Source organism: Chroococcidiopsis sp. CCNUC1 (assembly GCF_023546805.1).
GTDB lineage: Bacteria > Cyanobacteriota > Cyanobacteriia > Cyanobacteriales > Chroococcidiopsidaceae > Chroococcidiopsis > Chroococcidiopsis thermalis.
The window spans coordinates 6,281,574-6,339,244 of record NZ_CP097480.1 but is presented as its reverse complement, the minus strand read 5'-3'; the positions used below and the strand labels follow the sequence as shown (position 1 = coordinate 6,339,244).

49 protein-coding genes, 2 tRNA genes, 3 rRNA genes and 3 pseudogenes (2 of these 57 cut by a window edge) are annotated in these 57,671 nt (G+C 45.4%); 34 read left to right on the top strand and 23 right to left on the bottom strand.

Going from position 1 to position 57,671, the window contains the following annotated elements:
- From M5J74_RS29325 to M5J74_RS29305, 5 genes are all read left to right on the top strand, one after another.
- Positions 1-459 (top strand): 16S ribosomal RNA (locus M5J74_RS29325) (it extends 1,032 nt beyond the left edge of the window).
- A 180-nt stretch (positions 460-639) separates the two neighbouring features.
- Positions 640-713, top strand: a tRNA-Ile gene (locus M5J74_RS29320).
- A gap of 222 nt (positions 714-935) precedes the next feature.
- A 23S ribosomal RNA gene (locus M5J74_RS29315) occupies positions 936-3,816 on the top strand.
- Between the two features lie 74 nt (positions 3,817-3,890).
- Positions 3,891-4,008, top strand: a 5S ribosomal RNA gene (gene rrf / locus M5J74_RS29310).
- Together the 16S, 23S and 5S rRNA genes with 1 tRNA gene alongside form the textbook arrangement of a ribosomal RNA operon.
- 134 nt (positions 4,009-4,142) lie before the next feature.
- Positions 4,143-4,919 carry a bifunctional 2-polyprenyl-6-hydroxyphenol methylase/3-demethylubiquinol 3-O-methyltransferase UbiG gene (locus M5J74_RS29305; protein ID WP_015157390.1) on the top strand — a complete coding sequence of 259 codons (777 nt, stop codon included), beginning with the start codon at positions 4,143-4,145 and terminating at the stop codon, positions 4,917-4,919.
- A gap of 58 nt (positions 4,920-4,977) precedes the next feature.
- Here M5J74_RS29305 and nadA read toward each other — a convergent pair whose 3' ends face one another.
- Positions 4,978-5,952 carry a quinolinate synthase NadA gene (gene nadA / locus M5J74_RS29300; RefSeq protein WP_106166608.1) on the bottom strand — a complete coding sequence of 325 codons (975 nt, stop codon included), beginning with the start codon at positions 5,950-5,952 and terminating at the stop codon, positions 4,978-4,980.
- 162 nt (positions 5,953-6,114) lie between these two features.
- Here nadA and M5J74_RS29295 point away from each other — a divergent pair.
- Together M5J74_RS29295 and M5J74_RS29285 are read left to right on the top strand one after the other, a co-directional pair.
- Positions 6,115-7,040, top strand: a pseudogene (locus tag M5J74_RS29295) (TIGR04168 family protein).
- A gap of 61 nt (positions 7,041-7,101) precedes the next feature.
- Positions 7,102-7,186 (top strand) — tRNA-Ser (locus tag M5J74_RS29285).
- Here the strand turns inward: M5J74_RS29285 and M5J74_RS29280 are convergent.
- Together M5J74_RS29280 and nudC are read right to left on the bottom strand one after the other, a co-directional pair.
- The gene (locus M5J74_RS29280) at positions 7,187-9,139 is read right to left on the bottom strand and encodes an ABC-F family ATP-binding cassette domain-containing protein (protein ID WP_250014798.1); all 1,953 of its coding nucleotides are present in this window, start codon (positions 9,137-9,139) and stop codon (positions 7,187-7,189) included.
- Between the two features lie 131 nt (positions 9,140-9,270).
- Positions 9,271-10,089: an NAD(+) diphosphatase gene (gene nudC / locus M5J74_RS29275; RefSeq protein WP_106216976.1), complete on the bottom strand. Its 819-nt coding sequence runs from the start codon at positions 10,087-10,089 to the stop codon at positions 9,271-9,273.
- On the opposite strand from nudC, the gene M5J74_RS32990 reads away from it, so the two are divergent.
- Together M5J74_RS32990 and mug are read left to right on the top strand one after the other, a co-directional pair.
- Positions 10,089-10,223, top strand: a complete 135-nt coding sequence (locus M5J74_RS32990; RefSeq protein WP_255409999.1) for a hypothetical protein — start codon at positions 10,089-10,091, stop codon at positions 10,221-10,223. The genes nudC and M5J74_RS32990 overlap by 1 nt on opposite strands.
- A 22-nt stretch (positions 10,224-10,245) precedes the next feature.
- On the top strand, positions 10,246-10,797 hold the full coding sequence (gene mug, locus M5J74_RS29270; protein ID WP_015157385.1) for a G/U mismatch-specific DNA glycosylase: 552 nt from the start codon (positions 10,246-10,248) through the stop codon (positions 10,795-10,797).
- Here the strand turns inward: mug and M5J74_RS29265 are convergent.
- Entirely contained in the window at positions 10,754-11,335 is a 582-nt protein-coding gene (locus tag M5J74_RS29265; RefSeq protein WP_015157384.1) for a PadR family transcriptional regulator, read from the bottom strand. The two genes, mug and M5J74_RS29265, sit on opposite strands and share 44 nt — an antisense overlap.
- Before the next feature lie 57 nt (positions 11,336-11,392).
- Here M5J74_RS29265 and M5J74_RS29260 point away from each other — a divergent pair, with 57 nt between their 5' ends.
- The 5 genes from M5J74_RS29260 to egtD all read left to right on the top strand — a co-directional run bounded on the left by M5J74_RS29260 (position 11,393) and on the right by egtD (position 15,976).
- A complete protein-coding gene (locus tag M5J74_RS29260) occupies positions 11,393-11,584 on the top strand; it encodes a hypothetical protein (RefSeq protein ID WP_015157383.1) in 192 nt (63 codons plus the stop codon).
- 119 nt (positions 11,585-11,703) lie between these two features.
- Positions 11,704-12,114, top strand: a complete 411-nt coding sequence (locus M5J74_RS29255; protein WP_015157382.1) for a hypothetical protein — start codon at positions 11,704-11,706, stop codon at positions 12,112-12,114.
- A 499-nt stretch (positions 12,115-12,613) separates the two neighbouring features.
- Positions 12,614-13,402: an ergothioneine biosynthesis protein EgtC gene (gene egtC / locus M5J74_RS29250; protein ID WP_250014789.1), complete on the top strand. Its 789-nt coding sequence runs from the start codon at positions 12,614-12,616 to the stop codon at positions 13,400-13,402.
- Positions 13,377-14,708, top strand: a complete 1,332-nt coding sequence (locus tag M5J74_RS29245; RefSeq protein ID WP_250014781.1) for an SUMF1/EgtB/PvdO family nonheme iron enzyme — start codon at positions 13,377-13,379, stop codon at positions 14,706-14,708. The genes egtC and M5J74_RS29245 overlap by 26 nt, the downstream gene beginning before the upstream one ends.
- Before the next feature lie 230 nt (positions 14,709-14,938).
- Positions 14,939-15,976: an L-histidine N(alpha)-methyltransferase gene (egtD, locus tag M5J74_RS29240; protein WP_041462656.1), complete on the top strand. Its 1,038-nt coding sequence runs from the start codon at positions 14,939-14,941 to the stop codon at positions 15,974-15,976.
- A 93-nt stretch (positions 15,977-16,069) separates the two neighbouring features.
- Here egtD and M5J74_RS29235 read toward each other — a convergent pair whose 3' ends face one another.
- Positions 16,070-17,599 carry a serine/threonine-protein kinase gene (locus M5J74_RS29235; RefSeq protein WP_015157378.1) on the bottom strand — a complete coding sequence of 510 codons (1,530 nt, stop codon included), beginning with the start codon at positions 17,597-17,599 and terminating at the stop codon, positions 16,070-16,072.
- Between the two features lie 149 nt (positions 17,600-17,748).
- The gene (locus M5J74_RS29230) at positions 17,749-18,909 is read right to left on the bottom strand and encodes an anhydro-N-acetylmuramic acid kinase (protein ID WP_106216975.1); all 1,161 of its coding nucleotides are present in this window, start codon (positions 18,907-18,909) and stop codon (positions 17,749-17,751) included.
- Between the two features lie 89 nt (positions 18,910-18,998).
- On the opposite strand from M5J74_RS29230, the gene M5J74_RS29225 reads away from it, so the two are divergent.
- On the top strand, positions 18,999-19,559 hold the full coding sequence (locus tag M5J74_RS29225; RefSeq protein ID WP_250014772.1) for a thermonuclease family protein: 561 nt from the start codon (positions 18,999-19,001) through the stop codon (positions 19,557-19,559).
- A gap of 176 nt (positions 19,560-19,735) precedes the next feature.
- Here M5J74_RS29225 and M5J74_RS33735 read toward each other — a convergent pair.
- Positions 19,736-21,288 (bottom strand): annotated as a pseudogene (locus tag M5J74_RS33735) (ABC transporter permease subunit).
- A 168-nt stretch (positions 21,289-21,456) separates the two neighbouring features.
- Between M5J74_RS33735 and M5J74_RS29210 the strand changes: the two are divergent.
- On the top strand, positions 21,457-22,224 hold the full coding sequence (locus tag M5J74_RS29210; RefSeq protein ID WP_015157375.1) for an amino acid ABC transporter ATP-binding protein: 768 nt from the start codon (positions 21,457-21,459) through the stop codon (positions 22,222-22,224).
- 24 nt (positions 22,225-22,248) lie between these two features.
- Here M5J74_RS29210 and crtO read toward each other — a convergent pair whose 3' ends face one another.
- Positions 22,249-23,949, bottom strand: a complete 1,701-nt coding sequence (crtO, locus tag M5J74_RS29205) for a beta-carotene ketolase CrtO (protein WP_015157374.1) — start codon at positions 23,947-23,949, stop codon at positions 22,249-22,251.
- Positions 23,950-24,306: 357 nt separating this feature from the next.
- Positions 24,307-24,804, bottom strand: coding sequence for a molybdenum cofactor biosynthesis protein MoaE (locus M5J74_RS29200; RefSeq protein WP_015157372.1), 498 nt, complete (start codon positions 24,802-24,804; stop codon positions 24,307-24,309).
- A gap of 727 nt (positions 24,805-25,531) precedes the next feature.
- Between M5J74_RS29200 and M5J74_RS29195 the strand changes: the two genes are divergently transcribed.
- Positions 25,532-28,345 (top strand): PAS domain S-box protein, encoded by a 2,814-nt coding sequence (locus M5J74_RS29195; protein ID WP_250014770.1) that lies wholly within the window; start codon positions 25,532-25,534, stop codon positions 28,343-28,345.
- Positions 28,346-28,434: 89 nt separating this feature from the next.
- Positions 28,435-29,151: an SGNH/GDSL hydrolase family protein gene (locus tag M5J74_RS29190; protein WP_181245352.1), complete on the top strand. Its 717-nt coding sequence runs from the start codon at positions 28,435-28,437 to the stop codon at positions 29,149-29,151.
- Between the two features lie 81 nt (positions 29,152-29,232).
- Here the strand turns inward: M5J74_RS29190 and M5J74_RS29185 are convergent, their stop codons facing one another.
- Together M5J74_RS29185 and rimI are read right to left on the bottom strand one after the other, a co-directional pair.
- Positions 29,233-31,707: an ATP-dependent Clp protease ATP-binding subunit gene (locus M5J74_RS29185; RefSeq protein ID WP_015157369.1), complete on the bottom strand. Its 2,475-nt coding sequence runs from the start codon at positions 31,705-31,707 to the stop codon at positions 29,233-29,235.
- 397 nt (positions 31,708-32,104) lie between these two features.
- On the bottom strand, positions 32,105-32,773 hold the full coding sequence (gene rimI / locus M5J74_RS29180; RefSeq protein ID WP_106216972.1) for a ribosomal protein S18-alanine N-acetyltransferase: 669 nt from the start codon (positions 32,771-32,773) through the stop codon (positions 32,105-32,107).
- Between the two features lie 135 nt (positions 32,774-32,908).
- Here rimI and lysA point away from each other — a divergent pair.
- The 3 genes and pseudogenes from lysA (at position 32,909) to uppS (ending at position 36,205) form a co-directional block, all read left to right on the top strand.
- A pseudogene (gene lysA, locus M5J74_RS33730) lies at positions 32,909-34,419 on the top strand (diaminopimelate decarboxylase).
- A 104-nt stretch (positions 34,420-34,523) separates the two neighbouring features.
- Positions 34,524-35,462, top strand: a complete 939-nt coding sequence (gene cdaA / locus M5J74_RS29170; RefSeq protein WP_015157366.1) for a diadenylate cyclase CdaA — start codon at positions 34,524-34,526, stop codon at positions 35,460-35,462.
- Positions 35,459-36,205 carry a polyprenyl diphosphate synthase gene (uppS, locus tag M5J74_RS29165; RefSeq protein WP_015157365.1) on the top strand — a complete coding sequence of 249 codons (747 nt, stop codon included), beginning with the start codon at positions 35,459-35,461 and terminating at the stop codon, positions 36,203-36,205. The genes cdaA and uppS overlap by 4 nt, the downstream gene beginning before the upstream one ends.
- Before the next feature lie 95 nt (positions 36,206-36,300).
- Here uppS and M5J74_RS29160 read toward each other — a convergent pair whose 3' ends face one another.
- Together M5J74_RS29160 and M5J74_RS29155 are read right to left on the bottom strand one after the other, a co-directional pair.
- Positions 36,301-36,573 carry a DUF3143 domain-containing protein gene (locus tag M5J74_RS29160; RefSeq protein WP_015157364.1) on the bottom strand — a complete coding sequence of 91 codons (273 nt, stop codon included), beginning with the start codon at positions 36,571-36,573 and terminating at the stop codon, positions 36,301-36,303.
- 81 nt (positions 36,574-36,654) lie between these two features.
- The gene (locus M5J74_RS29155; protein ID WP_041463569.1) at positions 36,655-37,185 is read right to left on the bottom strand and encodes a J domain-containing protein; all 531 of its coding nucleotides are present in this window, start codon (positions 37,183-37,185) and stop codon (positions 36,655-36,657) included.
- A 600-nt stretch (positions 37,186-37,785) separates the two neighbouring features.
- Here M5J74_RS29155 and M5J74_RS29150 point away from each other — a divergent pair.
- The gene (locus M5J74_RS29150) at positions 37,786-39,711 is read left to right on the top strand and encodes an iron uptake porin (RefSeq protein WP_250014768.1); all 1,926 of its coding nucleotides are present in this window, start codon (positions 37,786-37,788) and stop codon (positions 39,709-39,711) included.
- A 12-nt stretch (positions 39,712-39,723) separates the two neighbouring features.
- Here the strand turns inward: M5J74_RS29150 and M5J74_RS29145 are convergent, their stop codons facing one another.
- The 3 genes from M5J74_RS29145 to M5J74_RS29135 form a co-directional block, all read right to left on the bottom strand.
- Positions 39,724-39,987, bottom strand: coding sequence for a DUF1830 domain-containing protein (locus M5J74_RS29145; RefSeq protein ID WP_250014767.1), 264 nt, complete (start codon positions 39,985-39,987; stop codon positions 39,724-39,726).
- A complete protein-coding gene (locus tag M5J74_RS29140; RefSeq protein ID WP_106168184.1) occupies positions 39,971-40,465 on the bottom strand; it encodes a pentapeptide repeat-containing protein in 495 nt (164 codons plus the stop codon). Before M5J74_RS29140 ends, M5J74_RS29145 begins: the two co-directional genes overlap by 17 nt.
- 239 nt (positions 40,466-40,704) lie before the next feature.
- Positions 40,705-41,670 (bottom strand): orange carotenoid protein N-terminal domain-containing protein, encoded by a 966-nt coding sequence (locus M5J74_RS29135; protein WP_015157359.1) that lies wholly within the window; start codon positions 41,668-41,670, stop codon positions 40,705-40,707.
- Positions 41,671-42,025: 355 nt separating this feature from the next.
- Here M5J74_RS29135 and M5J74_RS29130 point away from each other — a divergent pair, with 355 nt between their 5' ends.
- Together M5J74_RS29130 and M5J74_RS29125 are read left to right on the top strand one after the other, a co-directional pair.
- Positions 42,026-42,217, top strand: a complete 192-nt coding sequence (locus M5J74_RS29130; protein ID WP_015157358.1) for a DUF2949 domain-containing protein — start codon at positions 42,026-42,028, stop codon at positions 42,215-42,217.
- Positions 42,218-42,290: 73 nt separating this feature from the next.
- A complete protein-coding gene (locus tag M5J74_RS29125; RefSeq protein WP_015157357.1) occupies positions 42,291-43,073 on the top strand; it encodes an MOSC domain-containing protein in 783 nt (260 codons plus the stop codon).
- 93 nt (positions 43,074-43,166) lie between these two features.
- Here M5J74_RS29125 and M5J74_RS29120 read toward each other — a convergent pair whose 3' ends face one another.
- Entirely contained in the window at positions 43,167-43,514 is a 348-nt protein-coding gene (locus tag M5J74_RS29120) for a GrpB family protein (RefSeq protein WP_250014765.1), read from the bottom strand.
- A gap of 217 nt (positions 43,515-43,731) precedes the next feature.
- Between M5J74_RS29120 and pcrA the strand changes: the two genes are divergently transcribed.
- The 8 genes from pcrA (at position 43,732) to M5J74_RS29085 (ending at position 51,414) form a co-directional block, all read left to right on the top strand.
- Positions 43,732-46,116 carry a DNA helicase PcrA gene (gene pcrA / locus M5J74_RS29115; protein ID WP_250014763.1) on the top strand — a complete coding sequence of 795 codons (2,385 nt, stop codon included), beginning with the start codon at positions 43,732-43,734 and terminating at the stop codon, positions 46,114-46,116.
- 66 nt (positions 46,117-46,182) lie between these two features.
- Positions 46,183-46,740, top strand: coding sequence for a Uma2 family endonuclease (locus M5J74_RS29110; protein ID WP_015157354.1), 558 nt, complete (start codon positions 46,183-46,185; stop codon positions 46,738-46,740).
- A 131-nt stretch (positions 46,741-46,871) separates the two neighbouring features.
- Positions 46,872-47,204, top strand: coding sequence for a hypothetical protein (locus M5J74_RS29105; RefSeq protein ID WP_015157353.1), 333 nt, complete (start codon positions 46,872-46,874; stop codon positions 47,202-47,204).
- Positions 47,201-47,326 carry a hypothetical protein gene (locus tag M5J74_RS32975; RefSeq protein WP_255410090.1) on the top strand — a complete coding sequence of 42 codons (126 nt, stop codon included), beginning with the start codon at positions 47,201-47,203 and terminating at the stop codon, positions 47,324-47,326. Before M5J74_RS29105 ends, M5J74_RS32975 begins: the two co-directional genes overlap by 4 nt.
- A gap of 260 nt (positions 47,327-47,586) precedes the next feature.
- Entirely contained in the window at positions 47,587-49,140 is a 1,554-nt protein-coding gene (gene psbB, locus M5J74_RS29100) for a photosystem II chlorophyll-binding protein CP47 (RefSeq protein ID WP_015157352.1), read from the top strand.
- A gap of 129 nt (positions 49,141-49,269) precedes the next feature.
- Positions 49,270-49,368 carry a photosystem II reaction center protein T gene (locus tag M5J74_RS29095; protein ID WP_009632497.1) on the top strand — a complete coding sequence of 33 codons (99 nt, stop codon included), beginning with the start codon at positions 49,270-49,272 and terminating at the stop codon, positions 49,366-49,368.
- 195 nt (positions 49,369-49,563) lie between these two features.
- Positions 49,564-50,097: a transcriptional regulator NrdR gene (gene nrdR / locus M5J74_RS29090; protein ID WP_015157351.1), complete on the top strand. Its 534-nt coding sequence runs from the start codon at positions 49,564-49,566 to the stop codon at positions 50,095-50,097.
- Positions 50,098-50,343: 246 nt separating this feature from the next.
- Positions 50,344-51,414 carry a 30S ribosomal protein S1 gene (locus M5J74_RS29085; RefSeq protein ID WP_015157350.1) on the top strand — a complete coding sequence of 357 codons (1,071 nt, stop codon included), beginning with the start codon at positions 50,344-50,346 and terminating at the stop codon, positions 51,412-51,414.
- A 209-nt stretch (positions 51,415-51,623) separates the two neighbouring features.
- Here the strand turns inward: M5J74_RS29085 and M5J74_RS29080 are convergent, their stop codons facing one another.
- Entirely contained in the window at positions 51,624-52,166 is a 543-nt protein-coding gene (locus M5J74_RS29080; RefSeq protein ID WP_015157349.1) for a GNAT family N-acetyltransferase, read from the bottom strand.
- A 130-nt stretch (positions 52,167-52,296) separates the two neighbouring features.
- Here M5J74_RS29080 and M5J74_RS29075 point away from each other — a divergent pair, with 130 nt between their 5' ends.
- Entirely contained in the window at positions 52,297-53,034 is a 738-nt protein-coding gene (locus M5J74_RS29075) for an HAD family hydrolase (RefSeq protein WP_015157348.1), read from the top strand.
- Positions 53,035-53,192: 158 nt separating this feature from the next.
- On the top strand, positions 53,193-54,095 hold the full coding sequence (locus tag M5J74_RS29070; protein ID WP_250014761.1) for a class II fructose-bisphosphate aldolase: 903 nt from the start codon (positions 53,193-53,195) through the stop codon (positions 54,093-54,095).
- 9 nt (positions 54,096-54,104) lie between these two features.
- Here M5J74_RS29070 and M5J74_RS29065 read toward each other — a convergent pair whose 3' ends face one another.
- The 5 genes from M5J74_RS29065 to M5J74_RS29045 form a co-directional block, all read right to left on the bottom strand.
- Complete coding sequence (locus M5J74_RS29065) at positions 54,105-54,377, bottom strand: hypothetical protein (RefSeq protein WP_015157346.1); 273 nt, start codon at positions 54,375-54,377, stop codon at positions 54,105-54,107.
- Positions 54,378-54,546: 169 nt separating this feature from the next.
- The gene (locus tag M5J74_RS29060) at positions 54,547-54,762 is read right to left on the bottom strand and encodes a hypothetical protein (RefSeq protein WP_250014753.1); all 216 of its coding nucleotides are present in this window, start codon (positions 54,760-54,762) and stop codon (positions 54,547-54,549) included.
- Between the two features lie 389 nt (positions 54,763-55,151).
- The gene (locus tag M5J74_RS29055) at positions 55,152-56,732 is read right to left on the bottom strand and encodes an NAD(P)H-quinone oxidoreductase subunit 4 (protein WP_015157345.1); all 1,581 of its coding nucleotides are present in this window, start codon (positions 56,730-56,732) and stop codon (positions 55,152-55,154) included.
- The gene (locus M5J74_RS29050) at positions 56,719-56,904 is read right to left on the bottom strand and encodes a hypothetical protein (protein WP_250014751.1); all 186 of its coding nucleotides are present in this window, start codon (positions 56,902-56,904) and stop codon (positions 56,719-56,721) included. The genes M5J74_RS29055 and M5J74_RS29050 overlap by 14 nt, the downstream gene beginning before the upstream one ends.
- A protein-coding gene (locus tag M5J74_RS29045) for an NAD(P)H-quinone oxidoreductase subunit 5 (protein WP_106218935.1) crosses the window boundary here: on the bottom strand, positions 56,901-57,671 show its end. The gene runs 1,296 nt beyond the window's last position; the window shows 771 of its 2,067 coding nt (coding positions 1,297-2,067); its start codon lies off the right edge, out of view; it ends in the stop codon at positions 56,901-56,903. The genes M5J74_RS29050 and M5J74_RS29045 overlap by 4 nt, the downstream gene beginning before the upstream one ends.

Genomic DNA, 57,671 nt, shown 5'->3' with positions numbered 1-57,671 from the left:
GGGTTAAGTCCCGCAACGAGCGCAACCCTCGTGTTTAGTTGCCATCATTCAGTTGGGCACTCTAGACAGACTGCCGGTGACAAACCGGAGGAAGGTGGGGATGACGTCAAGTCAGCATGCCCCTTACGTCCTGGGCGACACACGTACTACAATGCTACGGACAACGGGAAGCCAACCAGCGATGGGGAGCAAAGCCCAGCAAACCGTAGCTCAGTTCAGATCGCAGGCTGCAACTCGCCTGCGTGAAGGCGGAATCGCTAGTAATCGCCGGTCAGCCATACGGCGGTGAATACGTTCCCGGGCCTTGTACACACCGCCCGTCACACCATGGAAGTTGGCCACGCCCGAAGTCATTACTCTAACCATTCGTGGAGGAGGATGCCGAAGGCAGGGCTGATGACTGGGGTGAAGTCGTAACAAGGTAGCCGTACCGGAAGGTGTGGCTGGATCACCTCCTTTACAGGGAGACCAACTTCAGTAACCAGTAGAGAGTGACCGGTGCCGATTGTATCGGCAAAGGCACTAACACCAAGCTGGAAACTGAGGACATCCCGAGGTCGGACGACACTGACAAAACAGCTCGAGTGCAGCAACGCTTTCAAACTAGAACTGGTTCGGTAGGAGCGGTACCACCAGTAGGGGCTATTAGCTCAGGTGGTTAGAGCGCACCCCTGATAAGGGTGAGGTCCCTGGTTCGAGTCCAGGATGGCCCACCTCAAAGAATTGAGAATTTCCAGTTCGAGATTCAAAAAAATTGAAACAAGCAATTGGTCAAGTCAAATCCAGTGGGATGTGATAGGCTAGTCAAGTTGAGTAAAATTCAGCACTGTCTGCGAGTGGAGACAACTGCTGGAAATTCTCCAGCGAGCACCTTGAAAACTGCATAGAGAAAAGAGAAATAGTCAGGTAGAAAACCAAGTATTTGCGAAATAACTGGTCAAGCGAAATACAGCTGACGGTGGATACCTAGACACGCAGAGGCGAAGAAGGACGTGGCGACCGACGAAAAGCTTCGGGGAGCTGGCAGCAAGCACTGAGCCGAAGATATCCGAATGGGGCAACCCCCTTGTACAGCCTGTTGAATCCATAGACAGGTATGAGCCAACCCAGCCAACTGAAACATCTTAGTAGCTGGAGGAAAAGAAATCAAACGAGATTCTCCCAGTAGTGGTGAGCGAAAGGAGAACAGCCTAAACCAGAGTACAAGTATTCTGGGGTAGTGGGACAGCGAGATGGAAGCACTAGACTAGACGAAACGATTGACAAATCGTACCAAAGAGGGTGATAGTCCCGTAGTCGAAAGTTGAAGTGCTACTAGCTGAATCCCGAGTAGCTAGGGACACGGGAAATCCCTAGTGAATCAGCCGAGACCACTCGGTAAGGCTAAATACTACTGCGTGAGCGATAGAGCAACAGTACCGCGAGGGAAAGGTGAAAAGAACCCCGATAAGGGGAGTGAAATAGAACATGAAACCGTCAGTTGACAAGCAGTGGAAGGATGATTCAACGTCCGACCGCGTGCCTGTTGAAGAATGAGCCGGCGAGTTATAGTCACTGGTATGGCGAATAGCCACAGCGAAAGCGAGTCTGAAGTGGGCGAATTATCAGTGTATATAGACCCGAACCTGGGTGATCTAACCATGGCCAGGATGAAGCTTGGGTAACACCAAGTGGAGGTCCGCACCGACCGATGTTGAAAAATCGGCGGATGAGCTGTGGTTAGGGGTGAAATGCCAATCGAACCCAGAGCTAGCTGGTTCTCCCCGAAATGTGTTGAGGCGCAGCGGTAAGTGATAATTGCTGGGGGTAAAGCACTGTTTCGGTGCGGGCGGCCTCAAGCTGTACCAAATCGAGACAAACTCAGAATACCAGCAACAATCTTACTAGTGAGACGGTGGGGGATAAGCTTCATCGTCAAGAGGGAAACAGCCCAGACCGCCAGCTAAGGTCCCCAAATCAAAGTTAAGTGGCAAAGGAGGTGGGAGTGCACAGACAACCAGGAGGTTTGCCTAGAAGCAGCCATCCTTGAAAGAGTGCGTAATAGCTCACTGGTCAAGCGCTCCTGCGCCGAAAATGAACGGGACTAAACTTTGTACCGAAGCTGCGGACTTGTAGCGATACAAGTGGTAGGGGAGCGTTCTGCGATAGGGTGAAGCACTAGCGGCAAGCAGGTGTGGACGAAGCAGAAGTGAGAATGTCGGCTTGAGTAGCGCAAATATTGGTGAGAATCCAATACCCCGAAACCCTAAGGGTTCCTCCACAAGGCTCGTCCGTGGAGGGTTAGTCAGGACCTAAGGCGAGGCCGAACGGCGTAGTCGATGGACAACGGGCGAACAATCCCGTACTGAAGATTAGTTGTGCAGAGGGACGGAGAAGGCACGCACCAGCCAGATGTTGGTTACTGGCGCAATTAACCGAGGCATCGAGAAGCGGCGAAAACGCTTCGAGCTGGGGTTAAGAGACCGAGGGTCTACGGACCCGAAGTGGTAGCGGTCAAGCTTCCAAGAAAAGCTCTAAACACGTTAACTAATCGTCACCTGTACCCAAAACCGACACAGGTAGGGAGGTAGAGAATACTAAGGGGCGCGAGATAACTCTCTCTAAGGAACTCGGCAACATGGCCCCGTAACTTCGGAAGAAGGGGTGCCTACGCAAGTAGGTCGCAGTGAAGAGATCCAGGCGACTGTTTACCAAAAACACAGGTCTCCGCAAAGTCAATAGACGAGGTATGGGGGCTGACGCCTGCCCAGTGCCGGAAGGTTAAGGAAGTCGGTCAGGGCCTTGAGCCTAAAGCTGGCGACCGAAGCCCCGGTGAACGGCGGCCGTAACTATAACGGTCCTAAGGTAGCGAAATTCCTTGTCGGGTAAGTTCCGACCCGCACGAAAGGCGTAACGATCTGGATGGTGTCTCAGAGAGAGACTCGGCGAAATAGGAATGTCTGTGAAGATACGGACTACCTGCACCTGGACAGAAAGACCCTATGAAGCTTTACTGTAGCCTGGAATGGTGTTCGGGCTTTGCTTGCGCAGAATAGGTGGGAGGCAATGATTCACTCCTTGTGGGGAGTGAGGAGCCGCAATGTGAGATACCACTCTGGCGAGGCTAGAATTCTAACCCGCGACCGTTATCCGGTCGGGGAACAGTTTCAGGTGGGCAGTTTGACTGGGGCGGTCGCCTCCTAAAGTGTAACGGAGGCGCGCAAAGGTTCCCTCAGGCTGGTTGGAAATCAGCCGCAGAGTGTAAAGGCAAAAGGGAGCTTGACTGCAAGAGTGACAACTCGCGCAGGGTGGAAACACGGCCTTAGTGATCCGACGGTAGTGAGTGGAAGCGCCGTCGCTCAACGGATAAAAGTTACTCTAGGGATAACAGGCTGATCTCCCCCAAGAGTCCACATCGACGGGGAGGTTTGGCACCTCGATGTCGGCTCATCGCAACCTGGGGCGGAAGTACGTCCCAAGGGTTGGGCTGTTCGCCCATTAAAGCGGTACGTGAGCTGGGTTCAGAACGTCGTGAGACAGTTCGGTCCATATCCGGTGCAGGCGTTAGAGTATTGCGAGGAGCCTTCCTTAGTACGAGAGGACCGGGAAGGACGAACCGCTGGTGTACCAGTTATCGTGCCAACGGTAAACGCTGGGTAGCCAAGTTCGGAGCGGATAACCGCTGAAAGCATCTAAGTGGGAAGCCCACCTCCAGATGAGTACTCTCATGAATTAAATTCAGTAAGGTCACCCACAGAACATGGGTTGATAGGTCAGTGGTGGAAGCGTGGTAACACGTGCAGCCGACTGATACTAACAGACCGAGGGCTTGACCACAACCAAATCATTGGCGGACTTGACAATTTTCTCTTTCTATGCAGTCTTCAGGGTGACCTCCACCCGACAGCTTTCCTGGTGCGCATGGCGTTGTGGACCCACTCTGATTCCATCCCGAACTCAGGTGTGAAACGCGACTGCGGCGACGATACTCTGGGGGTCGCCCCACGGGACAATAGCTCCGCGCCAGGTCGATTTTTCAATCGAAGCCTCTCTAGGAATAGAGGGGCTTTTTTATGACACACATCGCAAAGTCTTGTTTTAGTTAAACTTACATAATAAGGTACAGAAAGGTACAGGGTAAATTTTTTCAAAAGATAGAGTTAATGCAGAGCAAGCAAAATTTGATAGCTCTCAGAAAGGCACAGTTTCAGCAGCGCCTCTTACTTAATCATCAGTTGATTGAAATAGTCAAGCATACAGACAGCCACGCTTTTTTGACAAATCCAGCTGCTCACAATGTTTATCTATACTTGACGAACTACGTCCGAGTTTGTTCTGAAGCTTGGTTTAAAACTAAGTTAACAACTTTGCGCGTACTAGATTGGGGATGCGGTAAAGGTCACATTTCTTTTTTACTACGTGAAATGGGTGCTATGGTAACTAGTTGTGATGTGACTAGTGGTGCAGCATTTGGTCAGGATGCGCCTATTATCGATCGCGCATCCATATCAGTCGTCTCTTTAGAACATCCCTATTTACTTCCCTTCAATGATGCTAGCTTTGATGTCGTCCTGAGTTTTGGTGTTCTCGAACACGTTTCAAACGATCTTGCGTCTTTACATGAAATTCGGCGAGTGCTCAGTCCACAAGGCTTATTCTTCTGTTTCTTCTTGCCCTACTACTTATCTTGGACTCAACGGCTAGCACATTTACGAGGAGACTTTTATCACGATCGCTTGTATAGTAAAAAATTGGTAAAACATCTCCTCACCCAGAGTCAGTTTCAGCTCATCGATCTCTGGCATAGACAAATTCTACCTAAAAATCGTATTTCCTACGTTAACCATCATAGTTTTGAAAGCTTAGATCGGTGGCTAACTGAAAATACTTTTCTCAAATACATTGCTACTAATATTGAGTTTGTAGCTTTCAAAAATTAAACTCAGTTCATATGGAAGATATATATATTTCAACCATGTGTTAACCGTAGACTCAGATTTACTTAACACTCATTGCTAACATACGCTGTAGTGGCTTCAAGGCAGCCGTGACGATCTCTTCTGATAATTTAATTTCTGGACTGCGGTTCTTCATTGCTAAATAAAGCTTTTCTAAAGTATTCAGACGCATATAAGGGCATTCATTACAATTACAATTACTATTTATTGGTGGTGCAGGAATAAAATTCTTATGAGGAGCTTCTTTCCGCATTTGATGAATAATGCCTGGTTCAGTGGCAACGATAAAAGAACTCGCGGTACTCTTTTGACAAAATTTTAACAAAGCTGTTGTAGAACCAACATAATCTGCATGACGCAAGATAGGAGGTTCGCATTCAGGGTGAGCTAAAACTTCCGCTGCTGGATGCTGAATTTTTAATTGAACGAGTTTCTTTTCTGAAAATGTTTCATGAACGATACAGCTACCTTGCCACAGCAACATATTTCGACCAGTTTGTTGCATGACATATCGCCCTAAATTGCGGTCTGGAGCAAAAATAATTGGTCGATTTAGAGGGATTTGGCGTACAATCTGCACCGCATTAGAACTGGTACAAATAATATCGCTCATCGCCTTAATTTCGGCAGTACAGTTAATATAAGAAATGACTAAGTGGTCTGGATGTGCTGCTTTGAAAGCGGCAAACTCTTGAGAAGGACAGCTATCTGCCAAAGAACAACCTGCTGCTAAATCTGGCAAAAGTACGAGTTTATTAGGATTGAGAATTTTGGCTGTTTCTGCCATGAAGTGAACGCCAGCAAAGACAATAACTTCAGCATCAGTCTTCGCAGCTTGTTGAGCCAATCCTAATGAGTCGCCAATATAATCAGCAATGTCTTGAATGTCTGGTTCTTGATAGTAGTGTGCCAAAATTACAGCGTTCAGCTCTTGTTTTAAAGCTTGAATTGCTGCAAACAAGTCTACAGGTATTTCACGGGCTGGATTATTTTGGACGATCGCAGTTGTAAACACAATTCAAATAGATAAAACTTACAATTTCTGGTCTTCTTGCAATTATAGTATTTTTTACCAAAACTGGGTGCTGGTAGAGGCAAAATCTTTCCTAACACCTAACGGTAGTGCCAAAAGCCGTCATGCTTTTCTATGCTGGATAAAGAAGATCGGGAATGAAGCATGACCAGTCAAAGCAAACAGGATGAAACAACCGTCATTGCAGTAGTCGGTGATATTCACGACCAATGGGAAGCAGCAGATGGCATAATATTGCAAAAACTAGGCATCGACCTTGCTTTATTTGTAGGTGACTACGGCAATGAATCAGTAGATGTAGTCAAAGCGATCGCCGATCTCGACATTCCTAAAGCAGCAGTGTTTGGCAACCACGACGCTTGGTATACCGCTACTGCGTGGGGTCGCCAGAAGTGTCCTTACGATCGAAAAAAAGAAGACTGGGTGCAAGAACAAATAGACTTATTAGGAGAAGCCCATGTTGGTTATGGCAAACTAGACTTTCCTAAACTAAACTTAACTGTTGTTGGTAGCCGTCCGTTTACTTGGGGTGGTTCGAGCTGGAAAAACGAAGACTTCTATCAAGAAAGATTTGGCGTAGCAAGCTTTGAGGAGTCTACCGCACGCATTATAGCAGCAGCTCGTAGCGCCACCTACGATACCGTCATTTTTCTCGGACATAACGGACCATCAGGATTAGGAGATTGCCCTGAAGACCCTTGTGGCAAGGACTGGCAACCCTTGGGGGTGACTTTGGCGATCCAGATTTGACAGAGGCGATCGCGCAAACTCGTGCCGCAGGAAAACAGATTCCTTTGGTCACATTTGGTCATATGCACCATAAACTACGCCACACCCAAAAGTACTTGCGTAAGCCAGTTCATGTTGCCCGCGAAACAGTTTACCTCAATGCTGCTAGCGTACCTAGAATCGTTGAAAATGGCAGCGATCGCCAGCGCAATTTTTCCTTAGTCTATCTCCAATCTGGGATAGTATCTCAAGTGTCTCTCGTTTGGGTAGATCGAGATGATCAAATAGCATCAGAGCAAATCCTTTATCAGCAACAAAGTCAGCTCGTGCAGCCTGCATAGAAAATAGAATGTGCTATCATTTATTAGCTTTTAGATCTAGCTAACAGCTAGTAGCTAAATTGGAGAGGTGGCAGAGTGGTCGATTGCGTTCGACTTGAAATCGAATGTTCCGAAAGGAACCGTGAGTTCGAATCTCACCCTCTCCGTTAATCATTTTCACGTTCTGCCAGTTCTAACCAACGTTCGGTTGCCGTGTCGATTGCTTGCACTAATTGAGCTAACTGCTCGGATAACTGCTGCATTTCGGTAAAATCGCTAGGAGGGTTGTTGTAGAAAATCTTTTCTAGCTCTTCCTTTTGCGTTTCCATCTCGGGAATTTGAGTTTCTAGCGTTTCATATTCCCGTTTTTCTTTGAAAGATAGCTTGCGCGATTTGGCTGCGGGAATCGTAGGGGCGCACAGCTGCGCGCCCGTACCGGAGTCGGGAGTCGGGAGTGAATTTCGACTTTCAGCTTTTGGCTTTTGACTCTCAACTTTTGACTTTTCTTCCTCTTCAGCTTGCTTGTATTCCAAATACACTGAGTAGTTGCCTGGATATTGACGCAGATTGCCACCAGATTCGATCGCAAAAATAGTCTCCACCGCGCGATCGAGAAAATAGCGATCGTGGGAAACAACGATCGCGCAACCGTTAAAGTCTTCTAGATACTCTTCTAATACCGCTAGCGTTTGTACATCTAAATCGTTGGTCGGTTCGTCTAAAATCAACACGTTAGGCGCACTCATCAGCACGCGCAACAAAAACAACCGCCGCTTTTCTCCGCCAGACAGCATGTGGATGGGCGCATATTGCTGGTTGGGGGGAAACAGAAACCGTTCCAACATTTGGGAAGCCGTAATGATGCTTCCATCGGCTGTTTTAACCAACTCTGCTACATCTTTGAGATATTCGATAACTCGCTGATTTTCATTCAGCGTCAAATCTTCAGAATGTTGGTCGAAATAACCAATATGAATTGTGGAACCAATTTCCACCGTACCGGAATCGGGCTGCACTCGTCCGGTAATAATATCCATCAGCGTTGATTTTCCCGCGCCGTTACTGCCAATAATGCCAATGCGGTCTTCGGGATTGAATGTATATGTAAAGTCTTTAATGAGAAGGCGATCGCCGTAAGACTTGCTAATATTTTCTAACTCAATTACCTTTTTCCCAATCCGCCGCCCTGGAGTAGAAATTTCTACCTTACCCTGCACTTGCTTAAATTCCCGCGCCTGCATCTCGTAGATGCGATCGATTCTGGCTTTTTGCTTAGTGCTACGGGCTTTTGGACCTCGTTTCAACCATTCCAACTCTCGCCTTAATACTCCGGCATGTTTGTGCTGACTGCTGACAGCTGATTCTTCTGCTTCTGCCTTTTTTTCCAGATAATAAGCATAGTTACCGGAATAAGTATAAAGGTCGCCGCGATCGATCTCGATAATGCGATTTGTGACCCGATCCAAAAAGTAGCGATCGTGAGTGATGAGTAACAGCGCACCGCGAAACCGAGTTAGATAACTCTGCAACCACTCAACAGATAGTGCATCTAAATGGTTTGTCGGTTCGTCCATCAACAACACATCTGGTTCCGACAGTAAAGCTGCTGCTAGCGCGATTCGCTTGCGGTAGCCCCCAGAAAGATTGCTAATTTTGGCATCAAAGTCTTCAATTCCTAACTTGCTAAGAATGACTTTAGCATTAGTTTCTACTTCCCATGCTCCCAATGCTTCAATCTGCTGGGAAACCTTCGACAAATGCGCCATGAGTTTATCGAGATCGCCCTGTCCGTGCGCGAGTTTATCGGAAATTTCTTCGTATTCCCGCACTAACGCCATCTGTTCGCCACCATCGGCAAACACTTGTTCTAAGACAGTATGATTCTCATCTAAATTTGGCTGTTGGGGTAGGTAGACAATTTTAGCTCCTGAATTTACCCAAATTTCACCGCTATCTATTGGTTCCAGTCCGGCGATCGCCTTGAGTAATGTTGATTTACCAGAACCGTTTACCCCAATTAGCCCGACTTTATCGCCTTCATCCAGGCTAAAGCTAGCATCTTTCAAAATTTCCTTGATGCCAAAGTCTTTTTTAACCGATCGCAGCGTGAAAATAGTCATGGGTTATAGGTAAGCTACCAATTACCTAGTCTAACGTTGATGCGTAGGGGCGGGTTTTGACCAAAGATTGCTGGTTGGGGCGATCGATCTGTCTGCTAAACCCGCCCGTACAAAAGTCAAAACAATTATTTTCAGTGAGTCGAGACAAACCAATCGATTAATTTACGAGCAATACTCAACTTTGGGGGAATTTGAGGTAAATTATGCTTGTTAAACCAACCAGCATCCACTAGTTCTTCTGGTTCGATCGCAATTTCACCACTAGCATAGGTGGCTGTAAACCCAATCATCAGAGAATTGGGAAAGGGCCAAGGTTGGGAACCAAAATAGCGAATGTCTTTTACTTCAATCCCGACTTCCTCACGCACTTCTCGCACTACAGTTTCCTCTAGCGATTCCCCTGGTTCGACAAATCCAGCCAATATACTGTACATTTTGGGTGGAAATCTACGAGCGCGGGCTAATAACAACTCTTCGCCGCGAGAGATGAGGACGATAATCGCAGGTGAGAGGCGGGGATAATTGACTAAGCCGCAGTTAGGACAGCGTTTCGCCCGTTCGTGGGATAATTGGGTGGTAGGAGTGGCGCAGTAGCCGCAGTATTGATGGGTGCGATTCCATTCGACAATTTGAATCGCACGACCGCTCAGGATGAATAAATCTTCGTCCAACGTGCCGTATAATTCCCGCAGCCCTTGTAATGTCATGCCTGTGGGTGTAGATATATCTTTGGGGAGTTCGGCACAGTAGCAGGGGCGATCGCCTAATGTACCGAGAAATTGCGTCCGTATAGGAATTAAGCCAATCTCTTCTAAACTAGTGAGTTGGGGGATTTGATTCGCTGTTCCTTCTTGATGTACTAGTAGTTTTTTACCTACAAAGGCAAACCACCAAGCGGGTACGGATTGTTCTACGGGTGGAGTAATGCCAGGAGTAAAGATATGATGCATTGTTAAGCTTTGGGGTCAAAGATTCGATTTTAGGTCACGCATCAGCCGTAGGCGTTAGCGATAGCGAAGGCGAAGCCGTTAGCGTAGCGTTAGGCGCAGAGGCGCAAAGAAGAGCGCAAAAGTTAGCATTGTAGGAGCTGAATTTAATGTGAGGAGATGGTGCAACGCAAACCTACCACGGCAGAAATTCAAGCGGCATACGGGCGCACGGTTCCAGATATTATTGCTCCAAATTTAAATGTTTTGTTTTGCGGGATTAATCCTAGTCTCTATAGTGCTGCTGTCGGACATCACTTTGCCCGCCCAGGAAATCGCTTTTGGCGATCGCTTCACGCTGCGGGTTACACAGAACGGATACTGTCACCGTTTGAAGACCGGGATCTGTTACAGTTTGGTTATGGTTTGACAAATATCGTCGATCGCGCCACGGCTAGGGCAGATGAGTTAAAAGCTGAAGAATTGATCTTCGGTCAACAACAGTTAGCAGTCAAGATCGAACAATATCAACCGCGATTTTTAGCTATTTTGGGTATCAGCGCCTATCGGACAGCATTTTATCAACCCAAAGCTATCATGGGAAGACAAGCTGAGTTATCGTCCGGCACAACGATTTGGGTATTACCTAACCCCAGTGGGTTAAACGCTCATTATCAAATAGCAGATCTTACGCGGGTGTATCGAGAATTGCTGCTGGCGGTGAAGGATTGAGCGCGTCTTGAGTGAGTACCTCGATCGCTGTCTTTAACCAATCAATATAAGTCTGTTCTTTGCGGATTGCTAGTTCTAATACCAGTCGTTGCATCAACTGTTCGCGGTTGTGTATAGGATTGCTCAACGTTGGTAGTTCTATTTGTTCGCATTCAGCCAACTTGTCACGTCGTGCTGCTAGCTGTCGTTCTAATAAGTGAATCGTAGCTTCATTTGACAGATGTGCGGCGAAAAATAATTGAATTGGTAGTGGATCTCTTACTGTTGGTATGGGTTGAGGGCTTTGTAGCCACTGAGTTAATTCGGCTTTTCCTGCTTCAGTGACGCTGTAAACTTTACGGTTGGGGCGATCGCACTGAATTTCAACCTTATAGGTAATCCATCCTTGCTCGACTAGTTTATCAAGGGTTCGATAAATTTGTGCCTGATCCGCAGACCATAAGTAAGTCATGCAGCGATCGAAGCAGCTCGTTTTCAAGTCATACCCTGTCCTTTTTGCTTGTAGGAGGAAGCCCAATATTGCGTGTGCTAATGACATACGGTTTTCTGTATATAAGGTAGTAAATTCCCCATCTTTTACTACCGATCTAATCTTATGTTACTATACGATAAGTCATATATAAGAGGCATCAATTATGATGCTGATAACGACTTACCACGACAAAGAGCGCTGACACAAAGACGCAAGGCTCGGACGCAGAACGTTGAGGAGACGGGTAGATGGAACTGTGTTAACGATAAAGTGCTAACAATAAAAGAGTCGCGATCGCCTGCCCATCAAATCTAAGTTGCGATTCATACGTATATTGTCAAAAGCCGTTAACTGTTAAACTCCATCTGTAATAAATACCGCAGCAGCAAAAATTTCAACGATTAAAGACTATCGTAACGGGAGGATGGATTCCATTGACTTCTCACAAATTGCTACAACGAATACATCGACATCAATATCTGCGCGATCTGCGTAATAAATTGCTCTATTTACACCGTATATTGTTAGATACCGAACGCATTGCTTACGAACAAGTTAGCGGGCGAGTATCGAGTGGAGAACTGTTGCAATTAGCGATCGATCGCGAACAATTTGCTTGGCTACATCGCATCTCTGAATTAATCGTGCAAATTGATGAAATGTTGCAAGCAGATGAGCCAGTTACGCCAGGTATTATCAAAGAGTTGACTGCTTACACTCGCACGCTATTAACACCATCTGAAACAGGCGATGAATTTGCTAGAAGATACTACAAAGCCTTTCAGCAAGAACCGGCTGTTGTGTTAGCACATGCAGAAGTAACGCAGTTGCTAAATAGTCATTAGTCATTGGTCATTTGAAGATTTTGAGGGGCTGGCATCTTGCCAGTCCTTTAATTTAGTCTCAAATAAAAGTAGTTAATAGTGATACCAATTCTATTTATGCTTGCACTAAATCGGTCGCTCATAGCCCCCCTTGTTAAGGGGGTTGGGGGATCTTCCGTGGCGCAGTCAGATCAAAATGGTATGAATAGAAATAGTAGTTTATCTAGGTTAACTCTGCTTGATATTGAGAAAAAAGACTAGCAGAAAATAAGAGTCTAAAGCCTTCATCATGATGAGGAATATCTTTAACCAAGATCTTGAGCATTTCAAATACACTGCTCACACAAGGTTTCTTGACTTTTGACTTTTAACTTGTGTCATAAAAGGCGATCGCACGCTAAAATGTGAAACTGTGTAAAATTTTGCTTTTCTGGTTGCTAGAAGAATTTTAGCTAACACTCATGGAATTCTCAGCTAGAGAGCATAGTATCAACTGTAACGCAAGTATAAATACCTGAGTATGTGCCGTTTACTTGGCTACCTCGGTGAAACCGTATCGCTAGAAAAACTGCTGTACAAACCAGAACACTCGTTGATCGTCCAAAGCTATCAACCCCGCGAGATGAATTCTGGATTGCTCAATGCAGATGGTTGTGGGGTTGGCTGGTATCATACCCAGCGCGATACTAACCCGTTCACCTATAAAAGCGTTCTACCAATTTGGAACGATCTCAATCTGCCCAGTTTGAGTCGTTATGTCGAGTCTGGCTGCGTGCTTGCCTACGTCCGCAGTGCTACGCTGGGACAAGCAGTAGATTTAAGTAACTGCCAACCGTTTGACAATCAAAAGCTTTTGTGCATTCACAACGGGCGGGTAGAAAACTTTCGTCAAACCATCTATCGTCCGATCCGCGATCGCCTCAGCGATTTTGCTTACCAGGCAATTAAAGGTAGTACTGACTCAGAACACATATTTGCGCTATTACTAGATGAAGTCCAAGCCAATCCATCTATGAGTTTAGAGCAAGCATTATCAGCTACCATAAACAATCTCGATCTATTGGCTAAGTCCCATCAAACTAGAGCTTCCGCCAACTTGCTGATAAGCGACGGCAAGCGTCTAATTGCTGCTCGTTTTGCCAGCGATCGCAACTCTCCCTCTCTCTACTGGCTGCGAGACGATCCAGCATTTCCAGCCGCAGTCATCATTGCTTCCGAACCTTTATTTAAAGGTGACTGGCACTCTATGCCAGAACATAGCATCGTCAGTGTAGGAGAAGACCTTGAAATCCAGTTCCATCAAATTTAGAGCAAGCGATCGCCCCCAGCAACGTCACCAACTAAAAGAATGGTACGAGCAGTGTCGTCAAGGAACTTTAGCTATATTCGAGCAAGTAGACGAGGAAACTTTCCGCGCTCAAGTACACCCCGACTTTAGCCCTGTGGGATGGCATTTCGGTCATATTGCCTACACAGAATCCCTGTGGTTGCGAGAACGTAATGCGGGACTAGCACCTTTATTTTCCGAACATCGCCGCTTATTTATGGCTGACGGTTTACCAAAATGCGATCGCGTTAAGTTGCCAGGTAAAGCCGTTATTCGTCACTATCTAGATACAGTCAGAAAAGAAATTTTCCAAATCCTAGAAACAATAGACTTAGATCGACACGAACGCCTCTGGCGCTGGATGCTACAACACGAAAGCCAGCACTGCGAGACGATCGCGTTTTTGTTGCAATTATCAGGGAGCAGGGACGAGCTGGGAGCAGGGAGCAGGGAAAAGAGAGTTGGGGGAGTTGGGGAGGCTGGGGAAGAAAATACCCATTACCCATTACCCATTACCCATTACCCATTACCAACTACCAACTACCAAAATCAAATGATAAAAATCCCTGCTGGATATTTCGAGCAGGGAAGTAATACCACTGACGCTTTAGATAACGAGCGTCCAGCACATCAAGTTTATTTAGGTACCTACTGGATCGATCGCTATCCCGTGACTTGCGCTGAATATCGCCTGTTTATGAAGGCGGGAGGCTATCAAAATCCGGTGTGGTGGTCAGAAAATGGTTGGCAATGGTTGCAACAAGAACAAATCGCTCGACCCCTTTACTGGTTAGAAGATCCGCAATACGATAATCATCCCGTTTGTGGTGTCAGTTGGTACGAAGCCGAAGCTTATGCCAAATTTGCCGATAAACGCTTGCCCACAGAAGCCGAATGGGAAAAAGCTGCTAGCTGGGATGCATTAAATAGTCTTCGTCGTACCTATCCTTGGGGAGAAATAGAGCCAGACCTAGATCGGTGCAATTATAACTACGCGATCGCCCAAACAACACCAGTCAACGCTCATCCCAACGGACGCAGCGCCTATGGTTGTGAAGATATGTTGGGCAATGTTTGGGAATGGACTGCTTGTGTATTTGATGGCTACGCAGGTTTTGCCAGTTATCCCTACACTGGTTATTCCCAAGTTTATTTTGACGGACAGCATCAAGTTCTCAAAGGTGGCAGTTGGGCAACTCGTCCTTGGGCGCTAAGAGCGAGTTTTCGCAATTGGTATCATCCAGGCGTGCGGCAAATCTTGGCAGGGTTTCGGTGTGCGAAGAAATGAGTGGCTGGTGGCTAGTGACTAGCAACTAAACTCTTTTCTAGCCACCAGCCACTAGCTACTAGTCACTAATAACTGACAATTTTATGGGAAAATGCGTAAGGAATTGGTAGTAGCTGAGTTGATCTAACTCCAGCATGATTTTTTGCTAATTGGCTTTGTGTTTTACTTCTGAAGGTCGCAGACTATTGCAAATCGGCGATCGCGATTGGTATGTTTAAATTTGACGGAGGTTGAGCGTGTCCATATTTGAAACTGCAAGCAATATCTATCCCCGTTCCATCGAGCAACGCTTGCAGATAGAGAATCTCATCGCTCCCGCAGCGATCGCGACAAGCCGACTCACAGAAGGAAAAGACGCGATCGCGGGATTGACTCAAACGCCTAAAACCCTCCCACCGCGATACTTCTACGATGACCGAGGTTCGCAGTTATTCGAGCAAATTTGCGAATTACCAGAGTACTATCTGACGCGCACCGAAACAGCTATCCTGCAAAAATATGCAACTGAAATTGCGCGGCTAACAGGCGCGTGCGAACTCGTCGAATTGGGTAGCGGTAGCTCGACTAAAACGCGCATTCTCTTGGATGCTTATCACAAACTGGGATACCCACTACACTACATTCCAGTGGATGTCAGCGCGGGAATACTAGAGAGCAGTGCCAGACAACTTTTAGCCGACTATACCACGCTCAAAGTTCGCGCTTTAGCCAGTACCTACGAACTTGCACTAGAACGACTCGCGCCAACTCTTTTACCCAGTCGCACAATCTGTTTTATTGGTAGTACTTTAGGCAATTTGACCCCTTCAGAATCTGATGAGTTTTTCGCCCGGATTTTTGCAGCACTTGAAGTAGGAGAGTATTTCTTATTGGGTGTAGATTTGCAAAAGCCAAAATCAGTTTTGGAGGCAGCTTACAACGATCGCCAAGGAGTCACGGCAGCATTTAACCTCAATATGCTGCAACACTTAAACTGGCGCTATGACAGCAATTTTGACCTGCAAAACTTCGAGCATTGGGCTTTCTATAACGAAACCGAGCATCAAATTGAAATGCATTTGCGAAGCTTGCGATCGCAAACTGTACAGATGCGATCGCTCAATTTAGCCGTTGAATTTGCCGATCGAGAAACAATCAGAACTGAAATTTCTCGTAAGTTTAACCTCAAAACCCTACAGCAACAACTACAAATACAAGGATTAATCCCCATCCAAACTTGGACGGATACCAAAAATTGGTTCGGTTTGTTGCTATGTCAAAAGAAGTGAGTAGTAAATAGTGAGTGGCTAGCGACTAGTGGCTAGTGACTAGATAAGAGTCGAGCCACTAGCCACCAGTCACTACTCACTGATAACTGACCATCAAACACTTGCTTCCAATTTCATTAAAATTTGTGGTTTGATCTTCTCGTATTCCTGCTTCAGCAAACTTTTACTCAACTGCACATCACCATGAATATTTGAAGATTGACTGAGGAGATACCATTGTTGCAACAGTATTCCTTGACTAGAGGCAACATGAATTAATAAGCAAGAGCTAGCATATTGTGGAGTTTCGCGCGCAAATAGAAGGACGCGATAGTATCCCTTGATGCCGATTGATTGAATTAAGTCTCGATTTTGACTATTTTTTAAATCGAGATAGTAAGTCAACCATTTTGTCCCATAAGCACGGTGATGGAGAGCAGTAATCCATAGCATCATGGGAGAAGGCGAGGTGATAAATAAGAAGTGGTTGTAGGTTCTATTAACCAAACGTTTATTCACTTCTATTTGGGATAACATCACCCACAAAGCAGGACTCTCTTCATCGTTAATTTGGATTGATTGAGGAAAAACAATATCTGCGATCGGTTTATTTTGCGGCCAACGAGTTAGCCGACAAATAGCATCTGTGGTGAGTTGACCTTTCTGTGGTGCAACAATCGTATTCGCTGGCTCATTACCGCTACTTGGCGTTTGTGGTGTTATGGGTTGAGTCGTTAAAGGTAAAGACCGATCGCGCGGCTGTTCGAGCAGGGTAAAAACCTTGATAATTTCACTGACGTTTTGCGGGCGATCGCTTGGTGCTTTCGCCAAGCAGCTCATGACCAAATCTTTCAACTGTGGCGGAATGGGAAACTTTGGTTCCGAGGTCTCAAAAGAACGAGGTGGTTGATAGTGGTGGGCTTTAAACCAACCTCCAAATGAGTCCGTGTTGGCTTGAATCGGGATATTACCCGTCAGCATCTCAAATAGCATGACTCCCAAACTATAAATATCAGAACGATTAGTAAGTTCGCTACCCTCCATTTGTTCTGGAGAAGAATAAGCAAACGTCCCCATGTAGTATCGAGTTTGGCTGCTATCTGCTTGGAGTAACTTAGCAATACCAAAGTCTAATAGTTTCGCTAATTCTCCCAAACTATTATCTTGAATTAATAAAACGTTACTTGGTTTAATATCCCGATGGATAATTGGATAAGTTTTTCCATCAACTGGAATTCCTTGGTGAGCGCATTCTAAACCAAGACTAATTTGCCGTCCGATACTTAAAAACCTCGGTAGTGATAGAGCATAATTGCGAATTACATCGCTCAAGTTTTTCCCTTTTAAGTATTCCATCACGTAGAACGGTGTACCATTCTCCTCTACAACACCGTAATCCATGACGCGGACGATATGAATGCTTTTTTGACCCAAGATAGCGCAGGTTTTCGCTTCTTGTTCAAAACGTTCTTGCACGCGAAGTTTTTTATTATGAATCGATATACTTAGTAATTTGACAGCAACGGGAACTCCTCCTAACAATTTATCGTGGGCAAGATAGACTTGACCCATTGCCCCTGCTCCAAGCACCTGTTGAAGTTGATAGCGGTTAGCAAGTATGCGGTTGAGATTGGGATCTCGCATGAATTAAAGTTCCGCCACAGCAAAAATTTGTGGTCTCTAGTTGTCATTAGTATTCTGCCCAAAATCAGTTATCAGTTATCAGTGACTAGTGGCTAGTGGCTAGTGGCTAGAGAGAAAAGTCCAGCCACTAGCTACCAGCCACTAACCACTCACACAAGCTCACCCAACAACACTGCTTGCTTTGCCCCAGTCACTTGAGGTAAGTTGCCAGGTATGCCTTGTTGTCGCCAGTAGGCTAGAATGGCAAATGCGATCGCCTCTTTAAAATCGGCGCTTAATCCTGCTTCATCTGTTGTTAAAACTGGTATATCTAGATGAATTTGCAGTCGTTGTTTTAAATATAAATTTCGACTACCACCGCCACATAAAAAGACTCGCTCTGGCATTTGCGGTAAAAATGTCCGGTAACTATGCACGATTGACGCAACCGTGAATTCTGTCAAAGTTGCTAGCAAGTCAGATGCACTCAATTGGTAACTTCGAGCATCAACCAAACATTGTTGTAAGTATTCCCAGCCAAATAACTCTCGTCCTGTCGATTTGGGTGGTGGGAGGTGAAAGAAATCTTGATTGAGCCATTGCTCTACAAGAGGATGACAAGGAGTACCGCTAGCTGCCCAATTGCCATCGCGATCGTAAGTTTGTGCGCCATCAGTTAAGTGCTGGACTGCGAGATCTAATAAAGTATTGGCTGGTCCCGTATCCCAACCTCTGACTTTCTCCTCCCAGTTGACATGACTGCGGGGAGGAAGATAGGCTAAATTTCCAATTCCACCGAGATTTTGGACGCATCGCGCCTCATGAAGGTGACTGAGCAGGTAAGCGTCAACTTTCGGCACTAAAGGCGCTCCATGACCTCCTACAGCAATATCTGCTGCTCGAAAATTACTGACTGTTGGAGTATTTGTGAGTTGAGCAATAACAGCCCCGCGTCCTAGTTGAAGGCTGTAGCCGAGAGTAGTAGAGGCGTTGCCCGCAACGTCTCTACTAGTTAAAACGGGTGGTCTGTGAAAAACAGTCTGTCCGTGGGAACCAATTAATTCGGCGGGAGGATGTCCGGCTTGGATGTTTTGAGCAGCTTGAGCAAAACACAGCGCGATCGCATCATCTAAAGCTGCTAATTGAGGTATGGAGATGGCTTCACCTTTACAAGCTGCTAAAATTTGCGATCGCAAATCGGTAGGATAAGGATAAGTGTTTGCCGCTAACAGTTCTACCTGAATATCTTCAGTTCTGCCTGTAATATTTATCAAAGCGGCATCTATGCCATCAACAGACGTACCGCTAATTAAACCAACTACTAAGGTCATTAGTTATCAGTGAAGAAAGGGAGCAGGGAGCAGAGTAATTCTGAGCAACCACCAACCACCAACTACCAACTACTCATTACCCATTACCAGTGCAACTCATCCGAAAGCTATTACCGTATTTATTCACAATTATTTTTATTTTGTTTTTAACAGGATGTCAGCCGCGCTATGGTGCTGCGGCATATTTAGTTAAGCGCGTCAGTGACGGCGATACTATCAGGGTGGTAAACGCTAAGGGCGATGAGTTTACCGTTCGTTTTGCTTGCGTGGATGCACCAGAGATCCCCCATTCTGTAAAAGAAAGAGCGAGCCAAAGCCGTGTAGATGTCGATCAATTTAAATGGGGACTTCAGGCACAGCAGCGGTTACAAAAATTAATTCATCAAGGAGGCGATCGCGTTAATTTAACAATTACAGATAGCGATCGCTACGGGCGAAAAGTGAGCGAAGTGCGTTTGAGTGACGGTACTCTCGTCCAAGAAGTTTTGGCGCGGGAAGGATTGGCATTAGTCTACACACCCTACTTGAAGAATTGTCCCAGTGCCGCAGTGGTAGAACGAGCCGCAACCAAAGCACAAGCACAGCACCGAGGCGTATGGAGCGATGCTCAATTCGTCGCCCCTTGGAAGTATCGCAGCGCCAAAAAGTAAATAACCCCTTGCGCAAATACTTTAAAAAATTACTTTGCGTCTTTGCTACGGACACTTTCACGCGACATGCTTCAATGGGGGGCAACGAAGTCCGCGATAGCGCCACCCCCGCACGGAAATGTCCTCGTCTTTGCGTGACACTATCATTAACTTCCGATGGCAATTTCACAAACTTCCTAACTCAGCTTAGCCGATCGCTGCTTTTGCCGAGCCACGGGGTTGAGCCACTTTTCTAACCAAGAAAATCCTTGAGAAGACAGCAGAGTTAAACACAAATAGACGATCGCTACAGCTGCATAAATCTCAAAAGCGCGATAGTTGGTGGCAACAATCAACTGTCCTTTGCGGAACAACTCTTCAAATCCAATGACCGCTACCAAACTCGTATCTTTAAGTAAAGTAATAAACTCATTCCCCAAAGGTGGTAACATGCGGCGGAAAGCTTGAGGAAAGATGACATAGCGCATAGTTTGAACTGAATCTAAACCCAAAGATTCAGCAGCTTCCGATTGTCCTAACTCAATTGATTGAATCCCCGCACGAACAATTTCAGCAATATATGCCGCGCTATTTAAACTCAAAGCTAACACTGCCGCAGCTAAACGATCCAGAGAAAAATCAAACCCGATTTGTTGAGCGATCGCGGGTAAGCCAAAATAAATCATAAAGATTTGGACTAACAATGGCGTACCTCGAAAAAAATCGACATATGCCCTCGTCACCCAGCGCAAAGGTACGATATGAGAAAGTCGCGCAATTCCGACTAACGAACCACCAATTAATCCCAAAAGGACAGAAAAGGCTGTTAATTGGAGCGTGACTAAAGCACCAGCTAGTAGAGTAGGAATTGCCTGAAAAATAATCTCGAATGCATTAGTCATAATTGCGAGATCCGAGTTTTTTAGTTGGCAAATGGCGATTTCTCTGGCAATTTAGGCGGTTCGGCATTAAACCATTTTTTATAAATTTGAGCATATGTATTATCACCCAAAATTGTCTCTATTCCCTGATTAATTAAAGCTAAGTTAGGAGAATTTTTAGCCGTAGCAATACCGTAAAACTCTTCTGTCAGCAATTGACCAACAACTTTAATCCCTGAAAGGTTAGCATTTTTAATTGCATATAAAGTGACGGGTGCATCGTTAATAACTGCATCCACATTACCATTTTTCAATTCTTGTAAAGCTAAAGGTGCAGAATCAAAACTACTGATTTTCGCCCCTGCAACTTTCTTGGCTTCTTCCGCCCCAGTTGTACCAATTTGAACGGCAATTCTTTTATTTTCGAGACTTACAAAATTCGTAATATCTTGGTTGTCGCTCCGAACCGCGATCGCCAACCCTGCCTTAAAATAGGGACGAGAGAAATCAACTGTTTGCGATCGCTCTTTAGTAATCGTCATGCTACTAATAGCTGCGTCGATCGTTTTTCCCTGTAAAGCGGGAATCAAACCATCAAAGGGTAAACTTTGAAAATTGACTGTAAATCCAGCCGACTTAGCGATCGCATTCATCAGATCGATACTAAACCCCTGCAACTCACCATTTGTACCTTTAAACTCAAATGGCGCAAATGCGGGTTCGGTTCCCACAGTTAATGTTTTCGTACCGCCTGTATCCCCCGTCCCACCAGTACCAGAATTATTACTACCACAGCCAATCGCTAGCAGCAAGCAGCATAAGCTGATAACTAAATACCGACGCAACCACCGGATCGTACTTGTAGCCATTATTTCTTTTCCTTATGCATTTTCTATACTTGCAGTAATGAGTTAAATTTCAGTGAGTTAAACTTCCTTTTATCCCCTTCTACACGAGAGTATTGTGCCATAGAATACAATCAAGTGGAGTGTAATCAACATACCCTGTAACCAACTCAAACCACTTCCAACGTAGGTATGAATAGTACTACCCCCGCGATCGCATTTGAAGGTGTAGAGAAAAACTTCGGTTCCCTCAAAGTCCTCAAAGGAATTAGCGGTGAAATTTATCGCGGTGAAGTCGTCGCTGTTATTGGTTCCTCTGGTTGTGGCAAAAGTACCCTGCTACGCTGCTTCAATCGCCTAGAAGCCATTAATGGCGGACGTTTAGTCGTCAACGATATTGATATATCGCGTCCCAATCTCAACCGCAACGTGCTGCGTCAACTGCGATCGCAAGTCGGGATGGTATTTCAACAATTCAATTTGTTTCCTCACCTGAATGTATTAGATAACTTGACCCTGGCACAACAAAAGGTGTTAGGAAAATCTAAAAAAGAAAGCGCCCAACTTGCCGCACAATATTTAGAAAAAGTTGGCTTATCTGAAAAAGCTAACGTTTATCCCGAACAGCTTTCTGGCGGACAAAAACAACGAGTCGCGATCGCTCGGAGTTTGTGCATGAACCCCCAGATCATGCTATTTGACGAACCTACCAGCGCTTTAGATCCAGAACTGGTAGGGGAAGTTTTGCGCGTGATGCAACAACTTGCGGCTGACGGAATGACAATGATCGTCGTTACCCACGAAATGCTATTCGCGCGGGAAGTCGCCAACCGCGTTATGTTTTTACATCAAGGACAAATTGAAGAACAAGGATCGCCCCGGGAGGTTTTAGTCAGCCCGAGAAGCGATCGACTGCGAACATTTTTGAGCCGTTTGAATCCCGATTTAGACCATCAATAAGAATTTGAAAATTCAACTGAAAATTCAATCTTGTTTCGTGCCAAACACGGATTCAAAAGTTGACTTCACCGACTCTCTTGCATCCTTAAACGTTTGCGATAGCGGATTTTGCGTCTGCAAAAATACCCTAGCACAATTGCGCCCTGGCATTCCCGAAATCGATCCGCCTGGATGAGTTCCCGCACCCGTGAGAAATAAGCCATCAATCGGAGTTCTATAGTTAGCTATTTCTGGCAAAGGACGGAAGAAAACCATCTGATCGAGAGTCATATCAATATGGTAATAATTACCTTTATATGCACCCAATCTTTCACCTAATTCAGCCGGACTTTCTACTCGACGGGCAATAATGGAATCTTTTACATTAGGAGAGTATTCTGCTAGTTTATCGATGATGCGATCGGCAACTTTGTGTTTCAACTCATCCGTCCAACCCGTCCCTTTTAACCCCGTACCTTCTGCCCCAGCAATTTGATATGGTGCAAAAAATTCAATCCAAACTGTATGCTTTCCAGCCGGAGCCATTGAAGGATCGAGCGCTGTCGGCATGACGACATACATAGATGGATTCGCATCGGGAATTTGCCCTAACGTACACAAACTGTGTGCTTGTTCTACATGGCTGACGGAATCGGCGATTAAAATTGAGCCAATTAAATACTCATCTTTGTGTTCGTGATGCTCAAAACATAGTGGTTTATCAATTGCTAGATCGACTTTAAGAATTGTTTCATTATTGTTGACAATTCGACGTTCTAATCTTTCGCGTAAATGCGGTTCGGCAGCATCCAGTTCGCTCGGATCTACCATGTGTAGAAATATTCGCTGCGCATCAATGTTAGAAATAACAGCTTTGTTAGCTCGATATTCTTGACCATTAGCAACTCTTACACCCACAGCCCGACCGTTATCAATTAAAATCTTCTCTACATGCTGGTCGGTAAGAATTTCACCACCCTTACTTTTGACTAGATTCACTAAAGCTTGCACTAATGCACCCGTACCACCACGCGGTCTAGCCATCCCCGGATCGTGACGCATTGCCATCATAATTGCACCAATCCCAAGGGTTTTCTGCGAAGGAGGCGCACCCAGTTCTGATGAGAGCCTAGCTAAGGGTGCTTTTAAAAATTCAGAATCAAACCATTCGTTTACCATGTCCTCCCCACTACTGAGCATGGTACGCACAAAGTCTAAAGTTTTTGAGGGAGAACCAATGACAGAAAATAAATCTTTTATTTTGGTAATGTCATAGTTACCGAGAATATCTAATAATGACTTTGGTGGAGCGTTAAACATCGGAATCATCGCACCGAGCGCCCGTTGCCAATAATCTGTAAATTCAGCATATTTTTCTGCATCTCGTTGACTGTAGCGGGCGATTTCCGCACAAGTCTTTTCAACAGATTTGTGACCTAAAAAGTACTTGCCATCTGGATGCGGACAAAAAACCACCGGATCGCAATAAAGATATTCCAATCCGTATTTTTCTAGTTCTAGTTCTTGAACGACTGGTCCAAGGTGAATAAATTCGTGATCGATCGCGCAAAGGTTAAATTTGAATCCTGGTGCTTCTTGAGGTAAACATTCTTCTGTAGTTGCTGCTCCACCAGGAACAGAGCGCTTTTCCAATAATAAAACACTATATCCGGCTTTTAATAAATAAGCCGCGCACACTAAGCCATTGTGTCCTGCCCCAATGATGACAATATCATAAGCCTGCATATTCTCTACTCCAGCCAGATTATCTCTTTCCGATATTAGGCAGAAGTCAAAGAATATACAATTGTCTGGGGGTAGAAGATAAAGATAAGGGCTATGTTTTACTGCCGCATTGAGTCAATTTCTCTCGCGCGACCGATCGCGCAAAAACGCCAAAGTGTGACAATACGTGTAGCTTTGTAAAACAGAGGTATACCTAATGGATGACAAAAACTATTCCTTCAAAGGTAGTCCAAATGCAGGTATGGTGCTTTCAATCTTAGCAGTAGTAGGTGCTGTGTTGATTTTTGCCTTGGGTTTTAGCAACTAATTGAGTCAAAACTTAAGTGTGGGGTGGGCATTGCCCACCGTACCAACCTTTTAGCATCCTTGAGTCTCGCACGCCCCAATACTCACCCAACTGGAAGATCCGTCTTGCCAATGTTCTTTTTTCCAGATCGGGGCATTATGCTTTAACGTGTCGATCGCATAGCGACAGGCTTCAAATGCTTCAGAACGATGGGGACAACCTACGCCGACTAAAACGCTAATTTCGCCAATTTTTAACTTGCCGATGCGATGGTGAATGGCGACTCGATTCACGTCTTGCCATTGTTGGCGAATCTCTGCCGCAATTTGCTTGAAAATCTGCATTGCCATCGGTTCGTATGCCTGATACTCCAACGATACGACTGGTTTGCCGTCAGTTTGATTGCGCACCATCCCACTCATAACGACAATCGCTCCATTGCCTGGGTCATCGGCAAGGGCATAGAATGCATCTAAAGACAAAGGTGCGAAAGTTATCGCAAAGCTATCTTCCGATCTCGCTTTGACTGGAGATGAGAGGTAGTTAGTAGTAACTCCAGCGTTGCTCACGTTTTCCTATTCTCTGCGTTCAGAAGGACTGTTTTTATTTTAGTGGCACGAGAAGTTTACAGTTAGAAGTCAAAAGTCAAAAGTCAAAGGTCAAAATCGAGGAGACAGGAGGCAGTTGACGGTTGTTGGTTGTTGGTTGTTGGTTGTTGGTTGTTGGCTGACCGCTCCCTTGTCTCCCTTGTCCTCCCTACTCTCTACTCCCTAATAACTGATAACTGATAACTGATAACTGCCTTTCTTAACTTTTCTCAACAATTTCGTCAGCATTTGCGACTTAGTTTTATATAGATTTTTTATCTATTGGGACAATTGTGTTGTAGAGAGCGATAGCATATACTAGCTTTTCGGCACTACGATCGCTTCTTTATTTGAGTAATTTTACTCAAAATAATTACTCTCTAGATTTATGTATTTTGTTTGAAAATGATTAAAAATCATCAAAAAAAATATAACAAAAGTCAAATAAAAACATTACTATAATAAAAGGTTTTTTAGCGATCCCCATAGCGATTTCGGTAATTCAAAAGCAATATTCACGTATTTGTCATCTATCCAAATAAATAGAGTGGAGTAACAGCATAAACTAGCGATCGCGATCTATTTGCCTCGATCGCTAAGATTCAGAATAGATAACCTGCCAGCAAAAACGGAATCAAAGCTATTTGTTTTTCCAGAGCGATCGAAGGGGAAAAATAATCAAAGAGCGTAATTGAGCGTAGGAAAGAGTATGAAAGCTGTAGCGCCTATAAATGAAGCTATGAGGCTTGCAGCCCTCAATAAATACCAAATTTTAGACACTCAGCCTGAAGCTGAATTTGATAGTCTTACCCATTTCGCTGCTCGGATTTGCGCTACCCCGATTGCTCTGATTAGTCTGATCGATCGCGATCGGCAATGGTTTAAGTCTAAAGTTGGTTTAACCGTCACTCAGACCCATCGCGATTTAGCTTTTTGCGCTCACGCAATCTTACAACGAGATGTATTCATCGTTCCAGATGCTTTGCAGGACGAAAGATTTGCGACTAATCCTCTCGTCACGACAGATCCACAAATTCGATTTTATGCTGGCGCACCATTGGTAACACCGGAAGGTTACGCCTTGGGAACTTTGTGCGTCATCGATTACGTACCGCGAGAGTTAAATCCCGAACAAATTGCCATACTCAAAGTTCTCAGCCAGCAGATCGTTACCCAGTTAGAATTACAGCGCAAGTTAGCAGATTTAACCATAGCTCATACTCAGTTCGATCGCTCAGTTGCAGCTCTGAAACAAGCATCGGCAAAAAATTTGATGCTGGCTCAAGCAATGGCTGCTGTTTCTGAGGGGGTTTTCATTACCGATCCGCATCAGCATGGGTGTCCGATTGTCTATGCTAATTCAGTTTTCTGCGGCATGACTGGATACCACCTAACAGAAGTATTAGGCAAAGATTGGCGCTTACTTTGTGGAACAGCCACAGATCCGCAAGCGATCGCCAAAATCGAGCGGGCGATCGCTCAAAATACAGAAGTGCAAACTACGCTATTAAATTATCGAGCTGACGCACAAACCTTCTGGAGCGAGATAAAAATTACCCCCGTATTTGAGAATACGGGAAGATTGCTCTATTTCGTCAGCATTTTAACCGATATTAGCGATCGCGTTACAGCAGCTGCCGCATTGGGAGAAAGCGAATCGATTCTGCGGAGTTTCTATGACAGCGCCTCCATGATGATGGGGATCGTAGAACTGCGCGAAAACGATATTTTACATATTTATGACAACGCTGCTGCTGCCAATTTTTTCGGCTTCTCTCCTCAGATGATGCAGCACCGACTTGCGAGCGAGATGGGAGTACCGCAGCATCACATCCAAACTTGGATCGAACGTTACCGAGAAGCAGAACGCAGCCAAACTCCAGTTAAATTTGTGTACCCCCACAAAACACCATTAGGGAAAAAATGGCTCTCAGCCACAGTTTCGGCAATTGCTGGCAACCGAGAGCATCATGCTCGATTTGCTTATATTGTTGAAGATATTACTGAAAGTAAGCAAGCGGCGCAGAAGATTCGTCAACAGGCTGCTTTATTAGATGTCACTACCGATGCCATTTTGGTCAAAGATTGCAGTAGCGATCGCATTTTATATTGGAATCGCGGTGCAGAGCGGCTGTATGGTTGGACAGCAGCAGAGGCTATAGGCACGAGTGCATTTGAGCTGTTATACAAAAAAACATCTTTACACGCCCAAGCTTTGCAAACAGTTCTTGGCACAGGTGAGTGGTATGGCGAGTTAGAAAAAGTGTCGCAAGCTGGCAAAGAGATCGTCGTCGAAAGCCGTTGGACGTTGATGCGCGACGAACAAGGACAACCCAAATCGATTTTATGCGTCGATACAGATATTACTGAGAAAAAACAACTGACAACTCAATTTTTACGCGCTCAGCGATTAGAAAGTATCGGTACTTTAGCAAGTGGTATCGCTCACGATTTAAACAATATTTTGGCTCCAATTTTAATGTCAGCCCAACTGTTGCAGTTGAAAACCTACGACATGCGCAACTTGCAGATTTTACAAACAATCGAGACTAATGCAAAGCGGGGTGCGGCTTTGATCAAGCAAGTGCTATCATTTGCTCGTGGGGTTGAAGGACAACAAACAGTTTTACAACTGCGACATTTATTAGCAGAAATAAAACAAGTTATCAAAGAGACTTTTCCTAAGTCAATAGCAGTTTATACAGATATCGCCCCAGATTTATGGGCGGTGGCTGGCAATGCTACGCAACTGCATCAAGTTTTAATGAATTTGTGCGTCAACGCTCGCGATGCAATGCCGAATGGTGGAGTTTTAAAAATTGCGGCTGAGAACTTGTTAGTAGACGAACACTATGCAGGGATGCATTTAGAAGCAAAGGCTGGTGCATATGTTGTCATCACCATTGCAGATACAGGAATGGGCATGTCAAAAGCAGTGCAAGAGAGAATTTTCGAGCCGTTTTTCACAACCAAAGACATTGGGAAAGGTACTGGATTAGGACTTTCTACCGCAATTGGAATTGTCAAAGGACACGGGGGATTTATTCAAGTCACGAGCGAGGAGAAAAAAGGAACTCAATTTCAGGTGTATCTACCTGCAAAAGAGGCTGAAGAACAGCCACGATCGCCCGAACGAGAAATTCCATTTGGTCATGGAGAATTGATTTTAGTTGCAGATGACGAAGTAGCAATTCGCGAGATTATTAAAACTTCTTTAGAAGCACATAATTATCGAGTCCTGACTGCGGTTGACGGGATTGATGCGATCGCAATTTACGTGCAACATCGCTCGGAAATTAGCGTGGTGATGGTCGATATGATGATGCCTGCAATGGATGGTGTCACGACGATTCGCACGTTACAAAAACTGAATTCTGAGGTCAAAATTATAGCTACAAGTGGGTTGGCAGCAAACGATCGATTATTGACATCTGTAAGCGATCGGGTCAAGGCATTTTTGGTCAAACCCTACACTGCTCAAGAGTTACTAAGAACTATTCGCCAGTTGTTGGATACAGAATAGCTTGAGTTATTTTAAAATTAACTAGATTTAAAATTAACTAGATTTGACAAGATTGAAAAAAATCTCGTCAGATGAGGAGCGTATTTCTATTGAACAGTTACAAAAGTTCTAAACATCCAGTTTTATTACTAAATTCAATCTTACTAGGTGTACTATACATAGCGATCGCGATCGTCGTACACGGTAGTGCGAGTGTAACTTTTGGACATCGAGTCGCGATTTTTTTTGGTGATAGTATTACGTATGGTGACGGTGCATCAAACAGTAGTCATCGCTGGTCTACCTTAGTAACAAATGCTTTGAATCTGCAAGAAGATAACCAAGCAATTTCGGCTACAGTTTTACAAAATACTGTTCCAGTTTTAGCAAATAACGGTCGCGATCGCTATCAGCAAGATATCATTCAGCGCTCTCCTAATTATGTTTATATTCTCTACGGCTTAAACGATCTGCGCTACAACGGAGCTAATTTTTCGACAATGAACTTTCAAAATGATTTAGATGAAGTAGTAGCGGGACTAATTTCAGATGGAATCCCTCCCAATCATATTGTTATTGGTTCTCCCCCTTACATAAATCCTACTGGTTATTCTCTCTACCCGCCCTATAATGCAGGTTCTACTACAAAACATCGGCAATATCGGGATGCAACCAAAGCGATCGCGCGGCGATATCATACTAAGTGGGCAGACGTTTATCAGTACATGCTCAATCGTGGTGCTAGTACTTTAGTTAGCAACGATTTCATTCATCCTAATGATTTAGGGCATCAAGCTATTAAAGATGCAATGTTGAAGGCAAATTGAACTCGTGATGAGCTGAAAGAAATTAATCAATAAATAAGGTGGGCAATGCCCACCCTACAAATTTAAATTAACTTAAACTAATTACTCGGCTGCTTGAGGCAATAACTCTTTGCGCTCTTGCGATAACACTTTTACATTACCAGTGTCATCGACATCTACCACAGCTTCATCGCCTTCTTTGATGCGACCGGACAGAATTTCTTCTGCCAAGCTATCTTCTAACAGGCGCATAATGGCGCGGCGTAATGGTCTAGCACCATAGCTGGGGTTGTAGCCTTCTTCTACCAAGCGATCCTTGAATCGTTCGGTAACTGTGAGGGTAATGCCCTTCTCAGTTAAGCGTCCGAAGACTTCCTTGAGCATGATATCGGCAATTTCTTTCACCTCTGCCTTACTCAACTGACGGAAGACGATGATTTCATCCAAGCGGTTGAGGAACTCTGGACGGAAGTATTGCTTCAACTCTTCGTTCACCAAGGAACGAATGCGGTTGTATTGAGTTTCGGCTGCATCTTCCGAGGAGAATTCAAAACCGATTCCACCGCCACCTTTTTCAATTACCTTAGAACCAATGTTCGAGGTAAGAATGATCAAGGTATTCTTGAAATCTACTGTACGTCCCTTGGCATCTGTTAACCGCCCGTCTTCCAAAATTTGCAACAGCATGTTGAAGACATCGGGGTGTGCTTTTTCAATTTCATCGAATAGCACTACGGTATAAGGACGACGACGCACGGCTTCTGTCAATTGTCCGCCTTCGTTGTAACCGACGTAACCAGGAGGCGAACCAATTAATTTAGAAACGGTATGCCGTTCCATGTACTCAGACATATCCAAGCGGATCATCGCATCTTCGGAGCCGAAGAAGTAAGCCGCCAAAGATTTTGTCAACTCGGTTTTACCAACCCCAGTAGGACCGGAGAACACGAAGCTAGCGATCGGACGGTTGGGATTCTTCAAGCCGACACGGGCGCGGCGAATTGCCTTAGAAACCGCTCTAACAGCCTCTTCTTGACCGATCAAGCGCTGGTGCAGGGTGTCTTCCATGTGCAGCAGCTTTTCAGACTCGGATTCGGTCAGCTTGTTGACTGGTACGCCAGTCCAAGAAGCAACGATTTGAGCGATATCTTCTTCCGTGACTACGGGAGAGTCATCACCCTCGCTCTTAGTAGTACCTGTTTTGGATTGAGCGATCGCTCGAATTTCTGCTCTTAGTTCCATTTCGCGATCGCGCAGTTCTCCCGCCCGGTCGAAATCTTGAGTGCGTACAGCGTCGTCTTTTTCTTTCAATACTTGACGCAGTTCTTTATCTAATTCCTTCGCTGCTGGGGGTAACTGAGAGTTAATTAACCGTACCCGCGAACCTGCTTCGTCGATTAAGTCAATGGCTTTGTCTGGCAGGTAGCGATCGCTAATATAACGGTCGGACAGTTTGGCTGCTGCTTCTAGCGCCGCATCGGAGATTTTCAGCTTGTGGTGCTGCTCGTAGCGATCGCGCAGTCCGAAGAGAATTTCAATAGTTTCATCAACGGAAGGTTCGCCCACCATCACGGGTTGGAAGCGTCGTTCTAGGGCTGCATCCCGCTCGATGTGCTTGCGATACTCATCAAGGGTTGTTGCACCGATACATTGCAATTCACCCCGCGCCAAAGCTGGCTTCAGGATGTTTGCTGCATCGATCGCCCCTTCTGCTGCACCCGCACCGATCAGGGTATGCACCTCGTCAATTACCAAAATCACGTTCCCAGCAGAACGGATTTCGTCCATGATCTTCTTCAGGCGCTCTTCAAATTCACCTCGATATTTCGTACCTGCTACGAGCAAGCCAATGTCGAGGGTGACGACGCGCTTTTCTTCCAAAATGTCGGGTACGTCTTTGTTGGCGATCCGAGAGGCTAAACCTTCAGCGATCGCAGTCTTACCTACCCCTGGCTCCCCGATCAGCACGGGGTTGTTTTTCGTGCGCCGACCCAGAATCTGAATCACGCGCTCGATTTCTTTTTCACGACCGACTACAGGATCGAGTTTGCCTTCTCCTGCCATTTGGGTCAAATTGGAACCGAACTCGTCCAATGTGGGGGTCTTGGTGCGTCCAGACTGGGAGCCTGCCGAAACTTCAGCCGTTTCTCCCAACATGCGAATTACCTGAGTGCGTACCTTCGATAGGTCAACTCCCAAGTTTTCTAACACTCTAGCCGCTACGCCTTCTCCTTCACGGATCAGACCCAACAGGAGATGCTCAGTGCCAATGTAGTTATGCCCTAATTGGCGAGCTTCTTCTAAAGATAGCTCCAGAACCCGCTTCGCTCTTGGGGTGAAGGGAATTTCTACAGCTACAAATCCCGAGCCGCGTCCGATAATTTTCTCTACTTCGATCCGGGCATCTTTGAGATTGACACCCATCGTTTTGAGGACTTTAGCTGCTACGCCCGTGCCTTCTCCAATCAGACCCAGGAGGATCTGCTCTGTGCCTACGAAGTTGTGACCCAGGCGGCGAGCTTCTTCCTGGGCCAGCATGATCACCTTAATTGCTTTTTCTGTGAAGCGTTCAAACATGGCTGTATTCCATCACCTGAGTCGTGCCGGTACGCTGATTTTAGCACATGCTAATTATCTGGCTGTCTATTGATATTACCGACAACCAGCTCAGGATTCACCTACTGCGAGCGCAATCTTTATCTTTTGTTAATAGTTTTTTAATCCACGCCTACTTTGCAATCCATATCTAAGAGCGTCACTACGCCATCGAACCTGGCAAAAACCGCCTTATGCAGCCAAAATTTTTGCCTCAACTCAGAAGCTTCGCTTATCTGCTGTCATTGCTGCCCTTGACTCAGCCTGAAAAAGCGATTGCTTGTCGCTTTTAATTCGGGATAAATCCATCAGTATTTCAGCCGCGTAATTGCTTCCAACCAGAAATTATGTGGATAAAATCAGTCATTTGTCAAGCTTTTTAGCTCAAATTTCTTGACTCTGGACGGGTAATCTCTAGTTTTTGAACGTTTAAGCTGAAACCAGATTGTTGGAGGCGATCGCTTGCCAGATCGTGCCAGCCTGTCAACTTAGCTTGAAACTCCGGTTGTTGCAACCCACTCTGCCACAGAATTAGGGCATCTTCATTCGTATCTTTGTAGTATCGTCGCCTGCGCCCAGCTAGTTGAAAACCAAATTTGCTGTAAAGAGAGATAGCTGGTTGATTAGATTCCCTCACTTCCAGAGTCGCTCGTTCCAAGGCGCGATCGCGTGCAGCCTGCATCAATCCCCAAAGCAATGCTTGTCCCAAACCTCGTCCCTGATAATCGGGATGAACCGCCAGCAAGGTAATGTGAGCTTCATCTAAAATTGCCCAGAAACAGCCCATTGCTAGGAGTTGGTAATTGGTAGTTGGTAGTTGGTAGTTAGTAGTTGGTAGTTGGTAGTTGCCCACCTGCTCACCTGCCTCCTCGTCCTGGTTGTCCTGATTTTTTTCCAGAAATAATCCTAGTAACTCGCTATTGGGGCTATCTATTTCGCGTTGATAGGCTTCGAGAGTCCATAGTTTACCGAAACAAAGATTGTCGAGTTCCAGTACCGCAGGTAGGACAGATGGCAATATTGGTTGGATTGACAGGCAAGCACTCATTAGGGATTGGGAGTAGCAGTTATTAGATCGTTTGTATTTTCACGACTTACTACTCATTGCGTAACTAAACATGCAGCAATTGTAAACTTAAGTTTAGACCCACTCATGCCCTGTAAGAGGACAGTTTACATAATTATGCTATCGACTCAGCTTGCTGGAGTAGACAATTCCGGTCGTCAATATATATTTAATCGAGAAAATAACAGAAATGAGAACGCTCAGCGATCGCCCAACCAAGAACTTTTACCACTGACAGCAGGAATCAACAGCCACGATCATCTAGAAATTGGTGGTTGCGACGTGACAGAACTCGTACAGCAGTTTGGTTCGCCGCTATATATTCTAGACGAAGAATCCCTCCGCAGCGCTTGCCGTCAGTATCGCGAGGCGTTTCAAAACTATTACCCTGGAGAATTTCAGGTACTTTATGCCTCAAAAGCTTGGAGTTGCTTGGGAGTATGCGCGATCGCCCACTCTGAAGGCTTGGGCATTGATGTTGTTTCTGGAGGAGAACTTTATACTGCACTACAAGCAGGTGTCAAGCCAGAAGTTATCTACTTTCACGGTAATAATAAATCTGTAGAAGAATTATCGCTGGCGATCGAGTCTGGCTGCACGATTGTGGTAGATAACTGGTATGAGTTGAAGAATTTAGCGCAAATGGGACAAGGGGGACAAGGGGGACAAGGAGGACAAGGAGGACAAGGGGGAACTCGGGGTCCCCGCGACCGAAGGGAGTGGGGATTAGGGGCGAAGGGGGACAAGGAAGTGATTCCCAACTCCCGACTCGGATAATGTTGCGATTAACACCAGGAATCGACTGCCACACCCACGATTACATCAGAACTGGGCATTTGGATAGTAAATTTGGTTTCGATCCCGACCAGATTGAAGCAGTTTTTGCCTTTATCGGACAACAACCCAATTTAACTTGTGTCGGATTGCACGCCCACATCGGTTCGCAAATTTTCGAGCGCCAACCCCATCAAGACTTGGCTGAAGTGATGGTGCAGTGGATGGAAAAAGCGAAAAGCTATGGACTGCCTGTTACGGAGTTAAATTTAGGAGGTGGATTGGGAATTCGATATACAGAATCCGACGATCCACCCAGTATTGACGAATGGGTACAAGCACTTTGTCAAGCCGTGAAAGCAGCCTGCGAGTCTCAAAACTTACCTTTACCAAAATTATTGTGCGAACCCGGGCGATCGCTCATCGGTACTGCTTGCGTTACTGCCTATACGATTGGCTCTAGCAAAACCGTACCGGAAATTCGGACATATGTGGCGATCGATGGCGGGATGTCCGACAATCCTCGACCGATTACCTATCAATCGCTTTATCGTGCTGTAGTCGCCAATAAAATGTCCGCACCAGTCAGCGAAACCGTCACAATTGCTGGAAAACACTGCGAGTCAGGCGATATCCTAATAAAAGAGGCATCTTTACCGCAAACTGAGCCAGGGGATATTTTGGTAGTAATGGGAACTGGTGCTTATAACTACAGCATGGCTTCTAATTACAACCGCTTGCCCCGACCAGCAGCAGTGGTAGTGGCGAATCAAGAAGCAAAGATGCTTCTTCGTCGCGAAACCTATCAAGACTTAATTCGGCAAGACTGCCTGCCCGATTCATTACTAGGCTAAGAGCAAAAGGTTGACAGTTGACAGTTATACAGTTAACCGTCAGCCACTAATTTTTAACTGCCAACCGTTAACAAATTCAATTCTTCAGATTTCATATTTCGCTCATGAGAGATTGGTGGAAGCAATGGCTGACAACAGACTTTGGCTGGACTCAGTCGTTGTTATTTTACGCTATCGATCTGGGCTTGGTTTTGGCGCTAATCTACATGGTGCTGGTCATCATTGGAGAGCGCCGCACCTTGTGGATGGTCAGGGGTTTTATTCTCCTCATGCTTGCTTCTGCCATCAGTGCCAGACTGGGTTTGCCGCTATTGAGTTTTGTATTGGAGAAATTGGTGGTTGGTTCTGCTGTAGCAATGGCAGTCACTTTCCAATCTGAGTTTCGCCGTTTTTTAGAACAATTGGGTAGGGGAGAATTTCGACAGCTATTGCAGCCAGGAAGACGTATCGTACCAAAACCCGATAGCGTCATTGATGAAATCGTAGATGCGGTGAGAGAACTGTCTCAAAATCGCATCGGTGCTTTGCTCATTTTGGAAACAGACAGTCCTATTGACGAGCGAGATCTCAAAGTTCCAGGCGTAAAGTTAAATGCGGAAGTCTCAAAAGAAATTTTACTGACAATTTTTCATCCAAAAACAGCATTGCATGACGGCGCTTGTTTGATTCGAGGTTCGCGGGTAGTTGCAGCAGCGGTGATTTTGCCCCTTTACGAACGTCCAGCTCCTCGTCAATTGGGGACGCGCCATCGAGCTGCTTTAGGCATCACGGAGAAGGTAGAAAACTGCGTATGCGTGGTCGTGTCGGAAGAAACAGGGTCAATTTCGCTGGCAGAACGAGGAATATTAAATAAACCGCTGACCAGCAGTAAACTGAAAGAATTGTTGGAAGCTCGATTCTCGCCAGCTGTGGAACGGGAAGCTGTAGCCCCAAGCATACGCGGTCTGGTAAATCAAATTGGCAATCGAGTTAGGATTCTCATGACTCGTTTTTTTGCGCTTTTTGGTCTAAACTTACCAGCGTCTCCCCGAAATAAAAAATGACTGTAAAGCCGATTGTGTTGCAATTGCCTCTCGATCTAGAACAAGAAAAACTGCCCAGACACGTTGCAGTAATTATGGACGGTAATGGTAGGTGGGCAAAAAAGCAGGGTTTACCCCGTATCATGGGACACAAACGGGGGGTGGATGTTCTCAAAGATTTATTACGCTGTTGTCGAGATTGGGGTATACAAGCATTAACGGCGTATGCCTTTTCGACCGAAAATTGGGGCAGACCGTTAGAAGAAGTTGAATTTTTGATGACTTTGTTCGAGCGCGTTCTGCGGAAAGAATTGCAGGAAATGCTAGAGGAAAACGTCCAAATTCGGTTTGTAGGAGATTTGGAGGCTTTACCGCGCAGTCTCCAATCGGAAATCGAGCGATCGATGGCTGAAACAAGGTCGAATCGAGGTATCCGCTTCACTGTTGCCACGAATTACGGTGGTAGACAGGAAATTTTGCACGCTTGTCGAGCGATCGCCCAGCAAGTACAGCAAGGTTTGCTCCAACCAGAAGAGATTGACAAAGAAATCTTCGAGCGCCACCTCTACACGGCTGGAATTAGCGATCCTGACTTATTGATCCGCACCAGTGGAGAAATGCGCATCAGTAATTTTCTCCTCTGGCAAATGGCTTATGCCGAAATTTATATTACCGAGTCTCTGTGGCCCGACTTCAACCGCACGGAGTTTCATCGGGCTTTGGCTGCTTACCAACAACGGGAACGACGGTTTGGGAAAGTGTGATTGTAAGGGAGTAGGGAGTAGAGAGTAGGGAAAGAGTGTGTGATGCTCTTTAAGAGAGTAGAGACAAGTGTGAAGATCTAAAATCTCAAATTGAGTCAGGGTCCAGAAAATACAGCCTGCTCTATATCTTTTCGGCTGAGAGAATATTTAAAAGAGCGTTGAATGTCTTGTCCTACTGCTTCAGCATCAATGTATCGGATCGTCAACTGGTCGATATCTAGCCATAGTTCGGCTTCCCAGTTCGATTTTTGAATGTGCCAGCAATGCAGTTGCTTTTGGTCTTGTTGGCAACCTTGGTCTTTCAACCACTGCTCGATTTGGGGTAAAGGATGATTGTATAAGGGAGTGTCGGCAGAAGGTAAGGACATATATTAGAAGTTGTAAGTCGTAAGTCGTAAGTCGTAAGTCGTAAGTTGGAATTTCCTAGCCACCAGCCAAAGCGCCGCTCTTTATTGATAACTTTGTACAGACGTTACATGTAACATCTCTACACTGACAATTGATAACTGAGCTGGCGGGACTGGAGTTTGCAAGGTATCACCCCGGATCGTAGCAATAGCGATCGCCAATAATATACAACCTATGAAGGTCAATCCCAAAATAAACAAGACAAAAACTTCTCCAGATGACAGGGGACGATCTGTAGGGTCGAGGTAAGCAGAGGAACGCCGTTCGTCTTGTCGTGCGGCTGCGCGCTGAAAATCTGGAGGTGGTTGGATGACATACAGACGAGAATAGCCAATGTGTAAGTCGTAATTCGTCCGCCGTTCTGGATTGCTCAGCGTGGCATATGCTTCGTTGAGCTGCTGAAATTTGACAGTAGCAATTGCTGAAGGTAAGTCAGTTGTATCAGGATGATACAGCTTGCTGAGATGTCGGTAGGCACGACGAATCTCGATTGGCGATGCCGAGGGATGCAGTCCAAGCAGGGTATAATGAGTGGCTTGGTCTGTCATGCGGTCTGACACGCGGTCTGACATGGGGCGATCGCTATTATTTGGCATTCCCCAGTGTTGAGTCACGGCAGTTTGACTAGTGCGGTTAGTTTTTTATCTATTTTAAATCTACTCATGCTAAGCAGCTGCATTTCATCTCAGATTTAATTTAAAAGTTCAGTAGTAATAAAATTTACGTTTGATTCAAAATCTCAACTTAAAAGTACAGAAAATATCTCTGTTTCAAAAAAATATATTTCTACTATGTTTGCACTTTTAAATTAGTTGAAACATACTTTTTAGACAAGCGAATAATTATAGAACTTAAGTATAAAGCCAAGATTTTCAAATTTTCCCGATGGATGAATACAAGGTTAGACTAGACTTAGAATTTTTTTGCTTGCTTTTTGGTTACGCGATCGAAACTCTGAATTATAGCGGTTTTCAATTGGGTGAAATACACAGACTGTAGGGGCGCACAGCTGTGCGCCCCTACCAGCGTTATATATGCGATCGAGACTCTGAATTAGAGTTCGCAGCGCGTCCGAATGAATTGTATATAAAAACACATTTACCCGAAGCTAGTTTTGCTAGTCTAAACCCTGCATTCTGAATATCAAAGTGTGCGTTTGGGTGTGAGGATAAATGCATAAATTCTTGTTGCAAGTATTGCCGATCGCCTCGGTAATATTAGCGTGTCATGCCGTTGATAGTTATAGAGCAAGTGCAGAGACTAACGCGGTAGAAGTTAGCTCAAAACAGACACTAGCTAGCATGAATTACGATCGCGAAGCTAAATTATTACTACCTCCCGATCGCAGCGATCGTCACGCAACCAATCGTACTTCCATAGAACCTGAAACCGATCTAGCGACGACTCCTAGAGTCGAGATACCGGAAGCAGCAAGTGGCGACTCGATGGCGCAAGTCACATCTGTATCGCAGCTATCAGATGTCCAACCTACTGACTGGGCATTTCAAGCGTTACAGTCATTGGTAGAGCGTTATGGTTGTATTGCAGGATATCCAGACAGCACCTATCGAGGCAGCCGTGCTTTAACGAGATATGAATTTGCGGCTGGTTTGAATGCCTGTTTGGACAGAATTAACGAACTCATTGCTACAGCATCGGCAGATACCGTTAAGCAAGAAGATGCCGATACGCTGCAAAAATTGCAGACAGAATTTGCCGCTGAATTGTCTGCTTTGCGCGGTCGCGTGGATGCTTTAGAAGCAGCGACAGCAGAACTAGAAGCCAATCAATTCTCGACTACAACGAAATTAAGCGCTCTAGTTTGGGCTAACGTCACGGGAGCTTTTGCCGATGGTGACGTACAATTTGAATCAGTCGAGCTCTTTCCGCCAGCTGCATTTGGCGGCGTTGTCGCTAGACGAGGGGGAAGAGATGCAGTCACAGGCAGACCAGTTGTACAAGAACTTACAGACGATCCAGAAATTACTTTCAGCGATCTGATCTGGTTAAATTTCGATACTTCCTTCAATGGTAGGGATAGCCTCAAGGTGCGGCTAGTCGCAGGTAATGCCGACTCTCCCGCCAACCAATTCACCTCAGCAGGGCTGTACAACACCTACGGCGTACCCTTTTTTGACCAAACTGCGGGGATTCAAGGGTTGGGTAATGATGTCGTTATCCACGAATTGTATTACAGTTTTCCCGTGGGGGATAATCTTGAAATTGCTTTTGGTCCCCGGATTAACTGGTATCGCCTATTTGACTACAACGCTTTTACCTTCATCCTCACGGGTGCGAATAGTTTTAACTCCAATGGCGGTACGCTAGTCAATGCGATCGACCGAGGATCGGGGGCGGTTATAACTTGGAAGCCTAGCAAGCAATTGCAATTGACCGCAGGTTACATTGGAGAAAATACAGAATTTCTTTCTAGTACGATCGCACCTGGATTTAACACCTCTAGCGATCCGAGGTTTGGCTTATTTGGTGGTACGTACACCGCAACAGCTGAACTCACTTACTCGCCCAGCCAAAATTTTAATTTAAGGCTGCTATACAATCGGACGCGGATTCAAGCAATTGGCGGAGTCATTGGTGGTGCAACAGGAGAGCCAATTTACGGAATTGCAGATAATGGTGGTTCTGCGGTATTCGATCCAGTGACAGGACTCGTTGCTGATGGTGGTTTGGATGCTGGTTTAGCTGATACCTATGGAGTTAATTTTGATTGGTTGCTAACTCCTGGTATCGGTTTCTTCGGACGTTACACCTATGCCAAGACAAATCTAGTGCCTGGTGATGGAGAAATTGAAGCTCAAGCAATGCAAGCTGGTGTTGCTTTTCCCGATTTAGGTAAGGAGGGGGCGCTATTAACTATCTCTTATGTCAGACCGTTTGCCATCTTGGATGGACGCGATTTTCTTGTTGCTGGAGGCGGAAATGGTGGCGTGCAGTACGAGTTTGAAGCGAATTATTATTTTCCACTAACAGATAATATAGCTTTAGTACCAGCGTTTTATCTGATTGCCAATCCAAATAACTTTAGCGATAACCCAACGATCTATGTAGGTAACTTAAGAGCGCAGTTTAGCTTTTAAGCGATCGCTTCATCAATTGCCGTTATCAACTTGAAGGTGCAAACGAGAAATTTTATCGGCTAAGAGCGAATCAATTGTCATACTCGTATGAACCTCTAATTCAGCACTGGGTAAAGCTTCAAACAAAAACCGTTGTCCTGGAAAAACTGCCCGTTCAAAATAGTAACTGGGAAGATCGACAATGCGAATCACCTGAATTTGGCTGGTTGCATTAACGTAGCAGCATAGTATAAGACTCTCTTGCTCAGCTGGTAGAGATCTAATTATTTTCGTCATAATCATACAATAATGAGTCTTGGATCGATGCTCCAACTATACATGCTTGACTCAGATCTACCCCAGTTAGTTCTACTAACTTTAATTGTGCGTAACGTAAATCTGTTCCGGTCAGATTAGCACCACTGAGATTGGCTCCAGTTAAATTCGTTAAGCGCAAATCTGCTCTATTTAATAAAGTGTCACGTAGATCTACACTGCTTAAATTAGCTTTAATAAGAATTGCTCTACTCAGGATGGCTTTATACAAAGTCGCATTGCTAAGGTCAGTTCTCCAAAGGGTAGCTCCAGTTAAGTTTGCCTCGCTGAGCTTGACTCCTTTTAAGTTGGCTCCATTCAGGTTGGCTCCAGCTAACTCTGCTCTGCTCAAGATGGCTCCACTCAAGTCGATTTCACTCAAATCGACTCTGCGCAAGTCAAAACAACTAAAATCTCTTTTGCCAGCAGTATAAAGCTCTAGTAGAGTATCAACATTCATAGATCGGCATTCATAAATACGCCAGGAGTTAAGCACGGAAGTTGAAGATCTCGAGCCCCCCTAGCCCCCTTAAAAAGGGGGGAATTTAAAGCCCCCTTTTTAAGGGGGTTGGGGGATCTTCTATAAAGCCCCCTTGGAAAGGGGGTTGGGGGATCTCCTAAATCTTTTCACCGCGCTTGCGAGATATATTGGGTTTGAAAGAGCAGTGCTAGCTAGCACCACTCCCCATTTAGAACGTTTTACATCCGACGCAGGTTGAGTAACTCTTGAGGAGAAGCAAGCATATCAATGGCGACGAAGAAAATCTTGCCTTGAGGATCGATCAAAAACCGCCAAGCAATATTCATCCCAACGTTGACACCAAACCAAGGAGTTTGGACGACACCAGTGACTTTTACTTGTTTGGAGCCATCTGGTTGTACTTCACAGATACCTTGTTTCGGCATCATGTTTAAACCCTGCGCTTCTTCGCGCATGTATTTCGCGATCGCCTCATGACCGACAATTGGCTTTTGAAATGGGGGTTGTAAAGCACCATTAGCAGTAAACAAAGCAATAGCAGCAGCGAAATTGTCTGCGTTCATTGCTTCGACATATTGCAACACCGCAGGCTCGTTAATTCCTTCAATCTTGACATTGGTGGTGACGGGTTCGGTGCGTTCAAATACTGGTTCTGCACTCTTTCGAGAGCTGCTGGGAGCCAAGTCGGATGTATCGAATCCCATGTCTACGACTGTGTTGCGCAGAACTGTGATCTGCTGACCTGGATCGAGTTTCTGAGTTGCTTCTAGGACGACTTTGACACCAGGAGACATTTGATAGCCAGTTGGAATTGGAGCGACGATCCCCTGTTTCATCAACTCTCCTAACTCGTACCAAAAAGCTAGCTTGGTATTCACGCTGAAGAAACCATAGGAACGGTTGATCGGAGTGTCAATGCGATTAGCAAGGTCGCGCATGACTTTGGTTTGCTCTTCAGGTGACATTTGTTTGATTTGGGTGAGCAATCCTTCCGCCAGTTGTAAGCGAGCCGCGCCTGGAGCTGCGGGGGTGATTGTCCGACCCATTTCCGTGTAAGCATACCAAAGATACGCTAGGCGATCGTCAACGCTCAGTTGGTCGAACAGCGCTATAGTGGCTGGAATTGGACTGGGGATTTGAGTTCCAGAGAAAATATTTTGTGCCGACTCGATAGTATATGTCACGATCGGAAGCTCCAGATTGCTTTGTATTAGTCGATTTTGAGATTTAAGGCAAAATGCTAAAGCTGGGGCTTTAGCACATACCCACTTGGTTACGTAAATAAATGTAACAAAGTAGTTAACTTTTGTAAAGAAGTTTATCGATTTCAATCGTTTTGCCGCTCGATCCAGTAGATAGCACGCGCCATTAGGTAGTTTAATCGAGCAAGCGATCGCGCAGTCGCACACCAAGTTACACAGTAGCGGCTAGTCCAAGTGCTGCTTGCAAGCTAAATAATTCTGAGAAAACGTTGCATAACTTTACAATGCTTGTTACATTACCATTTAGTTAAAAAATGCATTAATTGGATAAACGTATATGAAATCTAACGTTCGGGATGATTTGATGAGCTTTTTACGCGACGAATTGTCGGTTTCAGAAGCAGCGATCGCGTTAGCTTTAAAAAAGGGAGAACAGGAGCTAAACTTTCTGCCGATGGTACTTTGGCAATACGGATTTATTACCTTGCCACAACTAAACCGCGTGTTCGATTGGTTAGAAATGGTGTAGGATCTACTAACGCTGTAACTCGTGTAACTTCACATCAACTATTGTCTTGAGTAGCAATATAAAGTGATGGCTTATGATACAGCCTTATCTGGCAAAAATTTCGATTTTTCCGGTTAAATCGCTTGATGGCATCACTTTGTCTCAAGTCAGTGTATTAGCAAGTGGCGCACTCCAGCACGATCGCGAGTATGCCTTATTTGACCAAAAAGGGCGATTTGTGAATGGTAAGCGCAATGCTAAGGTTCATTTGCTGCGATCGCAATTCGATGCAGATTGTCAACAGCTATCGTTACAAGTCCAAGGAACAGATGAGAGCGTTACTTTTCACTTGGATAAAGAGCGTTCGGAGTTAGAAGCTTGGTTGAGCAATTATTTTGGTTTACCTGTCAACATTAAGCAAAATAATTTCACAGGGTTTCCAGATGATACTAATGCTTCTGGTCCTACAATAATCAGTGCAGCTACGCTTGCAGAAGTTACCTCCTGGTTTCCTGACATAAGTGTTGAGGAAATGAGGAATCGGATACGAGCAAATATAGAAATTGATGGCGTACCTCCATTTTGGGAAGACCGATTATTTACCAAAGTAGGGGATAGTATCCAGTTTCAAATTGGAGAAGTTGTATTTGCTGGAATTAATCCTTGTGCGAGATGCATCGTACCCACAAGAGATTCAAAAACAGCAGTAGCCACAGAGAATTTTCAGAAAATCTTTGTTTCTAAACGTAAAGAAACCCTACCAGATTGGACAACTCCAGAGAGATTCGACCACTTTTATCGGTTAAGTATCAATACAAAAATTCCGTCGTCAGAAGTAGGAAAAATCTTAAAAATTGGCGATCCAGTTTCAATATAGGATCGTAAGGTGGGCATTGCTCACCTTACGATTCAGAATTTAAATAGAGCGAGTAGAATTCGCAGCTACACAAGCAAAGTCCGCCGGCGCGGACTAAGAGTTTGTTGCATCTAATTTTGCTTTGGTAGTAATTAGATTAACGTACTCGCTTTTACCATTAGTATAAGCCTCGCGATCGCCTGAAAATTGAGCTGCTAAATCTCGCTTTAGTTGTGCGTAGCGTGCGGCTTCTGCTGGGTGGCTACAGAGATAATCGCGAAAATACAATCTTTCCCATAATGTGTGTCCAGCAGTCGCCATATGAACGTGATGGGTACGCTTACCATCAGGCGATCGCTTAACAAACATCATATGCCCTGGAGGGCGATCGCTACGCCATCGATATTCATATCCTGCATCTACTCTCGATTTTTGGGGCGATCGCATCCCTACAACTGCCACAAAGCGGCTACCATATAATTTCTATGGTCTGTTAGATGTATCTCTAATAGAGAATGACAAGCAGAGGCATTCTATAGTAAGAATGGCTACCACGTGAGTCCGAAAATTATTGTCATGTCGCAACGACTCGGCTCTAGAACAGATTCATGGACATTTTAGCGAAGAATAGCACATTTCCAGCTATTAAATATAAAACTATAATTCTAGTTTTTAAAGTATGACCAAAACCACAGATTTTTTAAGTCACCTTAACCCCAGTCAGCGTACATCTGTAGAGCATTTTTGCGGTCCCTTGCTAGTGGTTGCGGGTGCGGGTTCTGGTAAAACGAGAGCATTAACTTATCGGATTGCAAATCTGATTCTCAAACACCGTGTCGATCCTCATAATATCTTAGCTGTGACTTTTACTAATAAAGCGGCACGGGAGATGAAAGACAGGATTCAAAAAATCTTTGCCGAACAAATAGCACTGAGTCAATACAATAAACCATTGGATAAATTAGCGCCTCACGAACAAACAAGATTGCGATCGCAGGTTTACAAAACCTATATTAAAGATTTGTGGATCGGTACGTTTCACAGTTTGTTTTCCCGGATTCTCCGATTTGATATTGAAAAATATCAAGATGAGAAAGGGAGACGCTGGACAAAAAACTTTTCGATTTTCGATGAGTCTGACGCTCAAAGTGTAGTCAAGGAAATCATTACTAAAAAACTCCAATTAGACGACAAGAAATTTGAACCGCGTTCCGTCCGCTACACTATTAGCAATGCTAAAAACCAGGGACTTTCTACCCGCGATTTTGAACGAGAACAGCCTAACTATCGCGGTAGAGTTATTGCGGAAGTTTACGGATATTACGAAGATAAGCTAGCCGAAAACAACGCTTTGGATTTTGACGATCTGATCTTAATGCCAGTTAAGTTATTTCAGCAGAACGAACAAGTTCTTGGCTATTGGCATCAGCGATTTAGACATATTCTAGTTGATGAATATCAAGATACAAACCGAATTCAGTACGATTTAATTAATTTACTCACAACCAATGGTGAGACGAGAAAAAGTGAATGGAATTGGCGCGATCGCTCAATTTTTGTAGTTGGCGATGCCGATCAGTCAATTTATAGTTTTCGCATGGCGGATTTCACCATTCTGTTAGACTTTCAAGCCGACTTTGGTGATGGCTTACCTGACGAAGATACCCGCACGATGGTTAAGTTAGAAGAAAACTATCGCTCTAGAGAAACTATTTTACAAGCCGCTAATCAACTAATTGAAAATAATACCCAGCGGATCGATAAAATTCTCAAACCAACACGGGGAGAAGGAGAAAAAATCTACTGTTATAAAGCTGATGATGAAATCGCCGAAGCCCAATTTGTCATCAATCATTTACGTAGTTTAGAACAGCAACATTCAGAATTCAATTGGGGTAGTTTTGCCGTTCTTTATCGTACTAACGCTCAATCTCGTCCCATAGAAGAGAATCTAGTTCGTCAAGGTATTCCTTACACAATTGTCGGTGGATTGAAGTTCTACGATCGCAAAGAAATTAAAGATGTCTTGGCATATTTAAGAGCAATTGTCAATCCTTACGATACCGTAAGTTTATTACGAGTGATTAATACTCCCCGTCGCGGTATAGGTAAAACCACAATTGATAATTTAGTTAATGCTGCCCAACAACTTAATTTACCCTTTTGGGAAATTCTCAATGACGAGACATCAGTTAACACTTTAGCAGGGCGATCGGCTAAGGGTGTCAACAATTTTGCCCAATTAATTCGCAAATGGCAAGAACAGGTAGATACTCTTTCTCCGAGTGCGATCGTGCAAGGAGTTTTAGATGAGTCTAGCTATGTCAAAGATTTACAAAATCAAGGCACGGATGAAAGTTTAGATAGACTGCAAAACGTACAAGAACTTTATAACGCCGTCTTACAATTTGAAGAAGAAAACGAGGAGGTTAACCTATCAAATTTTCTTGCCAGTACAGCTTTAACTTCCGATTTAGACAATTTGAAAGAAGGACAAGCTGCTGTTTCTCTCCTCACGCTTCATGCTTCCAAAGGATTAGAATTTCCCGTTGTTTTTCTTGTGGGGTTAGAACAAGGACTACTTCCTAACTATCGTTCGCTTGACGATCCTAAATCGTTGGAAGAAGAACGCCGCTTGTGCTATGTAGGAATTACTCGCGCTCAAGAAATACTTTACCTCACCCACGCCCGCGAACGTCGCCTTTACGGTTCCCGCGAACCTGCAATTCCATCTCAATTTCTGGCAGAATTACCCAAAGAATTACTCAGTTTTCATCTTTCTAGCCAAGCGAAAGTTCCTAATACATCGACTAGATCGACTCACCAACTAACTCAAAAGTGGAGCCATCCTCAGAATAATAGTGCTAGCAAAAATTCATCAGAGGCAGATTTAGAGAGGGACTGGCGTGTAGGCGATCGCATTTTCCATAAAAACTTTGGTATTGGCGAAGTAACTCACATTTTCGGTTCTGGTAACAAAATTTCTTTAGCAGTTCGGTTTGCTAGTCTCGGTACGCCAAAAATTGTCAATCCTAAAATCGATCCACTACAAAAAGTAGAATGAGATTGGTATTGGGTAATTGGTAATGGGTATTGATTGACGAGCGATGACTAATACAAGGAGCTTTTTATGAGTCAGGCGCGAGTACGATGGACGACTAGCGATTTAGAGTTGTTGCCAGATAATGGCAATCGCTATGAAATTGTCGATGGGGAATTATTTGTGACACGCGCACCAGGCTGGGGACACCAAAAAACTATTAAAAATATCTGTAGAGAGTTAGATCTTTGGTCGTTGCAAACTGGGTTAGGAGAAGTAGTACCTACCCCTGGCATTATTTTTACTGATGCTGATAACGTTATTCCTGACGTAGTTTGGATAAGTAAAGAGCGATTGGCTGCTTTGCTAGACGAAGCAGAACACTTGACTGGCGCACCAGAATTGGTTGTTGAGGTACTATCACCAGGGGAAACCAACGAACGCCGCGACAAAGAGGCTAAACTCAAGCTATATGCTGCTCAAGGAGTGTGTGAATATTGGATAGCAGATCCGCGCTTGCAGCAAATTCAAGTTTATCGCCGCGAACATGCAACGCTGGTTACGGTAGCAACTTTATTTACCAGTGACGAACTTACCTCGCCTTTACTGCCTGGTTTTAGCTGTGCTGTGGCAAGATTGTTTGGTTAGACGTTTTAAGATTGAGTGAGTGCGATCGCACCGCCTACATTCCTGAAAACTGTATCAAATCCAGTTTGTTTCGCCAAATCAAATCCTATAAGCTAGTCGAGGAGTATCCAGTCGAATAGCTGCAAAAACCCGTGAAATATTTTTTTCTCACTGAGGGATGGACAGTAGGTAGAGTCTGGGCATCTGACGGTTTATGGAATGAAACAGCTTGGCGGCGACGACCAGACATTCAACGACTGAACGTTTGTTTGGTAGAAGCTCATGAAAAATTATGGCTGTATCGGGTAGAAGACACGATCATGACTGTAGAAGTCAGACCCGCTACTGCTTCCAGTAATGGCACAAAACAGGCGATCGGACAAGTTGTACTCAAGCGATTAATCACTGCCGAACAAGTCATCGATCGCTTGGGAATAGCCGAAGCTATGTGCCAACTCAAAAGCATTCAATCTGTAGTACAGTGAGTGGTGCGTGGTGCGTGGTGCGCGATCGGATTTCTATTCATATTCTCCTGGCTCCTGACTCAGCAACTCCTGTACGGGCGGGTTCACCCGAAATCTTCGTCGGAGTCAGAGATCTTTGGTGAACCCGCCCCTACGACTCCTGGCTCTTGAAACCCTTGATAACTGACAACTGACAACTGATAACTGATTCTCGTATTGCATTCAGTCCCGCCAATAGTTACACTTCTTTAATAATTCTCATTTTTGTATTGAATACCATTGCTGAATTTTACAAGTCAGATGGATCGTCCAGATCCATATCTAGTAAGGCTCGGTTGATGGCAATAACAAAAAGCCGAAAAATTATCCTGTAGAAATAACTCATCGAGGAGGAGCGTAGTCGATGGGACTACCTTGGTACAGAGTACACACAGTCGTCCTGAACGATCCAGGGCGGTTGATTGCTGTACATTTAATGCATACAGCACTAGTTGCAGGCTGGGCTGGTTCGATGGCTCTATACGAACTAGCTATTTACGACCCCAGCGATCCAGTATTAAACCCCATGTGGCGGCAAGGTATGTACGTACTGCCCTTCATGTCACGCTTGGGTGTAGTTGGCTCTTGGGGTGGCTGGAACGTCATGGGCGCTCCCAGCTACGACCCTGGTTTCTGGTCGTTTGAGGGCGTTGCTGCCGCTCACATCGTTCTTTCCGGTTTATTATTCCTAGCTGCTTGCTGGCACTGGGTTTATTGGGATTTGGAACTTTTCCAAGACCCCCGCACGGGCGAATCTGCTCTAGACCTGCCAAAAATGTTTGGTATCCATTTATTCTTGTCTGGTCTACTTTGCTTCGGCTTTGGTGCTTTTCACCTCACCGGACTATTTGGTCCAGGGATGTGGGTTTCTGACCCCTACGGCATCACCGGACACGTAGAAGCAGTCGCGCCGGAATGGGGACCAGCAGGTTTTAACCCGTTTAATCCTGGCGGCGTGGTAGCTCACCACATTGCTGCGGGTGTTGTTGGTATTATTGCTGGTTTATTCCACTTGACAGTTCGACCCCCAGAACGGCTTTACAAAGCTCTGCGGATGGGGAATATCGAAACCGTGCTTTCTAGCAGTATTGCTGCCGTCTTCTTTGCTGCTTTCGTTGTAGCAGGGACGATGTGGTACGGTAACGCCACAACCCCAATCGAACTGTTTGGTCCTACCCGCTATCAGTGGGATGATGGCTACTTCAAACAAGAAATGACCCGCCGCGTGCAAGCTAGCGTGGCTGAGGGTAAGAGCTTGTCTGAAGCTTGGTCGGAAATTCCCGAAAAACTGGCGTTCTACGACTACGTAGGTAACAGCCCTGCTAAAGGTGGTTTGTTCCGCGTCGGTCCGATGAATAAGACCAACGGTATTGCTCTGTCTTGGGCAGGACACCCCGTATTCAAAGATAAAGAAGGACGAGAATTAGAAGTTCGTCGTCTGCCTAACTTCTTTGAAACTTTCCCTGTTGTTTTAACAGATAAAGATGGTGTTGTCCGTGCCGATATTCCTTTCCGGCGGGCAGAATCCAAGTATAGCTTCGAGCAAACAGGTGTAACTGTTAGCTTCTACGGCGGTGAGTTGGATGGTCAAACCTTTACCGACCCAGCCGACGTGAAGAAGTATGCTCGTAAAGCTCAAGGTGGCGAAATCATCAATTTTGACGGCGATCAAAGCACCAGATTTGGCGATCTAGCACTTGCTAAGCCTGACGGTGTATTCCGTACTAGCCCTAGAGGTTGGTTCACCTTCGCTCACGCTACCTTTGCCTTGCTATTCTTCTTCGGTCATTTGTGGCACGGTTCTCGCACGATCTTCCGCGATGTATTCGCAGGGGTCGAGGCAGATTTGGAAGAACAAGTCGAATGGGGGCTGTTCCAGAAAGTGGGTGACAAGACCACTCGCCGTAAGGAAGCCTAAACTGAGGTCAGTTGTTAAGAACGGTTAAATATATTGTCGGGAAACAATTTTTCTAGCAGTTAATGTAACCGTTCTTTTCTTTTGATTGATAAACTATCAGTAAGAAGGAAGTCGTTAGGGAATACTGACATGGAAAGCGTTGCTTACATTTTGATTCTCGCGCTAGCTATTGGTACTCTATTCTTTGCCATAGCTTTTCGCGAACCACCTCGTATTGAGAAAAAGTAAATTTTTTCGGCTTAATTCGCTAAAAATAGCCAAATCATATCCATTTTCCACCGCTGTTATCGTCCTTGATAGCAGCGGATATTCCTTTATCAGGGAGCAGGGAGCAGGGAGTAGTTAGAAGTCAGGAGGTTAGTTAGATAGCTCCGATCCCTCATCCTTCCCTTACCCCTTACCCCTTATCCCTTACCCCTAGCTATGCAATGCCCTTTCTGCCAGCATCCAGATAATCGCGTTTTAGAATCGCGTTCTGCGCAAGCGGGACAGAGTATCCGTAGGCGACGGGAATGTTTGCGTTGTCATCGCCGCTTTACAACTTACGAACGGATTGAATTTGTTCCAATTACCGTTCTGAAACAGAATGGCGATCGCCAGTTATTCGATCGCTCTAAAGTTTTACGAGGAATTGTCCGCGCTTGCGAGAAAACGGGAATTTCGGCTTTGCGGATGGAAGCGATCGTCGATGAAATTGAAGCAGAACTGCAACAACGTGTCTCGCGGGAAGTTAGCAGTTTGGAAATTGGCGAATTAGTCCTCAAGCACCTGCGATGCGAGAGTGAAGTTGCCTACGTGCGTTTTGCTTCTGTTTATCGCCAATTTCAAACTATGAAAGATTTTGTCGAAACTTTGGACGATCTGTCGCGTCAGGAAGCCTCAAATAATATCCCGATTGAAGGTGAATATTGCCAGTGCCATGAATCCCCAGCTCATACTGTGGCGATCGCCGACTGAGAGATTTTATCGCGATCGCCTCCATAACTCAAACTCTATCGACTCGAACTACATCTAAAGAATTTCAGTAAATTTATTCGCAAAGCTCAGTTATAATTGTGAGTCTGTACTTAAATTGCGTTTAGATTAACTTCTCCTACGTTAGGATGGAATCAGAGATGTAGGTGTAATCTGCCTACGCTCGCCTTGCATATACATCGAGAGGAGGAAAAACCTTTCGGAGACTATTCCCAGGAAACAACCAGCATGGTCAATCAGAAAACACTTACTACAGAAATAGGCTTTACTCACGAAGATTTCGCGGCTTTACTCGACAAATACGATTACCACTTCAGCCCTGGCGACATCGTAGCTGGTACGGTATTTAGCATGGAGCCACGGGGCGCTCTGATTGACATTGGTGCTAAGACCGCTGCCTACATTCCCATCCAAGAAATGTCGATAAATCGGGTGGATGCTCCAGAAGAAGTTTTGCAGCCCAACGAAACGCGGGAGTTTTTCATTCTTACCGATGAAAACGAAGACGGACAGCTAACGCTTTCGATTCGCCGCATTGAGTATATGCGAGCTTGGGAGCGCGTCAGACAGTTACAAAACGAAGATGCAACGGTGCGATCGCTCGTATTCGCTACAAACCGTGGCGGCGCACTCGTGCGAATCGAAGGTCTGCGCGGATTTATTCCTGGTTCCCACATCAGCACTCGCAAGCCTAAAGAAGAGTTGGTCAGCGAGGAGCTACCGTTAAAGTTTCTAGAAGTTGATGAAGACCGCAACCGTCTGGTACTTTCACACCGTCGCGCTTTAGTCGAGCGCAAGATGAACCGCTTGGAAGTTGGCGAAGTCGTCATCGGTACGGTACGCGGGATCAAGCCTTACGGTGCATTTATCGATATTGGTGGTGTCAGCGGTCTGCTGCACATCTCGGAAATCTCCCACGACCACATCGATACACCTCACAGCGTCTTCAACGTCAACGATGAAGTCAAAGTCATGATTATTGACTTGGATGCCGAACGGGGTCGGATTTCTCTGTCTACAAAACAGCTAGAGCCAGAACCAGGCGACATGATCAAGAACCGCGACTTGGTTTACGATAAAGCAGAAGAAATGGCTGCGAGATATCGCGAACAAATGGCAGCTAAGCAACAAGGAATCGATCTAAATGCTCCTGCTGAGGTAGAAGAACCAGTAGCAGTGGAAGAAGAGATTCCGGCGGCTACCGAAGAACCTGTTGCTGTCGATACCGAAGAACCTGTTGCTACCGATGCTGAGGAATTGCCAGCATCTGATGAGGATTTGCCAGCAGCAGTTGAGTAAAAAAATTATGCAAATCGCATGTAGAGACGTTACATGTAATGTCTCTACACCAAGGAGGGTTAAACCCTCTTTTTTTGTGGCGATTGCTTCTGGTGGAATAATGGGTTGTAGGGGCGCACAGCCGTGCGTCCTTACCAAATCGCCAGATCTCGGAGGGCGGGTTTAGCCCTCAGATTGATTTGTAGTTAGACATGTCGATAAACCCGCCTCTACGATCGCGCGATCGCCTTACTCATGGGGACAAACTCAATCCTGACTTCATTGCCAATTGTGTAGACAACGCGATCGCTACCCGCGTACCCGTATGCTCGATACAGTTTCACTCCTGGTAAGGTTGCCATTAATTCCAGCGATCGAAAACCACTGGCTTGAGCTTCCATTTCACATCGTTGTAAAATCGCTCTGCCGATGCCTTGTCTTGCCCAGTCGGGATGAACGAAAAAAGCCCGAATCTTTGCCGCATCATAGTTGGGATCGAGATAGCCTGACTCGCGATCGCTATAGCGATCGCCGCCAAATAACGTTTTGCGTTTACTCCAACCACCGCACCCCACCAACATTTGAGCAGCCTCGGCAACGAAGTACGTACCATCTACAATCAGATCTGTATCGACACCAAAAACCGTAGCGATCGCCGCCTCAATCTGCTCGTCAGTGTAATCTTCTCGACTCAATCCCCGTGCAGACGCAGCAATTAATCGTTCGATTTGGACACGCTCGTCTAGGCGTGCTTGTCGTAAAATGAAGTCCATTGCTAAGCAAAGTCAAAAGTCAAAAGTTAAAAGTCAAAAGTTAAAAGGCTGAAAGCTCTATTGCACTGAGGCAGAAATACCTGTTCCAGAAAATTACAGTAAATCTCAGGCAGAAGCGTAACACAACACGATGGTAACAATTCAATGTAAAGACAAGCGCTTCAGTAATATCCAAGCAATTGTCTTCGATAAAGACGGCACGTTAGAAAATTCTGAAGAGTATTTGCGCAATTTGGGACAAAAGCGATCGCGCCTGATCGATGCTCAAATTCCTGGGATTGGCGAACCCCTGCTGATGGCATTTGGGATTAATGGCGATCGCCTCGATCCGACAGGACTGTTAGCCGTAGGTAGTCGGCGCGAAACGGAAATTGCCGCAGCTGCTTATATTGCCGAGACTGGGCGCAGTTGGTTCGAGTCCTTGGCGATCGCGCGTCGTACCTTTGAGGAAGCTGACCAGTATATCGGTACTGCCCCTTCACCCTTATTTGTAGGCAGCTTAGAAGTCTTGAAATATCTCAGCGATGCTGGCATTAAACTGGGAATTCTTTCCGCTGCCTCTACAGAACGAGTCCGCGCCTTCGTCCAACGCCATCAACTGGAAGCTTACGTACAGCTACAAATGGGCGTAGATACTATAATCAGCAAACCTAACCCCGCCCTGTTTTTACAAGCCTGCTTATCCTTGGGTGTAGCACCCCACGATACCTTAATGGTAGGAGATTCTGCTGCCGATATTGAAATGGCACGCAATGCAGGGGCAGCGGGTTGTATTGGCATTTGCTGGGGCAGACCCGAAGCCGCTCATTTAGAAGCAGCCGACGTGGCAATTTCTCAACTCGATGAAATTCATGTGGTAGAAGTGTAGACTAATTAGCATCTGTACGGACAGATTTATCAAGCGATCGTAACTCCGACAAAGATGGTGGATGGAGCGCCCCCTTATGAGAGTACAGGCGGGTTTATCGGCAGAATTATTTGTTTATTACAGATGTTTGACTTTTAACTTTTGACTTTTAACTTTCTATGCTTGCTTCTACTCAAGAACTCCTCCAAACAGCACGACAGAATATTTACGCGATTGGAGCTTTTAATATCTATAACTTGGAAGGAGTAAAAGCGGTAGTGAGTGCAGCCGAGACGCATCGTAGTGCTGCCATGTTGCAGATCCATCCGAGTGCCTTAAAGTACGGGCGATCGGCTTTAGTAGCAATGTGTTTAGAAGCCGCACGCGCTGCTACAGTCCCTATTTCCGTCCACTTAGACCACAGTACCAATGCTAATGATATTCGCCAAGCCCTCACCGCAGGTATGAACTCAATTATGGCGGATGGCTCTCATTTACCATATGCAGAAAACATGGTGTTTACGCGAGAGATGACACGGTTGGCTCATAAATCTGGTGCAATTGTCGAGGCTGAAATTGGTCGCATCAGCGGTACTGAAGATGGCTTAACGATCGCGGAAAAAGAAGCCAAAATGACCGATCCTGCGCAAGCAGTTGAATTCGTCCGCGCAACGCAGGTAGATGCTCTAGCGGTAACGATTGGTAACGTTCACGGAGAATATAAAAATCCGCCCCGTTTGGATTTCGATCGCCTTGCCCGTATTCGCCGCTTAATTGATATTCCCCTTGTCTTGCATGGTGCTTCAGGGTTGCCAGGGTGGATGATTAGTCGTTCGATTCAATTAGGCGTGTGTAAGTTTAATGTCAATACTGAAATACGACAAGCTTATATGCGATCGCTCAAACAGGAAGTTTGCGCGGGTAATGGTAGCGACTTACTCGATATAGCAGGCGTAGCGATCGCGGCAATGCAGGAAGCGATCGCCGAAAAACTGCACCTGTTCGGTTCTGTGGGCAAGGCACACTTGCACGAAACCCCCTACGCGCGATCGCTAGCGGGATTAGAACGTTTTTCCCATTAAATATTCAAATTAAACCGCAGCAGACTTCATCGGATACATATCTCTCTGTTGTTCGGTGAGTTCCTCCCAGAGTCTATCCATTGCTGAATCCACAACCGAACCAACAACAGCCCCCAGCAGCGAGCCGACTACCGATCCCCCCAGAGAACCAACTAAAGAGCCAAGAAGTGCCGTACCAATCGAACCGCCAATGCCTCCTACAATTGCCCCCGCAACTGACCCAACCAACGAACCGCCAATAGAACCAACGAACGAGCAGAAAAGAGAGCCAAGTTGAAACATCTCAGTGCGCTCCTGTAGTTGTAGATTTATTCTCTTACAGTACAAGAAATTTCTCTTTTTATAATAGTATGGATCGAAATTTTAACTTTTAAAAATTCATGCTTTATTAGCGAGATTCAAATATAAGGTGAGCATTGCCCACTTTTTTATTAAGTAGCTATTTCACAAATTAGACGTTTTTTAACTTTGAAACCTTGCAATCGTGCAAATCAGCATAGAGAGGACTATGACCAATATCAATTAATCCTAAAAATTGACTGCTATCCTTTGGGAGATCGCTGATTTCAATTAATATACCAAAGGATTTAATTCTATTTACTTTTGCCCAAAATTTATGACCAATAGGATCTCGCTGCTTTAGCAAAAGCCATTGTTCATCATTCATGTTCATCGGTAGGATTGGTAGGTATAAAGCTAGTATTTATCAACTAGAATACACTGTAGAATTACAGCGCAATACGAGATAAAAGCGTGGAAAGGTTAGAACATAAAAGTAAGTATCCAGACTCACCTTGAACTTAAGTTCGAGGCTAATAGCACAAGTCTACTGAAGTAGACTAACAACGATCTTGCAGCCGGACTTATCCGACTTAGGCTATAAGACTGTGAATTGATTCACAGGCGGGTGTTGCAATTGATGCAAGATCTCAGCTTTCACCTTTTGCCTGAAAAGTTTTTCTTTCTGTCTCCTGCCCTCTGCCATCTGCCATTATCAACAATAAAATACCCCTACCGACAACGCGGCAAGGGCTGAAAAAATCTCGTACAAGCCAACTATTCGATCGCCAACTGAGGCGCTTTCAAAGATACAGCTGGTGTTAGCTTTTGTTCTGCTAATGTTGGCACTGATTCCCTTAAATGAGCTGTCAGTTGTATGGTTGTTGCATCGTACATTTGAGTCAGCATTTTCGGGTACAAACCAATACCGATAATTGGTACTAGCAGACAAGCGATAATAAATATTTCTCGCGGTTCGGCATCAATTAAAGCTTCGTGAGAAGTTAATTCTTTGTTTTCTTGCCCGTAGAAAATCTCTCGCAGCATGGAAAGGAGATAAATCGGCGTCAAGATCACACCGACTGCCATCAGAAAGACGATAATCACTTTGAAAGTGGGGTTATAAGCATCGCTAGTTGCAAAGCCTACAAATACCATCAATTCTGCAACAAAACCGCTCATGCCTGGCAGTGCCAAAGATGCCATCGAACAAGTCGTCCACATGGCGAAAATCTTCCGCATCTGTTGCCCGACACCACCCATTTCATCCAACATCAGGGTATGGGTGCGATCGTATGTTGCCCCAACGAGGAAGAATAGACTCGCGCCAATCATCCCGTGGGAAATCATTTGTAAAATCGCGCCATTCAATCCTAAATCGGTGAAGGAAGCGATCCCAATGACCACAAATCCCATGTGAGAAATTGAAGAATAAGCAATTTTGCGCTTCAAGTTCCGCTGGGCAAAAGATGTTAAAGCAGCGTAGATAATATTTACTACCCCCAGAATTACCATCGCCGGGGCAAAGAAAGCATGAGCATCGGGAAGCATCCCCGCATTCATCCGAATCAGGGCATAGCCACCCATTTTCAGCAGAATACCAGCCAGCAACATATGTACTGGGGCTGTCGCTTCACCGTGGGCATCGGGTAGCCAAGTGTGTAACGGGAAGATTGGTAATTTTACGCCGTAGGCAATCAGAAAAGCCCCATACAGCCAAAGCTGAAAGTTAAGGGGAATATCTTTAGCAGCCAGCGATCGCATGTCAAACGTTACGGTATCGCCGTAAAATGCCATCGTCAAACCAGCTACCAAAATAAATAGCGATCCGCCAGCAGTGTACAAAATGAATTTGGTTGCAGCATACTGCCGTTTCTTACCACCCCAGATTGCCAGCAACAAGTAGACAGGAATCAGTTCTAGTTCCCACACTAGGAAAAACAGCAACATATCCTGTACGGCGAATACAGCAATCTGTCCGCCATACATTGCCAGCAACAGAAAGTAGAACAGGCGGGGTTTCAAAGTTACGGGCCAAGCCGCTAGAGTTGCCAGCGTCGTGATAAACCCTGTCAAAATCACCAAGGGCATCGACAAACCATCGACCCCTACCGACCAATTCAAGTCCAATTGAGGAACCCAGGCGTATCTTTCCACCAATTGCAACTCTGGATTAGCCAGATCGTACTGAGTGTAAAATGCGTAAACGATAATGGCAAAATCAATTAGCCCCACTACCAGAGCATACCAGCGCCCTGTCGATCCCTCTTTAGAAGGTGGCAGTAGCGGGATGAATAGCGAGGCAACGATTGGAAACAGAATGATTATTGTCAGCCAGGGAAAATTAGCTGTATTCATCTCTAACTAGGGAATAGGGAGTAGGGAGTCGGGAGTCGGGAGGGGGAGACAAGGGAGAGGGGGGAGACAAGGGAGAGGGGGAGAATTTTGTCCTCCTTGTCCTCCTTGTCTTCCTTGTCCCCCTTGTCCTTCTTCTGTCTCCTGTCTCCTGTCTCCTGTCTCCTGCTATCAAGTTACGCCGAACACGATTACCATACCGAGGACTGCGGCAAACACAATCAAGGCATAGAATTGGGCGCGACCGTTTTCTAGGTATTTTAAGCCTTCACCGCTGATGAGCGTAAAGAAGCCCGTGAGGTTCACCGCACCATCGACAACGCGATAATCGACTTCCATCACTTGACGGGCAAGGCGACGGCTACCTTGGACGAACACTTTGTCGTAAATGTCGTCAAAGTACCACTTATTGAGCGATAGCTCGTAAAGCGGTCGAATTTTGGCGGCGATCGCGGCAGGATCGATCTTGCGCCACAAATACATCAACGAAGCCAAAGTAATTCCTATCAAAGAAATCCCTACCGAAGCCCCTGCCAAAGTGTAGAATTCTGTCGGCTCGAACTCGGCAGCTTTCTCCATCGCCATAGCTAAGGTTTCGCTGGGAGGATAGATAAATTCCTCAAAGTAATTAGCAAACGGCGTACCCACCAGACCAATCAGCATCGACGGGATAGCTAGGACTACCAAAGGTAGAGCCATCGTCCAAGGAGACTCGTGGGGATGTTCGCTGTGTCCGTGGCTATCATGGCTGTCGTGGCTGCTAGCGGTTGCTGCCAATTCTCGCGTATCCATCGCCCCTGGTCCAAAATTAGGTACGAGGGCTGCCGATTTCAGTTCGTGGCGGATTTCCATTTCATTGCCTCGGAATTTCCCTTCAAATGTCGAGAAATACATCCGAAACATGTAGAAAGCCGTAATTCCTGCTGTCAGGTAGCCTACACC

Excerpts from the sequence above, each read along its gene's own strand:
- crtO (WP_015157374.1), bottom strand. The coding sequence starts at position 23,949 with ATGCAGGCTTATGATATTGTCATCATTGGGGCAGGACACAATGGCTTA.
- cdaA (WP_015157366.1), top strand. The coding sequence starts at position 34,524 with ATGAGAGATTGGTGGAAGCAATGGCTGACAACAGACTTTGGCTGGACT.
- M5J74_RS29075 (WP_015157348.1), top strand. The coding sequence starts at position 52,297 with ATGGTAACAATTCAATGTAAAGACAAGCGCTTCAGTAATATCCAAGCA.
- M5J74_RS29095 (WP_009632497.1), top strand. The coding sequence starts at position 49,270 with ATGGAAAGCGTTGCTTACATTTTGATTCTCGCGCTAGCTATTGGTACT.
- M5J74_RS29060 (WP_250014753.1), bottom strand. The coding sequence starts at position 54,762 with ATGAATGATGAACAATGGCTTTTGCTAAAGCAGCGAGATCCTATTGGT.
- M5J74_RS29280 (WP_250014798.1), bottom strand. The coding sequence starts at position 9,139 with ATGACTATTTTCACGCTGCGATCGGTTAAAAAAGACTTTGGCATCAAG.
- M5J74_RS29140 (WP_106168184.1), bottom strand. The coding sequence starts at position 40,465 with ATGAATGTTGATACTCTACTAGAGCTTTATACTGCTGGCAAAAGAGAT.
- nudC (WP_106216976.1), bottom strand. The coding sequence starts at position 10,089 with ATGCATCATATCTTTACTCCTGGCATTACTCCACCCGTAGAACAATCC.
- M5J74_RS29145 (WP_250014767.1), bottom strand. The coding sequence starts at position 39,987 with ATGACGAAAATAATTAGATCTCTACCAGCTGAGCAAGAGAGTCTTATA.
- M5J74_RS29210 (WP_015157375.1), top strand. The coding sequence starts at position 21,457 with ATGAATAGTACTACCCCCGCGATCGCATTTGAAGGTGTAGAGAAAAAC.
- M5J74_RS29070 (WP_250014761.1), top strand. The coding sequence starts at position 53,193 with ATGCTTGCTTCTACTCAAGAACTCCTCCAAACAGCACGACAGAATATT.
- M5J74_RS29110 (WP_015157354.1), top strand. The coding sequence starts at position 46,183 with ATGAGTCAGGCGCGAGTACGATGGACGACTAGCGATTTAGAGTTGTTG.
- M5J74_RS29155 (WP_041463569.1), bottom strand. The coding sequence starts at position 37,185 with ATGTCAGACCGCGTGTCAGACCGCATGACAGACCAAGCCACTCATTAT.
- M5J74_RS29195 (WP_250014770.1), top strand. The coding sequence starts at position 25,532 with ATGAAAGCTGTAGCGCCTATAAATGAAGCTATGAGGCTTGCAGCCCTC.
- M5J74_RS29160 (WP_015157364.1), bottom strand. The coding sequence starts at position 36,573 with ATGTCCTTACCTTCTGCCGACACTCCCTTATACAATCATCCTTTACCC.
- M5J74_RS29265 (WP_015157384.1), bottom strand. The coding sequence starts at position 11,335 with ATGTCATTAGCACACGCAATATTGGGCTTCCTCCTACAAGCAAAAAGG.
- M5J74_RS29125 (WP_015157357.1), top strand. The coding sequence starts at position 42,291 with ATGATACAGCCTTATCTGGCAAAAATTTCGATTTTTCCGGTTAAATCG.
- M5J74_RS29150 (WP_250014768.1), top strand. The coding sequence starts at position 37,786 with ATGCATAAATTCTTGTTGCAAGTATTGCCGATCGCCTCGGTAATATTA.
- psbB (WP_015157352.1), top strand. The coding sequence starts at position 47,587 with ATGGGACTACCTTGGTACAGAGTACACACAGTCGTCCTGAACGATCCA.
- uppS (WP_015157365.1), top strand. The coding sequence starts at position 35,459 with ATGACTGTAAAGCCGATTGTGTTGCAATTGCCTCTCGATCTAGAACAA.
- M5J74_RS29130 (WP_015157358.1), top strand. The coding sequence starts at position 42,026 with ATGAAATCTAACGTTCGGGATGATTTGATGAGCTTTTTACGCGACGAA.
- M5J74_RS29085 (WP_015157350.1), top strand. The coding sequence starts at position 50,344 with ATGGTCAATCAGAAAACACTTACTACAGAAATAGGCTTTACTCACGAA.
- pcrA (WP_250014763.1), top strand. The coding sequence starts at position 43,732 with ATGACCAAAACCACAGATTTTTTAAGTCACCTTAACCCCAGTCAGCGT.
- mug (WP_015157385.1), top strand. The coding sequence starts at position 10,246 with ATGGTGCAACGCAAACCTACCACGGCAGAAATTCAAGCGGCATACGGG.
- M5J74_RS29185 (WP_015157369.1), bottom strand. The coding sequence starts at position 31,707 with ATGTTTGAACGCTTCACAGAAAAAGCAATTAAGGTGATCATGCTGGCC.
- M5J74_RS29065 (WP_015157346.1), bottom strand. The coding sequence starts at position 54,377 with ATGTTTCAACTTGGCTCTCTTTTCTGCTCGTTCGTTGGTTCTATTGGC.
- egtC (WP_250014789.1), top strand. The coding sequence starts at position 12,614 with ATGTGCCGTTTACTTGGCTACCTCGGTGAAACCGTATCGCTAGAAAAA.
- M5J74_RS29305 (WP_015157390.1), top strand. The coding sequence starts at position 4,143 with ATGCAGAGCAAGCAAAATTTGATAGCTCTCAGAAAGGCACAGTTTCAG.
- M5J74_RS29260 (WP_015157383.1), top strand. The coding sequence starts at position 11,393 with ATGTTACTATACGATAAGTCATATATAAGAGGCATCAATTATGATGCT.
- M5J74_RS29080 (WP_015157349.1), bottom strand. The coding sequence starts at position 52,166 with ATGGACTTCATTTTACGACAAGCACGCCTAGACGAGCGTGTCCAAATC.
- rimI (WP_106216972.1), bottom strand. The coding sequence starts at position 32,773 with ATGAGTGCTTGCCTGTCAATCCAACCAATATTGCCATCTGTCCTACCT.
- M5J74_RS29230 (WP_106216975.1), bottom strand. The coding sequence starts at position 18,909 with ATGACCTTAGTAGTTGGTTTAATTAGCGGTACGTCTGTTGATGGCATA.
- nrdR (WP_015157351.1), top strand. The coding sequence starts at position 49,564 with ATGCAATGCCCTTTCTGCCAGCATCCAGATAATCGCGTTTTAGAATCG.
- M5J74_RS29235 (WP_015157378.1), bottom strand. The coding sequence starts at position 17,599 with ATGCGAGATCCCAATCTCAACCGCATACTTGCTAACCGCTATCAACTT.
- M5J74_RS29055 (WP_015157345.1), bottom strand. The coding sequence starts at position 56,732 with ATGAATACAGCTAATTTTCCCTGGCTGACAATAATCATTCTGTTTCCA.